At 59.8% G+C, this 56,208-nt stretch carries 57 protein-coding genes (1 of these 57 only partly in view); 41 read left to right on the forward strand and 16 right to left on the reverse strand.

The features are described 5' to 3' along the window. On the reverse strand, positions 1-5,667 hold a 5,667-nt coding region (locus HDE79_RS20385), incomplete at its 3' end, for an autotransporter-associated beta strand repeat-containing protein (protein ID WP_343206013.1). Positions 5,668-6,205: 538 nt separating this feature from the next. On the opposite strand from HDE79_RS20385, the gene tgt reads away from it, so the two are divergent. The 5 genes from tgt to HDE79_RS20410 all read left to right on the forward strand — a co-directional run bounded on the left by tgt (position 6,206) and on the right by HDE79_RS20410 (position 12,263). After that, positions 6,206-7,345 (forward strand): tRNA guanosine(34) transglycosylase Tgt, encoded by a 1,140-nt coding sequence (gene tgt, locus HDE79_RS20390; RefSeq protein WP_184604861.1) that lies wholly within the window; start codon positions 6,206-6,208, stop codon positions 7,343-7,345. Between the two features lie 256 nt (positions 7,346-7,601). Then, positions 7,602-7,943, forward strand: coding sequence for a preprotein translocase subunit YajC (yajC, locus tag HDE79_RS20395; protein ID WP_184604863.1), 342 nt, complete (start codon positions 7,602-7,604; stop codon positions 7,941-7,943). 111 nt (positions 7,944-8,054) lie between these two features. Then, the gene (gene secD, locus HDE79_RS20400) at positions 8,055-9,938 is read left to right on the forward strand and encodes a protein translocase subunit SecD (RefSeq protein WP_184604864.1); all 1,884 of its coding nucleotides are present in this window, start codon (positions 8,055-8,057) and stop codon (positions 9,936-9,938) included. A 9-nt stretch (positions 9,939-9,947) separates the two neighbouring features. Then, complete coding sequence (gene secF / locus HDE79_RS20405; protein WP_184604866.1) at positions 9,948-10,910, forward strand: protein translocase subunit SecF; 963 nt, start codon at positions 9,948-9,950, stop codon at positions 10,908-10,910. Between the two features lie 237 nt (positions 10,911-11,147). Continuing rightward, positions 11,148-12,263 carry an acyltransferase gene (locus HDE79_RS20410; protein WP_184604868.1) on the forward strand — a complete coding sequence of 372 codons (1,116 nt, stop codon included), beginning with the start codon at positions 11,148-11,150 and terminating at the stop codon, positions 12,261-12,263. 120 nt (positions 12,264-12,383) lie between these two features. Here the strand turns inward: HDE79_RS20410 and murU are convergent, their stop codons facing one another. Beyond that, a complete protein-coding gene (gene murU, locus HDE79_RS20415; RefSeq protein ID WP_184604870.1) occupies positions 12,384-13,088 on the reverse strand; it encodes an N-acetylmuramate alpha-1-phosphate uridylyltransferase MurU in 705 nt (234 codons plus the stop codon). Beyond that, complete coding sequence (locus HDE79_RS20420) at positions 13,085-14,167, reverse strand: phosphotransferase (protein WP_184604871.1); 1,083 nt, start codon at positions 14,165-14,167, stop codon at positions 13,085-13,087. Before HDE79_RS20420 ends, murU begins: the two co-directional genes overlap by 4 nt. A gap of 258 nt (positions 14,168-14,425) precedes the next feature. Here HDE79_RS20420 and HDE79_RS20425 point away from each other — a divergent pair, with 258 nt between their 5' ends. Genes HDE79_RS20425 through HDE79_RS20435 form a run of 3 tightly spaced genes read left to right on the forward strand, consistent with a single transcriptional unit; the run spans position 14,426 to position 17,041 of the window. After that, positions 14,426-16,036 carry a flavin monoamine oxidase family protein gene (locus tag HDE79_RS20425; protein ID WP_184604873.1) on the forward strand — a complete coding sequence of 537 codons (1,611 nt, stop codon included), beginning with the start codon at positions 14,426-14,428 and terminating at the stop codon, positions 16,034-16,036. Further along, positions 16,033-16,506, forward strand: coding sequence for a cytochrome c (locus HDE79_RS20430; protein WP_184604875.1), 474 nt, complete (start codon positions 16,033-16,035; stop codon positions 16,504-16,506). Before HDE79_RS20425 ends, HDE79_RS20430 begins: the two co-directional genes overlap by 4 nt. 34 nt (positions 16,507-16,540) lie before the next feature. Then, a complete protein-coding gene (locus HDE79_RS20435; RefSeq protein ID WP_184604877.1) occupies positions 16,541-17,041 on the forward strand; it encodes a RidA family protein in 501 nt (166 codons plus the stop codon). Between the two features lie 59 nt (positions 17,042-17,100). On the opposite strand, the gene HDE79_RS20440 is transcribed toward HDE79_RS20435, so the two are convergent. Next, a complete protein-coding gene (locus tag HDE79_RS20440; RefSeq protein WP_184604879.1) occupies positions 17,101-17,439 on the reverse strand; it encodes a P-II family nitrogen regulator in 339 nt (112 codons plus the stop codon). A gap of 253 nt (positions 17,440-17,692) precedes the next feature. On the opposite strand from HDE79_RS20440, the gene HDE79_RS20445 reads away from it, so the two are divergent. The 9 genes from HDE79_RS20445 (at position 17,693) to HDE79_RS20485 (ending at position 25,629) form a co-directional block, all read left to right on the forward strand. Continuing rightward, positions 17,693-18,244 (forward strand): SUF system Fe-S cluster assembly regulator, encoded by a 552-nt coding sequence (locus HDE79_RS20445; protein ID WP_184604881.1) that lies wholly within the window; start codon positions 17,693-17,695, stop codon positions 18,242-18,244. 8 nt (positions 18,245-18,252) lie between these two features. Beyond that, complete coding sequence (gene sufB, locus HDE79_RS20450; protein ID WP_184605068.1) at positions 18,253-19,716, forward strand: Fe-S cluster assembly protein SufB; 1,464 nt, start codon at positions 18,253-18,255, stop codon at positions 19,714-19,716. After that, positions 19,716-20,246: a GNAT family N-acetyltransferase gene (locus HDE79_RS20455; protein WP_184604882.1), complete on the forward strand. Its 531-nt coding sequence runs from the start codon at positions 19,716-19,718 to the stop codon at positions 20,244-20,246. The genes sufB and HDE79_RS20455 overlap by 1 nt, the downstream gene beginning before the upstream one ends. 43 nt (positions 20,247-20,289) lie before the next feature. Beyond that, entirely contained in the window at positions 20,290-20,808 is a 519-nt protein-coding gene (locus tag HDE79_RS20460) for a hypothetical protein (RefSeq protein WP_184604884.1), read from the forward strand. Then, entirely contained in the window at positions 20,805-21,308 is a 504-nt protein-coding gene (locus HDE79_RS20465; RefSeq protein ID WP_184604886.1) for a hypothetical protein, read from the forward strand. Before HDE79_RS20460 ends, HDE79_RS20465 begins: the two co-directional genes overlap by 4 nt. A gap of 5 nt (positions 21,309-21,313) precedes the next feature. Continuing rightward, a complete protein-coding gene (gene sufC, locus HDE79_RS20470) occupies positions 21,314-22,078 on the forward strand; it encodes a Fe-S cluster assembly ATPase SufC (protein WP_184605070.1) in 765 nt (254 codons plus the stop codon). Beyond that, complete coding sequence (gene sufD, locus HDE79_RS20475) at positions 22,075-23,394, forward strand: Fe-S cluster assembly protein SufD (protein WP_184604887.1); 1,320 nt, start codon at positions 22,075-22,077, stop codon at positions 23,392-23,394. Before sufC ends, sufD begins: the two co-directional genes overlap by 4 nt. A gap of 15 nt (positions 23,395-23,409) precedes the next feature. Further along, positions 23,410-24,657 carry a cysteine desulfurase gene (locus tag HDE79_RS20480; protein ID WP_184604889.1) on the forward strand — a complete coding sequence of 416 codons (1,248 nt, stop codon included), beginning with the start codon at positions 23,410-23,412 and terminating at the stop codon, positions 24,655-24,657. Between the two features lie 81 nt (positions 24,658-24,738). Further along, positions 24,739-25,629: an acyltransferase gene (locus tag HDE79_RS20485; RefSeq protein WP_184604890.1), complete on the forward strand. Its 891-nt coding sequence runs from the start codon at positions 24,739-24,741 to the stop codon at positions 25,627-25,629. Between the two features lie 86 nt (positions 25,630-25,715). Here the strand turns inward: HDE79_RS20485 and HDE79_RS20490 are convergent, their stop codons facing one another. Next, positions 25,716-26,705 carry a hypothetical protein gene (locus HDE79_RS20490; protein ID WP_184604892.1) on the reverse strand — a complete coding sequence of 330 codons (990 nt, stop codon included), beginning with the start codon at positions 26,703-26,705 and terminating at the stop codon, positions 25,716-25,718. Positions 26,706-27,049: 344 nt separating this feature from the next. Between HDE79_RS20490 and HDE79_RS20495 the strand changes: the two genes are divergently transcribed. The 3 genes from HDE79_RS20495 to HDE79_RS20505 all read left to right on the forward strand — a co-directional run bounded on the left by HDE79_RS20495 (position 27,050) and on the right by HDE79_RS20505 (position 29,270). After that, complete coding sequence (locus HDE79_RS20495; protein ID WP_184604894.1) at positions 27,050-28,570, forward strand: helix-turn-helix transcriptional regulator; 1,521 nt, start codon at positions 27,050-27,052, stop codon at positions 28,568-28,570. A gap of 161 nt (positions 28,571-28,731) precedes the next feature. Then, the gene (locus HDE79_RS20500; RefSeq protein ID WP_184604895.1) at positions 28,732-28,914 is read left to right on the forward strand and encodes a CsbD family protein; all 183 of its coding nucleotides are present in this window, start codon (positions 28,732-28,734) and stop codon (positions 28,912-28,914) included. A gap of 101 nt (positions 28,915-29,015) precedes the next feature. Beyond that, complete coding sequence (locus tag HDE79_RS20505; RefSeq protein WP_184604897.1) at positions 29,016-29,270, forward strand: CsbD family protein; 255 nt, start codon at positions 29,016-29,018, stop codon at positions 29,268-29,270. Positions 29,271-29,420: 150 nt separating this feature from the next. On the opposite strand, the gene HDE79_RS20510 is transcribed toward HDE79_RS20505, so the two are convergent. From HDE79_RS20510 to HDE79_RS20520, 3 genes are all read right to left on the reverse strand, one after another. Further along, positions 29,421-30,182 carry an ABC transporter permease gene (locus tag HDE79_RS20510; protein ID WP_184604899.1) on the reverse strand — a complete coding sequence of 254 codons (762 nt, stop codon included), beginning with the start codon at positions 30,180-30,182 and terminating at the stop codon, positions 29,421-29,423. Continuing rightward, entirely contained in the window at positions 30,179-31,171 is a 993-nt protein-coding gene (locus HDE79_RS20515; RefSeq protein WP_184604901.1) for an ABC transporter ATP-binding protein, read from the reverse strand. The genes HDE79_RS20510 and HDE79_RS20515 overlap by 4 nt, the downstream gene beginning before the upstream one ends. Before the next feature lie 104 nt (positions 31,172-31,275). Beyond that, the gene (locus HDE79_RS20520; RefSeq protein WP_184604903.1) at positions 31,276-33,309 is read right to left on the reverse strand and encodes a M13-type metalloendopeptidase; all 2,034 of its coding nucleotides are present in this window, start codon (positions 33,307-33,309) and stop codon (positions 31,276-31,278) included. Between the two features lie 194 nt (positions 33,310-33,503). Here HDE79_RS20520 and HDE79_RS20525 point away from each other — a divergent pair, with 194 nt between their 5' ends. From HDE79_RS20525 to HDE79_RS20600, 15 genes are all read left to right on the forward strand, one after another. Continuing rightward, the gene (locus HDE79_RS20525) at positions 33,504-34,052 is read left to right on the forward strand and encodes an N-acetyltransferase (RefSeq protein WP_184604904.1); all 549 of its coding nucleotides are present in this window, start codon (positions 33,504-33,506) and stop codon (positions 34,050-34,052) included. Then, entirely contained in the window at positions 34,049-34,363 is a 315-nt protein-coding gene (locus HDE79_RS20530; RefSeq protein WP_184604906.1) for a non-heme iron oxygenase ferredoxin subunit, read from the forward strand. Before HDE79_RS20525 ends, HDE79_RS20530 begins: the two co-directional genes overlap by 4 nt. Positions 34,364-34,554: 191 nt before the next feature. Beyond that, positions 34,555-35,277: a hypothetical protein gene (locus tag HDE79_RS20535; RefSeq protein ID WP_184604908.1), complete on the forward strand. Its 723-nt coding sequence runs from the start codon at positions 34,555-34,557 to the stop codon at positions 35,275-35,277. Positions 35,278-35,346: 69 nt separating this feature from the next. Beyond that, positions 35,347-35,955, forward strand: a complete 609-nt coding sequence (locus HDE79_RS20540; protein WP_184604910.1) for an HAD family hydrolase — start codon at positions 35,347-35,349, stop codon at positions 35,953-35,955. Positions 35,956-36,432: 477 nt separating this feature from the next. After that, positions 36,433-37,179 (forward strand): type I methionyl aminopeptidase, encoded by a 747-nt coding sequence (map, locus tag HDE79_RS20545; RefSeq protein ID WP_184604912.1) that lies wholly within the window; start codon positions 36,433-36,435, stop codon positions 37,177-37,179. Positions 37,180-37,289: 110 nt separating this feature from the next. Then, positions 37,290-37,685 (forward strand): cupin domain-containing protein, encoded by a 396-nt coding sequence (locus tag HDE79_RS20550; protein ID WP_184604914.1) that lies wholly within the window; start codon positions 37,290-37,292, stop codon positions 37,683-37,685. A 569-nt stretch (positions 37,686-38,254) separates the two neighbouring features. Next, complete coding sequence (locus HDE79_RS20560) at positions 38,255-38,644, forward strand: VOC family protein (RefSeq protein ID WP_184604916.1); 390 nt, start codon at positions 38,255-38,257, stop codon at positions 38,642-38,644. Between the two features lie 63 nt (positions 38,645-38,707). Then, complete coding sequence (locus HDE79_RS20565; protein WP_184604917.1) at positions 38,708-39,235, forward strand: GNAT family N-acetyltransferase; 528 nt, start codon at positions 38,708-38,710, stop codon at positions 39,233-39,235. A 61-nt stretch (positions 39,236-39,296) separates the two neighbouring features. Further along, complete coding sequence (locus tag HDE79_RS20570; protein ID WP_184604919.1) at positions 39,297-39,803, forward strand: hypothetical protein; 507 nt, start codon at positions 39,297-39,299, stop codon at positions 39,801-39,803. 99 nt (positions 39,804-39,902) lie between these two features. Further along, positions 39,903-40,283: a VOC family protein gene (locus HDE79_RS20575; RefSeq protein ID WP_184604921.1), complete on the forward strand. Its 381-nt coding sequence runs from the start codon at positions 39,903-39,905 to the stop codon at positions 40,281-40,283. A 93-nt stretch (positions 40,284-40,376) separates the two neighbouring features. Next, positions 40,377-40,820: a GNAT family N-acetyltransferase gene (locus HDE79_RS20580; protein WP_184604923.1), complete on the forward strand. Its 444-nt coding sequence runs from the start codon at positions 40,377-40,379 to the stop codon at positions 40,818-40,820. Between the two features lie 41 nt (positions 40,821-40,861). Then, positions 40,862-41,185, forward strand: coding sequence for a hypothetical protein (locus HDE79_RS20585; RefSeq protein ID WP_184604925.1), 324 nt, complete (start codon positions 40,862-40,864; stop codon positions 41,183-41,185). Positions 41,186-41,251: 66 nt separating this feature from the next. Further along, positions 41,252-41,632 (forward strand): tautomerase family protein, encoded by a 381-nt coding sequence (locus tag HDE79_RS20590; protein ID WP_184604927.1) that lies wholly within the window; start codon positions 41,252-41,254, stop codon positions 41,630-41,632. A 93-nt stretch (positions 41,633-41,725) separates the two neighbouring features. Further along, complete coding sequence (locus HDE79_RS20595) at positions 41,726-42,130, forward strand: nuclear transport factor 2 family protein (protein ID WP_184604928.1); 405 nt, start codon at positions 41,726-41,728, stop codon at positions 42,128-42,130. Between the two features lie 53 nt (positions 42,131-42,183). Continuing rightward, positions 42,184-42,444, forward strand: coding sequence for a hypothetical protein (locus HDE79_RS20600; protein WP_184604930.1), 261 nt, complete (start codon positions 42,184-42,186; stop codon positions 42,442-42,444). A gap of 52 nt (positions 42,445-42,496) precedes the next feature. On the opposite strand, the gene HDE79_RS20605 is transcribed toward HDE79_RS20600, so the two are convergent. Further along, on the reverse strand, positions 42,497-43,348 hold the full coding sequence (locus HDE79_RS20605; RefSeq protein ID WP_343206014.1) for a MipA/OmpV family protein: 852 nt from the start codon (positions 43,346-43,348) through the stop codon (positions 42,497-42,499). A gap of 165 nt (positions 43,349-43,513) precedes the next feature. Here HDE79_RS20605 and HDE79_RS20610 point away from each other — a divergent pair, with 165 nt between their 5' ends. Together HDE79_RS20610 and HDE79_RS20615 are read left to right on the forward strand one after the other, a co-directional pair. After that, positions 43,514-44,221, forward strand: a complete 708-nt coding sequence (locus HDE79_RS20610) for an MtnX-like HAD-IB family phosphatase (RefSeq protein ID WP_184604933.1) — start codon at positions 43,514-43,516, stop codon at positions 44,219-44,221. A gap of 56 nt (positions 44,222-44,277) precedes the next feature. Continuing rightward, positions 44,278-45,678: an aminotransferase class III-fold pyridoxal phosphate-dependent enzyme gene (locus HDE79_RS20615; protein ID WP_184604934.1), complete on the forward strand. Its 1,401-nt coding sequence runs from the start codon at positions 44,278-44,280 to the stop codon at positions 45,676-45,678. A gap of 352 nt (positions 45,679-46,030) precedes the next feature. On the opposite strand, the gene HDE79_RS20620 is transcribed toward HDE79_RS20615, so the two are convergent. Both HDE79_RS20620 and HDE79_RS20625 read right to left on the reverse strand, forming a co-directional pair. Further along, a complete protein-coding gene (locus HDE79_RS20620) occupies positions 46,031-47,260 on the reverse strand; it encodes a beta-ketoacyl-[acyl-carrier-protein] synthase family protein (RefSeq protein ID WP_184604936.1) in 1,230 nt (409 codons plus the stop codon). Next, positions 47,260-47,532 (reverse strand): phosphopantetheine-binding protein, encoded by a 273-nt coding sequence (locus HDE79_RS20625; RefSeq protein ID WP_184604938.1) that lies wholly within the window; start codon positions 47,530-47,532, stop codon positions 47,260-47,262. Before HDE79_RS20625 ends, HDE79_RS20620 begins: the two co-directional genes overlap by 1 nt. Positions 47,533-47,600: 68 nt before the next feature. Here HDE79_RS20625 and HDE79_RS20630 point away from each other — a divergent pair, with 68 nt between their 5' ends. The 4 genes from HDE79_RS20630 (at position 47,601) to HDE79_RS20645 (ending at position 52,176) form a co-directional block, all read left to right on the forward strand. Beyond that, positions 47,601-48,677, forward strand: a complete 1,077-nt coding sequence (locus HDE79_RS20630; RefSeq protein WP_184605072.1) for a GNAT family N-acetyltransferase — start codon at positions 47,601-47,603, stop codon at positions 48,675-48,677. Beyond that, positions 48,664-49,545: an arginase family protein gene (locus HDE79_RS20635; RefSeq protein WP_184604939.1), complete on the forward strand. Its 882-nt coding sequence runs from the start codon at positions 48,664-48,666 to the stop codon at positions 49,543-49,545. Before HDE79_RS20630 ends, HDE79_RS20635 begins: the two co-directional genes overlap by 14 nt. Before the next feature lie 367 nt (positions 49,546-49,912). After that, entirely contained in the window at positions 49,913-50,509 is a 597-nt protein-coding gene (locus HDE79_RS20640) for a hypothetical protein (protein ID WP_184604941.1), read from the forward strand. Then, complete coding sequence (locus HDE79_RS20645) at positions 50,509-52,176, forward strand: XVIPCD domain-containing protein (RefSeq protein ID WP_184604943.1); 1,668 nt, start codon at positions 50,509-50,511, stop codon at positions 52,174-52,176. The genes HDE79_RS20640 and HDE79_RS20645 overlap by 1 nt, the downstream gene beginning before the upstream one ends. Positions 52,177-52,320: 144 nt before the next feature. On the opposite strand, the gene HDE79_RS20650 is transcribed toward HDE79_RS20645, so the two are convergent. The 5 genes from HDE79_RS20650 to HDE79_RS20670 all read right to left on the reverse strand — a co-directional run. Beyond that, on the reverse strand, positions 52,321-53,532 hold the full coding sequence (locus tag HDE79_RS20650; RefSeq protein ID WP_184604945.1) for a DegT/DnrJ/EryC1/StrS family aminotransferase: 1,212 nt from the start codon (positions 53,530-53,532) through the stop codon (positions 52,321-52,323). A 23-nt stretch (positions 53,533-53,555) separates the two neighbouring features. Continuing rightward, the gene (locus HDE79_RS20655) at positions 53,556-53,981 is read right to left on the reverse strand and encodes a DMT family transporter (RefSeq protein ID WP_184604946.1); all 426 of its coding nucleotides are present in this window, start codon (positions 53,979-53,981) and stop codon (positions 53,556-53,558) included. Continuing rightward, positions 53,978-54,355, reverse strand: a complete 378-nt coding sequence (locus HDE79_RS20660; protein ID WP_184604948.1) for an EamA family transporter — start codon at positions 54,353-54,355, stop codon at positions 53,978-53,980. Before HDE79_RS20660 ends, HDE79_RS20655 begins: the two co-directional genes overlap by 4 nt. A 31-nt stretch (positions 54,356-54,386) precedes the next feature. Continuing rightward, positions 54,387-55,223 (reverse strand): alpha/beta fold hydrolase, encoded by an 837-nt coding sequence (locus HDE79_RS20665; RefSeq protein WP_184604950.1) that lies wholly within the window; start codon positions 55,221-55,223, stop codon positions 54,387-54,389. Positions 55,224-55,304: 81 nt separating this feature from the next. Then, positions 55,305-56,208: the 3' portion of an HlyD family efflux transporter periplasmic adaptor subunit gene (locus tag HDE79_RS20670; protein ID WP_184604951.1), read on the reverse strand. 104 nt of this gene lie beyond the right edge of the window; 904 of the gene's 1,008 nt are visible here — the last part of the coding sequence; its start codon lies off the right edge, out of view — the gene reads right to left on this strand; its stop codon occupies positions 55,305-55,307.

Consider the following 56,208-nt stretch of genomic DNA (forward strand, 5'->3'; position numbering starts at 1 on the left):
GGTGAGCGAGTTGCCACCCAGCGCAAGATTGCTGCCAGCGACGCCGGAGAGGGCGCCGATTGCCTGATTGCCACCGGCAGAGATATCGAAGGTGGCGCCGGCACCACTCAAATTGACGGCGCCGTTGGCGGCCAGGCTGCCGCCGGCGCCCAGCGCCAGCGTGCCGTCACCGATCGTCAGACCGCCGGTGAAGGTATTGACACCGCTCAGTGTTTCGGTGCCGCTGCCTTGTTTGATCAGGCCACCGGTGCCGCCGATGATGCCGCCGAAGTCCTGATTGGTCACGCCGCCAAAAGTGAGTGTGTTGGCGCCCAGGGAAACGTTGCTGCCGGCGATGCCGGACAGATCGCCGATGGTTTGATTGCCGCCGGCGGAGATATCAAAGCCAGCGCCGGCACCGCTGAGATTCACCGCGCCAGTTGCTGCCAGACTGCCGCCGGCGCCCAGCGCCAGCGTACCGTCACCGATCGTCAGGCCACCGGTGAACGTGTTCGCACCGGTCAACGTCAATAGCGATGCACCGCTCTTGATGAGACTGCCAGCACCCGAGACCGCACCACCCAAGGTAAGCGCCTGGCTGCCGAGCAGATCTAGCGAACCGCCGGCCCCGAGATTGATGTTGTTGCCGAGGTTGAGGGCAAGGCTGCCGTCTAACGTGGCCGCGCCGCCGACGTTCAACGCCCCCGTACCTAGCGCGGCGTTATTGCCGAGCAGCAGGCCACCGGCATTGAGGTTCAAACCACCGCTGAAGGTATTGGCACCGTTCAAGCTGAGGGTCGAAGCGCCATCCTTGATCAGGCTGCCGGTGCCGGCGAGCACACCGTTCAACGTGAGCGCTTGGCCGCCGAGGAGATCCAGCGAACCACCCGCACCGAGATTGATGTTGTTGCCGAGATTGAGGGCAAGGCTGCCGTCTAACGTGGCCGCGCCACCGACGTTCAACGCACCCGTACCTAGCGCGGCATTGTTGCCGAGCAGCAGGCCACCGGCATTGAGGTTCAAGCCACCACTGAAGGTGTTCGCACCGGTCAAAGTCAACAGCGAGGCACCGCTTTTGATCAGACTGCCGGTGCCGGAGAGCACCCCGTTCAAGGTAAGTGCCTGGCCGCCGAGGAGATCCAGCGAACCGCCGGCCCCGAGATTGATGTTGTTGCCGAGGTTGAGGGCAAGGCTGCCGTCTAACGTGGCCGCGCCACCGACGTTCAACGCACCCGTACCTAGCGCGGCATTGTTGCCGAGCAGCAGGCCACCGGCATTGAGGTTCAAGCCGCCGCTGAAGGTATTGGCACCGTTCAAGCTGAGGGTCGAAGCGCCATCCTTGATCAGGCTACCGGTGCCAGCGAGCACCCCGTTCAACGTGAGTGCCTGGCCGCCGAGCAGATCCAGCGAACCACCCGCCCCGAGATTGATGTTGTTGCCGAGGTTGAGTGCCAGGCTGCCGTCTAACGTGGCAGCACCGCCGACGTTCAACGCGCCCGTACCTAGCGCGGCGTTATTGCCGAGCAGCAAGCCGCCGGCATTGAGGTTCAAGCCGCCGCTGAAGGTATTGGCACCGTTCAAGCTGAGGGTCGAAGCACCATCCTTGATCAGGTTGCCGGTGCCGGCGAGCACGCCATTCAACGTGAGTGCCTGGCCGCCGAGCAGATCCAGCGAACCGCCTGCACCGAGATTGATGTTGTTGCCGAGATTGAGCGCCAGGCTGCCGTCTAAGGTGGCCGCGCCGCCGACGTTCAACGAACCCGTGCCCAAGGCTGCATTGTTGCCGAGCAGCAGGCCGCCGGCATTGAGGTTCAAGCCACCGCTAAACGTGTTGGCACCATTCAAGCTGAGGACCGAAGCGCCATCCTTGATCAGGCTGCCGGTGCCGGCGAGCACCCCGTTCAACGTGAGCGCCTGGCCGCCGAGCAGATCCAGCGAACCGCCTGCACCGAGATTGATGTTGTTGCCGAGATTGAGGGCAAGGCTGCCGTCTAACGTGGCTGCGCCACCGACGTTCAACGCGCCCGTACCTAGCGCGGCGTTATTGCCGAGCAGCAGGCCACCGGCATTGAGGTTCAAACCGCCACTAAACGTATTGGCGCCGTTCAAGCTGAGGGTCGAAGCGCCATCCTTGATCAGGCTGCCGGTGCCGGCGAGCACGCCATTCAACGTGAGTGCCTGGCCGCCGAGGAGATCCAGCGAACCGCCTGCACCGAGATTGATGTTGTTGCCGAGGTTGAGGGCAAGGCTGCCGTCTAAGGTGGCCGCGCCACCGACGTTCAACGCGCCCGTACCTAGCGCAGCGTTATTGCCGAGCAACAGGCCACCGGCATTGAGGTTCAAGCCACCACTGAAGGTGTTCGCACCGGTCAAAGTCAACAGCGAGGCACCGCTTTTGACCAAACTGCCGGTGCCGGAGAGCACCCCGTTCAAGGTGAGTGCCTGGCCGCCGAGCAGATCCAGCGAACCGCCTGCACCGAGATTGATGTTGTTGCCGAGGTTGAGTGCCAGGCTGCCGTCTAAGGTGGCCGCGCCGCCGACGTTCAACGCGCCCGTACCTAGCGCGGCGTTATTGCCGAGCAGCAGACCACCGGCGTTGAGGTTCAAACCGCCGCTGAAGGTATTGGCACCGTTCAAGCTGAGGGTCGAAGCGCCATCCTTGATCAGGCTGCCGGTGCCGGCGAGCACGCCATTCAACGTGAGTGCCTGGCCGCCGAGCAGATCCAGCGAACCACCCGCACCGAGATTGATGTTGTTGCCGAGGTTGAGTGCCAGGCTGCCGTCTAACGTGGCCGCACCACCGACATTCAACGCGCCCGTACCTAGCGCGGCGTTATTGCCGAGCAGCAGGCCGCCGGCGTTGAGGTTCAAACCACCGCTAAACGTATTGGCGCCGTTCAAGCTGAGGGTCGAAGCGCCATCCTTGATCAGGCTGCCGGTGCCGGCGAGCACCCCGTTCAACGTGAGCGCCTGGCCACCGAGCAGATCCAGCGAACCGCCTGCACCGAGATTGATGTTGTTGCCGAGGTTGAGGGCAAGGCTGCCGTCTAGCGTGGCTGCGCCACCGACGTTCAACGCACCCGTACCCAGGGCCGCATTGTTGCCGAGCAGCAGGCCACCGGCATTGAGGTTCAAGCCGCCGCTGAAGGTATTGGCACCACTAAGTGTTTCCACCCCTGTGCCCAGTTTTACCAGCGAGCCGATACCACCGATGATGCCGCCGAAGCTCTGATTGGTGGCGTCGCCAAAACTGAGCGCGTTTGCACCCAGCGTGATGCTGCTGCCAGCAATGCCGGAGAGCGCGCCGATGGTCTGGTTGCCGCCAGCAGAGATATCGAAGCCTGCGCCGACGCCACTGAGGTTCACTGCGCCGTTCGCCGCCAGACTGCCGCCAAGGCCCAGAGCCACCGTGCCTGCATCGATATTCAGACCGCCGGTGAAGGTGTTGGCGCCATTCAAGGTCAGCAACGAGGCGCCACTCTTGATCAGGCCGCCGCCGCCCGACAACGTGCCGCCCAAGGTCAGCGGCTGGCCGCCGAGAATATTCAGCGAACCGCCCGCACCGAGATTGATGTTATTGCCGAGATTGAGCGCAAGGCTGCCGTCCAAAGTGGCAGTGCCGCCAACATTCAGCGTGCCGGTGCCCAGTGCCGCGTTATTGCCCAGGAACAGGCCGCCCGCGTTCAAGTTCAGGCCGCTGGTGAACGTGTTGGCGCCGTTCAAGGTCAGCAACGCAGTGCCGTCCTTGATCAGGCTGCCGGTGCCGGAGAGCACGCCGTTCAACGTGAGCGCCTGGCCGCCAAGCAGATCCAGCGAGCCGCCCGTGCCGAGTGTTACGTTGTTGGCCAATGTGAGTGACAGGGTGCCATCCAGGCTGACCGCGCCACCGACACCAAGCGCGCCGGTACCCAGGGCGCCGGCATTGCCCAGCAGCAGGCCGCCGCCGTTCAGGGCAAAGCCGCCGCTGAAGGTATTGGCACCCGAGAGGGTTTGGATACCCGTACCGAGTTTGATCAGGCCACCGCTGCCGAGGAGGGTGCCGGCATAGCTGGTATTGCCTAACCCGCCCAAGGTCAAGGTGGTCGCGCCGAGATTGACGGAGCCGCCAAGACCACCCAGTGAACCGATGGTCTGGTTGGCGGCCAGCGAAAGATCCAGGCTGGTGCCCGCCGCGAGATCGATCGCGCCGGTTGGGGAAAGACTTCCGCCTGTACCCAGCGCCAGTGAGCCGCCATTAATGGAGAAGCTGCCGCTGAGACTGTCGGCGCCATTCAAGGTCAGCGTGCCGGCGCCGCTCTTGGTCAAATTGCCGGCACCGGACAGTATGCCGTTGAGCCCCAGCGTATTGCTGCCCAGGAGATTCAACGAACCGCCGCCATTGACGACGATATTGTTGGCGAGGTTGAACGCGCCACTGGTATCCAGCGTGGCCGTACCGCCCACGCTCAGGTTGCCACTGCCCAGTGCCCCGGCATTGCCCAGCAACAGGCCGCCAGCATTCAGGGCGACGCCACCACTGAACAGGTTGGCGCCACCCAGCGTCACCACGCCTGTATTCGTGACCGCCAGCCCGCCGGTGCCCGATAGCACGCCGCTCAACGAGAAGGCATTGCTGCCGCCGAGCGTGAGGTTGCCGATGTTCAGTGAGAAGTTGTTAGCTAGCGACAGGCCAGCGTTGGTAGCGGCGATCGCGCCGCCGTTCACATTGAAGATGCCGGAGCCGAAAGCGGCGGCATTGTCGAAATTCACTAGGCCGTCGTTGAGCGTGGTGTCGGCGCTGACCACGGCGCCCTGCAGGTTCCAGGTGCCGCTGTTGACGGTGAGGTGCTGAAAGCCCAGATAGTTCGTGGCGGAAATCGTGGTCGCCGTGCCGCCCGTGCCAGAGCCCGGGCCGGTCGCCGAGTTCTGCAGCTCCAGCTGGTTGCCGGTGCCGGTGCCGGCGTCGACGACGCCTGCAGCAGCCAGGTTCACGCCGCTGATGCCAGTCACGGCGCCGACACCAGCGGTGCCGCCGGCAGCGTTCACGCTTGATCCGGATACCGCGGTGAAGGTGTTGTTGTTGTCGCCCATGTACACGCTGCCGTTGATGGTGCCGGCATTGAGAAAGGTGTTCCCGCCCGTTGTGCTGGTGCCGAAACCTATGCGGCCGGTTATCGTGGCGCCGGTGTTGTTGGTGAAATTGGTCTGGCCACCACCATAAGAGATGACGGCCGCCGCATCGGCCGTCGTCCCGGCACCGAAGATCGACATGCCGATCGTGCCGCTGTTGTTGATGGCGGTGACGCCGCCGCTACCGTTCTGCACTGCCAGCGCTTGGCCGCCGAAGGCGAACAAGGAAGTAATGTTGAACAACCCTTTGATCGATCCGCCGGCCTGATTATTGACGTTGATCGTGTTGCCAGTACTGTTGCCAAGCGCCACGCCGCTGGCTGCAAAACTGAGGGCGCCGCCGTTGATGCTTGGGTCGATCGAGCCCTGATTGTTCAGGGTGATGCCATTGCCGCTCAAAGTCATGGCTGTGCCGCCAAGCAAGAGCGGCACACTGACTATGGCGCCAGTCTGCACGTTTACCGTGACGTTATTGATGTTGTTGCTGACATTATTAGTATTGGACCCGGTCGCGCAGGTAATGACGGGACTTGCCGTCGTACAGGCCGCATAAGCCGTACCGGTTAAAAAGGGTGTCACTAAAATCGGCGCCAGGGCCAGAAAGATTCCCTTGGCCAGCGAATTCCGACGAACACGATCAAGACGATGCGGATACATGACAGCCCCTATTTTGAATGCGCTATGACATGTTTCTTGCGAGACAGACCTTTTGCTTGTGCGACGACGGCACAGCTATACCCGTCGTGTTCAATCGACCCTGCGAACTGCCTACGCCAGCTTCTGACTACACGTGATGTTTTCGTTTGAAATGCATTCTGCGGAGTTGTTCGGATACAAAATCGGCCAATTTAATTAAGCAACACGGGCATTCAATGATGGGCTTTCTAATGCCTGGCAATGCATAAAATCGGCAAATTGCAAATTTGTTGTGTGGCTTTTCTGGTGCTTCGTTACGACCCGAACCAAGAGCAAAATAAGAATAAAAATGATCGGCCGGCGCTGGATTAAAAACGCTTGACGAACGCTTCGACTGACTGGCTTTGGTGCGCCAACCCCTTGCGTTTCGCCAACAGGCCCTACGTCAGCAGGCATGCTCCAAACACGCGATAATGAGCGGATGACTTCGCTTACTTTTGATTTGCAGGCCACCGACGGCGCAGCCCGGCGCGGCCGCCTCACTTTTGACCGCGGCACGGTGGAAACGCCGGCATTCATGCCGGTGGGTACGTACGGCTCGGTGAAGGCGATGACACCGCGCGATGTCAAGGACATCGGCGCCGAGATCATCCTCGGCAACACCTTCCACCTTTTTCTGCGGCCGGGGTTGGAGGTCGTCGAGCAGTTCGGTGGCCTGCACAAGTTCATCGGCTGGGACAAACCGATCCTCACCGACTCGGGCGGCTTCCAGGTTTTCTCGTTGGCGCACAAGCGCAAGATCACCGAAGAAGGCGTGACCTTCGCCTCGCCAGTCGATGGCTCGAAGGTGTTCCTGTCGCCGGAAGTGTCGATGCAGATCCAGACGACGCTGGATTCGGACATCGCGATGATCTTCGACGAGTGCACGCCGTATCCGGCCACTGAGAAAGTGGCCAGTGACTCGATGGAACTAAGCCTGCGCTGGGCCGAGCGTTCGCGTCGTGGCTTCGATGATCTGCAACGCGCCAACTCAAAGCCGCCCAACGCGCTGTTCGGCATCGTGCAGGGCAGCGTCTACGAGAACCTGCGCACGCGCTCCGCCGAAGGGCTGATCAAGATCGGCTTTGACGGTTATGCGGTCGGTGGTCTGGCGGTGGGTGAACCGGAGGCCGAACGCAACCATGCGCTGGATTTCACTGTGCCGTTGCTGCCGCAGGACAAGCCACGCTACTTGATGGGCGTGGGCCGGCCGGAGGACATCGTCGAGGCGGTGCGCCGTGGTATCGACATGTTCGATTGTGTGATGCCGACCCGCAATGCACGCAATGGTTTCCTGTTTACCGCCGAGGGTACGCTGCGCATTCGCAACGCCAAGTATTCGCTGGATACCCGGGTGATCGAGGAAGGCTGCGATTGCTACGCCTGCGCAGGCGGCTTCAGTCGGGCCTACTTGCGCCATCTGGATCGTTGCAACGAGATTCTCGGCAGCCAGCTCGCCACCATGCACAACTTGCGCTACTACCAACGGCTGATGGTGGGCTTGCGCGAAGCCATTGCTGGCCATGCGCTGGATGCCTTCACCGCCGAGTTTTATGCCCAGCGACGGCCCGCTACCGTCTAGCGTGCTACCGTCTGGCGCGGGCCGGTTCGACACGCGTCTCGAACCGTTGCTTGTCTGACTGGTTGCAGAAAACAGGGTTGGTCCGGCTCGACATGGACTTGCAACGCGGCGCCTGTGCCCTCAGTAAGAGCGGGCGCCCAGGCCAACTCGAGCCGGGGCAGCCGTGCACGGCTGGGGGGTGCATGGCATAATCGTTGATCTTTGACCGGGCAGTAGCTGATTTCTCAGGCTGCGCCACTACTTGCGAGACACACCGATGACTTCTTCGATCCCGTTCGTGCTTGCCCAGGCTGCGCCAGCTGCTGCAGGTGCCCAAGGTGGCAATCCGATCCTGACTTTTCTGCCGATCATCGTGCTGTTTGGCGTGTTCTATTTTCTGATGATTCGCCCGCAGATGAAGCGCCAGAAAGAGCTGCGCACCATGCTGTCCGCGTTGGCCAAGGGCGACGAAGTGGTGACCAACGGCGGTATCGCCGGGCGCATCGACGAAGTGGGCGAGACCTTCATCAGCGTGGAAATCGCCACCAACGTGGTGGTCAAGGTGCAGAAGGGTTCGGTCTCGCAGGTGTTGCCCAAGGGCTCGTTGAAGTCCGTCTGATCGGCGGATACCGGGCGTCGGCTCGGCCGCTTTGGGGCTGCTTTTCACGGGATACTACCGATTCTCGCTAACACCGCAGGCTTTTCACTGCGGTTCTGATGGATGCAAGGCATGAGTGATTTTCCCCGCTGGAAGTACGCGCTGGTCGCGATAGTGATGTTGTTCGGCGTCCTCTACGCCTTGCCGAACGCATTTTTCCCGGTTGCCGCCGTGCAGGTCAGCGCCAACCGCGGCAGCGCGCCGATCGACCAGTCGATTCAGCAGAAGGTAACCGCCGCGCTCACCGCGCAGCACATCGCGGCCACCAATGTGAGCGTGCAGGGCGACAACCTGATCGCCACCTTCACCAATGGCGACACGCAGAAAAGTGCTGCCGATGCAATCAAGTCGGCGCTCGGTGACGGTTATTCCACCGCGTTCAAACTGCAGTCCACCGTACCGGGCTGGCTGCGTGCGATTGGCGCCCGCTCGATGCCGTTGGGCCTCGATCTGCAGGGCGGCGTGCACTTTCTGATGCAGGTCGATCAGAGTGGCGTGGCCGACAAGCAGGAAACCAGCTACGCGGATGATATTCGCGTCTTGCTGCAGCAGAAAAATATCCGTTACGAGTCGGTCGCACGCAGTTCCGCCGCCGATCAGGGCATCGCCGTGATCCTGCGCTCGTCGGATGATCGCAGCAAGGCCTCCGATGCGATCGCCAACGAATTCACTGACCTCAACGTAACCAATGGCACCAGCACTGGCGATCGTTTTCTACTCAACGTCGTGGTCAAGCCGGACAAGCTGAGTCAGCTGGCGCGGGATGCAGTCACGCAGAACTTGAGCACCTTGCGCAACCGCATCAATGCGCTAGGTGTGTCCGAGCCGTTGATCCAGAAACAGGGCGATAGCCGCATCGTGGTCGAATTGGCAGGCGTGCAGGATGCGACCGAGGCCAAGAAGCTGATCGGCGCCACCGCTACGCTGGAATACCGGGCAGGCATTGGCTACGCCGGTGACCCACGGGCGCAGGAAGCAGCCAGCACCGGTAATATCCCGCCGGACGCCAACCTCTATTACATGCGTGATACACGCACACCAGTGCTGGTCAGCAAGCGCGTGATCGTCACCGGAAGCCAGCTGGTCGATGCCTCGTCGGGTACCGATACGCGCAATGGCACGCCGAACGTCAGTGTGACCTTGAACGCGGCGGGCGCCAAGAAGATGGGCGACTTCACCAACGCCAACGTCGGCAAGCCGATGGCGGTGGTTTACGTGGAGCGCGTCACCGATACCAAGATCGTTGATGGCAAGGAAGTGCGCACGTCGAAGGACACCGAATCGGTGATCAACGACGCGACCATCTCCAGCCCCTTTAGTCGCCAGTTTGAAACGAATGGCCTAGCCAGTTCGAAGGATGCTTCGGATCTTGCGCTGCTGCTCAAGGGCGGCGCACTGGCGGCACCGGTCGATATCGTCGAAGAGAGTGTGATCGGTGCGAGTCTCGGTGCCGACAATATCAACAAGGGCTTTATGGCGGTGATGCTCGGCCTGGGCCTGGTGCTGCTGGCGGCGGCGATCTACTACAAGCTGTTTGGCCTGGTGGCCGATATCGCGCTGTTCTTCAACCTGGTGATCTTGGTCGCGGTGATGTCGCTGATCGGCGTCACGCTGACCATGCCGGGCATCGCCGGTATTGTGCTGACCCTCGGTATGGCCATCGATGCGAACGTGTTGATCTGCGAACGCATCCGCGAGGAACTCCGCAACGGATCCAGTCCGCATGCGTCGATTCGCGCCGGTTACGAAAAAGCCTGGGCCACGATTCTCGATGCCAACGTCACTCACTTGATCGCCGCGCTGGCGTTGACCACGATGGGTACCGGCGCGATCAGGGGCTTCGGCGTGACCTTGATGATCGGCATCCTGACCTCGCTATTCACCTCGGTAACGCTGACCCACGCGTTTACCGCGATGATCCACGGCCACCGCAAGCTCAAGACGCTGTCGGTCTGAGGAATCGCAATGGAAATTTTTAATCACAATAGCAATATCAACTTCCTCGGTATGCGCAAGTTCAGCATTGCGATCGCCGCGTTTCTGATGGTTGCCTCGATCGCGGTGATTGCGACCAAGGGACTCAACTATGGCCTGGATTTCAACGGTGGCGTGTCGCTCACTATCGACTATGACCAGCCGGTGCAGATCAACGACGTGCGTGTCGCGCTGGCCAAGGGAGGTGTCGAGAATCCCGTCGTGCAGAGTCTGGGTGGTACGCGTGAAGTGTCGATTCGCATGCAGCCGAAAGACGATGCGGCGGCGGTTCAGGCCGACGGCAAGGTCAATCTCGATCGCATCTCCGCCGACGTCACCAAGATGCTGCAAGTGTCGCGCCCGGACGCCAAGGTAAAGGACAGGCAGTTCATCAGCGCCGAAGTGGGTGCGGAGCTGCGCACCGACGGCATGTGGGCCGCGCTGTTTGTGGTGCTGGGCATTGGTTTTTATCTGGGCATCCGTTTCGAGCGCCGCTTTGCCTTTGCCGCGATCGCGACCGAGTTCCACGACGTGCTGGTGACGCTGGGCATTCTGGCCTTGGTGCAGCGCGAGTTCGATATGACCGTGCTGGCTTCCGTGCTGGCAGTGATCGGTTACTCGATCAACGACAAGGTGGTGGTGTTCGACCGTATCCGTGAGCTGTTCCGCCTCGCGCGCAAGGCCGAGCCGGAGGAGATTCTCAACCGCTCGATCAACAACACGCTGTCGCGAACCATCATCACGTCATTGTTTACCAGCATCACCATGGGCGCATTGTTCTTCTTTGGCGGCACGGCGGTGCACGGTTTTGCGGTGACCATGCTGATCGGCATTCTGGTCGGTACGCTGTCGTCGATCTTCGTCGCCAGCCCGATCCTGCTGTGGCTGGGTGTGTCGAAAAAGGATCTGATGCCGGTGACGCGCGAAAATCCGGAGCTGGCTCGCCGGCCGTAAACCGGTCGTTTTCATCAGCCGGGAAAGTCGGCATCTGCCTATGGCCACTCGGCTGAGGTAATGGCAAAACAAAAGGCTCATGATAATCATGAGCCTTTTGTTTTGATCGCCCGAGTCTTCGTACGCATAGAGGCTGATTCACGGTGACTGCCACCGAATTGCCATGACAATCGCCGACATCGGGCTCGATTCCATGAGGTGCACTTGGTAGCCTCGTGGCTTGTTACAGGGGCATACATGCGTCGACTACCAGGTTTGGACTTTCTTCGCGCATCAGCGATCGTTTGGGTGATGCTCTTTCATTCGTGGCTGGTTGGCGGTCTCGGCGCCAGATTTGCTGGTATCCAAAATACTGGCTGGATGGCAGTCGACCTGTTTTTCGTACTTAGCGGTTACCTGATTGGTGGCCAACTCTTGCGGCCACTCAGCAGAGGGGAGCCTCTCGGTTTCTGGTCGTTCTATCGACGAAGAACTTTTCGCATCATTCCTGCGTACTCGGTCGTCCTGGCTCTTTACTTCCTTATGCCCGGATTCAATCGCGAAGGAGGCTTGCCGCCTTTGTGGGAATTTCTTACGTATACGGTGAATCTTTTCATCGACTATGACGCCCAGAAGGCATTCTCGAACGTGTGGTCTCTCTGCGTAGAGGAGCACTTCTATCTGGTCTTCCCGCTGATCGCGTGGTATCTGACGCGTAGAAATTCACGAGCGGCGGTGGCGACGGGTTTCGCCGCCATTGTTTTGGGTGGAATGCTCTTGCGATGGGGGCTTTGGTATCACAGTAAGGAGCACTTCCTGGAGGTCATCTACTATCCGACCTATAACCGCCTTGATGGGCTACTGGCAGGTCTGTTCCTTGCGACCCTCGAAGTGTATCGACCCGTGACATGGGCCTGGCTGTGTAGACATGCGAACAGCTTGTTTTTACCGCTTGGAATCATCTTGCTGAGAACGGCAATCTATATCTTCCAAGACAGAGGGGGGCTGCTTGCGACCGTTGTCGGTTACCCGCTACTGGCTGCGGCGATGGCGTCATTTGTTATTGTCGGTGCGAGCCCGGCAGGATTTTTGGCCAAGCTTTGTCTGCCTGGCGTTCGATGGATTGCGCTCGTTTCCTACAGCATGTACCTGGTTCACAAAGCAATCTTCAAGCAGGTCGAAGCGTTTTTGCCGGTTTGGTTTGCGGATCACGTGTATTTGACCTTCGTCGTATATGCACTGGCGGCATTTGCCGCAGGAGCCGTTCTCCACTACGCGGTGGAAAGACCGTTTCTTTACCTCCGGGATCGTGGCCGCCGTCACGCTAGCGCTCACAGACCGCCGGTGCTCGCACAGTCGCCAACGAGTCCATAGCAGCGCTTCCGGCCATGTGGCGACACGACGCGCAGCCAGCAGGGTCGGTATCGGGCACACTAATAACTTGAATGAGCTGTTGGCCCCAACGCTCAGGGCGAACCACGGTGGAGAAACGGCTCAATGGTGCAGCGTTTCTTCCAACTGTGCCAAGCGCTGCCGCGTGCCGACATCGGTCCAATCGCCATGGTGATGGCTGCCGCTGACTGCCCTGGTTTTCATTGCTGCGCGCAGCAGTGGCGCGAGTTTGAATCGCGGTGGTTTTTCATCGGCACCGATGGCCGCGCCGATCACGGTGCGCCAGTTCTGCAGCAGTTCGTGGCGATACACGCCGATGCCGCTGAAGGTCAGCCGTGCGTTGCCCTCGTCATGCACGATGCCTTGCGCATCCAGTGCAAAGTCGCCGTTCGGATGTTGCGGTGGATTGTCGACCAGGATCAGATGCGCGAGTCCCGCGGGCTGTGCGGGCAGGGCGGTGAAATCGATATTCGTCCAGATATCGCCGTTGACGGCGATAAAAGGTTTGCTGCCAAGCAGCGGCAGCGCGTTCAACATGCCGCCACCTGTTTCCAGCGGTGTCGACCCTTCGTACGCATAGCGGATACGTAGGCCCCAACGTGCGCCGTCACCCAGCGTGTCGGGAAACTGCTCGGCCAGATGCGACGTGTTGATCACCACGTAATGCACGCCGGCGGCGGCGAGCTTTTCCAGATGCCACTCGATCAACGGTTTGCCGTTGACTGTCAGCAGGGGTTTCGGCGTGTGATCGGTCAACGGACGCATGCGTTCACCGAGGCCGGCGGCAAAGATCAATGCGTGTCTCATAGGCCAGCTGCGATGCGCAGATCGCGATCGCCGACGCAGCGCTGCAGCAGTGCGACCAGGGCGCTCAGTTCGGGGTAGCGACGCGCCACACCGATCACGTAGTCGTACACACGCGGCACGTCGGCGAGATAACCGGGTTTGCCGTCGCGATACCACAGTCGGTAGAACTGGCCGAGCAGGCGCAGGTGTCGCTGCAAGCCAGTCAGGTCGAACCAGCGCCGAAAACGCGCCTGATCCGCGCTGTTGTCGATGAGTCCGGCCGCAAGCAGGCGCTGGCGATAGGACTCTGCCCAGGCCTCGACGCGCGCCGGTGCCCAAACGATATAGGCATCGCGCAGCAGCGAGGCGAGATCATAGGTCAGCGGACCATGCAGGGCACCCTGGAAGTCAATAATCCCTGGGCTCAAGAGCGCAGGGGCGATGATGCCCGGAGCCTCGAGTCGATTGCCGATGTCGCCATGAGGACTGCCGGATTCGACCATCAGCAGGTTGCGGCTATGGAAATCCCTGTGCACAAAACCGTGTGGCTGCTCCTCGTGATTGCGCTCAATGAGCTTGAACGCGGCGTCCAGGATCGCGCGTTCGGAGGCATCTGGCGTATGTCCAAGATGCCGTTCGAGAAACCATTCGGGCATCACTTCCAGACCCTGCGCCACGAGTGCGCGATCAAAGCGCGGTAACCCGGTAGTGTCGAGGCGGTCCTGCATGCGCAACAGCGCATCCATGGCCGCGCCATAAAGCGCGTCGGCATTGTCGTCGCGCAGCTCGGATAGATAGAGCCGATTGCCGAGATCCTCGATCAGCAGAAAACCCTGCTGCAGATCGTGCGCACGAACCTCGGGTACATGCAGGCCGGCAGCAGCCAGTCGTGCACCGATCTCCAGCCACGGCAGCGGATCTTCCTGTGCAGGAGGCGAGTCCATCACGATCCAGCTCTGGCCCTGATGGTACGTGCGCCAGTAACTGCGAAAGCTGGCATCCGCAGAAGCTGATTCGAGCAGCAGGGAATCGTCGTTCAAAATGGCCCGGGTCCAGATCAGGCGGGCGGTGGCGCGATCGTACGGTTCCATGTAGCTCATGATGGCGGAGGACACTTCAAGCTTAGCGGTTTGTGCCGCGTGACGTGAGTACTTACGCTGATGATGGCATCAAGCATTGGTGCGTTGCAGCAGCATGTGTTAGTTATAACCATATAACCAGCGCAAGAACGATTCGCTCGTCGCCTGCTATAACGCAGGTGAAAGCGATAGCCAGGTACAGCGCATTCAACGGTGCGAGGGCCAATCCGGCGGGGCCTCCAGGTAGATCAACCCAGCTAGACCAACAAGGGGAGTTGAATGGGCGAAAGCGATGGTGGATTTTCGGTAACACGACGGCAGCTGCTGCGCATGATCGGTATGACCGCGGGTAGCGCGGCGATGTATCAGGCGATGAGTGGTTTGGGTTTTGCGGCGGAGTCACCGTACAAGGAGCCACTGCAACTCGGTGGTGCGCCGAAGGGTTCGTCGGTGCTGATTCTGGGCGCTGGCATCGCCGGCATGGTGGCTGCGTACGAACTGCGCAAGGCCGGCTACAAGGTACAGGTGCTCGAGTACAACGCACGCGCCGGTGGCCGTAACTGGACTTTGCGCGGCGGCGACAGCTACACCGAGCTGGGCGGCGCCACCCAGAACTGCCAGTTCGACAAGGGCTTGTATATCAACCCCGGCCCCTGGCGCCTGCCGTACCACCACCACGGCATCCTTCATTATTGCAAGCAGCTGGGTGTGCCGCTGGAAGCGTTCGTGCAGGTCAACTACAACGCCTATCTGCACGCCAGTGATGCGTTCGGTGGCAAGCCGCAGCGGTTTCGCGCGGTCAGGGCTGACTATCATGGTCATGTCGCCGAGCTGCTGGCCAAGACCACGCAAACCAGCAAACTCGACGCATTGGTCAGCAAGGAAGATCAGGAAAAGCTGCTGCAATCGCTGCGCAGCTGGGGCGCGCTCGACAAGAACTACGCTTACGTCAAAGGTGAGCTGAGCAGTAACCGACGCGGCTATGACAAGGATCCTGGCGGTGGCTTGAGCGGCCATCCGATCCCTTCGACGCCGATGGCACTGAAGGACATTCTCGATTCAAAGTTGTGGGAAGGCTTGCCGGTTGGTGACAACTACGAGATGCAGACCACGCTGTTCCAGCCGGTGGGCGGCATGGGTGTAATCGGCCAGGCGTTTGCCCGCGAGCTGGGTTCGCTGATCCGCTACAACGCCAAGGTGATTGCCATCCAGCAGGACGAGCACGGTGTCACCGCGACCTACGAAGACACCACCACGCCGGGCACGAAACAGACGGTGAGTGCCGATTGGTGTGTGTGTACGCTGCCGCTGTCTATCCTCGGCCAGATTCCGATCAACGTGGGGCAGGCGATGGCCGAGGCGATTGCCGCCGTACCGTATGCCGCGGCGGTGAAGGTTGGCCTGCAGTTCAAGCGGCGCTTCTGGGAAGAGGATGATCAGATCTACGGCGGCATCAGCTACACCGATCAGGCGATCACCAATATCAGCTATCCCAGCACTGGCTATTTCAGCGGTGGCAAAGGCGTGCTGCTCGGCGCCTATATCTGGGGTCTGGACGCGATGGAGTTCACCGCGATGTCGCCCGAAGATCGCATCAAACGTGCGGTCGAGCAGGGTAGCCGGATCCATCCGCAGTATCCGAAAGAGTTCGACAACGGCATGGCCGTGGCCTGGCATCGTTCGCCATTTACCCTGGGTTGCTTCGGCCAATGGTCAGAGCAGGCCCGTGCCAAACACTACGACAACCTGTGCCAGTTCGACGGCCGCATCGTGCTGGCTGGCGAGCACGCGTCGTGCTTGCCGGCATGGCAAGAGGGTGCGGTGACTTCGGCGCTGGATGCAATCGGCCGACTGCACCAGCGCGCGGCAGCGGCAGGAGCGGCGACATGAAAATCATCAAGCCAATCAAAGCGAGATATGTCACAAGCCTTGCGCTGCTTCTGCTCGCTGGCCTCATCTGTCAGCCAGCCTGTGCCGACAGCGCCGGCATTCGCGACGAGGCGTTGCTCAAAACCACCGACGGTGGACAGATCTACGCGCAGATCTGCCAGGGTTGTCATATGCCCAAGGGACAGGGTGCGATCGGAGCGGGTCACTACCCGGCTTTCGCGCACAATCCGACCATGTCGTCAGCGCCCTATATGGCGCTGACGATTCTTGGCGGTCGCCGAAACATGCCGGCTTTTGCCTCCAGGGACCCGGGTGACAGCGAACAGGAGTCGTTTATCGCGCCCATCTGGCTCACCGACGCGCAAGTCGCCAGCGTGATCAACTACATCCGCACGCATTTCGGCAATGACTACAAGGACGCCATTACGGCGGATGAGGTCAAGGCACTGCATCCCGGATCAACGCGTTAGACACGATTACCTCCCACCTCACGAAGGACACGTCATGCCTCGTCTTGCTCGTACTCTCTTGCCCATGCTGTTGATGACGCTGCCGATGATTGCCAGTGCCAGCGATGTGACCCGTTACAAGCTGCCCAACAGCACGTTTCCCATCTCGGCCGCGGTCGAAGTGCCGGCCGGCAAGACCATGGTCTATCTCAGCGGGCAGATGGGGCAGATGCCCAAGGACGCCAATGCGTTGAAGGGGGCGCCAGTTTCGATGGGCGACACCAGAACGCAGACCATCTCGGCGCTGACCAATATCAAGAAACAGCTCGAAGGCATGCACTTGAGCATGGGCGATGTGGTGAAGATGCAGGTGTTTCTGGTAGCCGACAAGAGCAAGGGTGACAAGCTCGACTTCGCCGGATTCATGGACGGCTATACGCAATTCTTCGGCACCAAGGAGCAGCCCAACCTGCCGTCACGCTCGGCGGTCCAGGTGGCAGCACTGGTGGTTCCGGCCGCGCTGGTCGAGATTGAAGTCACTGCGGTACGGCCATAGTTGATCCGCCGGCGCGCTTGCAGCGGCGACGTTTCTGCCGAGCTGTGCGTTTCTAGTTTTTACAGCGCATCCGCATCCACTTCCTGGGTGCGGATGCGAACGACTTGTTCCAGTTCGGCAACGAAGATCTTGCCATCGCCGATCTTGCCGGTGCGGGCCGCGCCGGTGATTGCCTCGATCGCGTGATCGAGCCGGTCATCGGCCACGGCGACTTCGATCTTCAGCTTGGGCAGAAAATCGACGACGTACTCGGCGCCGCGATAGAGCTCGGTATGCCCATGTTGGCGACCGAAACCCTTCACTTCAGTCACGGTCATGCCCTGTACGCCAGCTTCGTTCAGCGCCTCGCGCACGTCGTCCAGCGTGAACGGTTTGATGATCGCCGTGATCCATTTCATATTGTCTTTCTCGCGCGGGAATGACTGCATTCAGCACGATGCATGCCATGGCGTTATGTGTGTTTGCACTCGTTGCAGCGCGGGTGTCATGCATCGATGTGAATGATGTCGCACTAAAGTCGTGCAAATTAGGCCGAGTTTTGCTCATGCATGGTGCGCCTCGGACTTGCATGAGACGGCTCACATTGACTCAAACGGGTTGAATCAGTACCATTTTAGTCCCGATTCAATATTCCCAGGCCAGACCACACCGATGTTACGTGTCAGCCGACTCACCGATTACGCCACCGTGGTGATGACGTGCATCGCCGCGCACCCGCATGACGTACTCAGCACGGGGCAGATCGCCGACGAGACGCGACTGGAATTGCCGACCGTAAGCAAGCTCCTGAAGGCGCTCGGGCATGCCACGCTGGTCGAGTCGTTCCGCGGCGTCAACGGCGGCTACCGGTTGGCGCGATCGGCGTCGGACATTTCGCTGGCGGAGATCGTCGAAGCGCTGGAAGGGCCGATCGGCATGACCGAGTGCAGCCTGGCCGATGGCCACTGCGATCGCGAAGCGCAATGCGGTGTGCGCGGCAGCTGGCAGCAGGTCAACAGTGTGCTGGACAATGCGCTGCGCGCTGTGAGCTTGGCCGACATGCTCAAAACGCGTCTGCCGGTTGCGAATGTTGATCATCGCAACCCTGACAATCATCCCGATAACCGGGCTGCGTCGAAAAAGATGCCGCCACGGCGGATAGCCGCTACAGCGGTCAATGACGCCGCCATCTCGTCAAAATCCGGCGAGATCACAACCGAATGAACGAGACCATGATCAGCGACAGCACCAGTACCGCGCTTCGCGACAACGCCGAAGTGGCGGAAGTGCTCGGCCGCAGCTATGCGGCCGGCTTCGTCACCGATATCGAGATGACCAGCCTGCCGCCGGGCCTGAGCGAGGACATCATCCGCCAGCTCTCCGCGATCAAGCGCGAGCCGGAGTGGATGACCAACTGGCGGCTCGATGCTTATCGCCACTGGCTCACCATGCCGACACCCGATTGGGCCAAGCTGAAGATCGAGCCGATCGATTACCAGGCGCTCAGCTATTACGCCGCGCCCAAGGCGGGTCTGAAGTCACTCGACGAAGTCGACCCGAAGTTGCTGGAAATGTACGAGAAGCTTGGCGTTCCGCTGCATGAGCGTGCCAAGTTGGCCGGCGTGGCGGTCGACGCCGTATTCGATTCCGTGTCGGTCGGCACTACCTTCCGCAAGGAACTGGCCGCGGCCGGTGTGATCTTCTGCTCGATGAGCGAAGCGATCCGCGAACATTCCGAGCTGGTGCAGCAATACCTTGGCAGCGTCGTGCCCACCGGCGACAATTTTTTCGCGGCGCTCAACTCGGCGGTTTTTTCCGACGGCAGCTTTGTCTTCATTCCCAAGGGCGTGCGCTGCCCGATGGAGCTGAGCACGTACTTCCGCATCAATGCGCAGAACACCGGACAGTTCGAGCGCACCCTGATCGTGGCCGAAGAAGGCAGCCACGTGTCGTATCTGGAAGGCTGCACCGCGCCGAAGCGCGACGAGAACCAGCTGCACGCGGCGGTGGTCGAGCTCGTGGCGCTGGAAAAGGCGCAGATCAAATACTCGACCGTGCAGAACTGGTATCCGGGTGACGAGAATGGCGTCGGCGGCATTTACAACTTCGTGACCAAGCGCGGTGACTGTCGCGGCGACGATTCGAAAATTTCCTGGACTCAGGTGGAAACCGGTTCGGCAGTGACGTGGAAATACCCGAGCTGCGTACTGCGCGGCGACCGCTCGGTCGGGGAGTTCTACTCGGTGGCGTTGACGCATCATCATCAACAGGCCGATACCGGTACCAAGATGATCCACATCGGCAAACACACCAAGTCGAAGATCGTCGCCAAGGGCATCAGCGCCGGGCGTAGTTCCAACAGTTATCGCGGCCTGGTGAAAATGGAGAAAGGTGCCGAGGGCGCACGTAACTACACCCAGTGCGACAGTCTGCTGATCGGCAAGAAGTGCGGTGCGCACACTTTTCCGTACATGGAAGTGAAAAACCCCACCGCCATCGTCGAGCACGAAGCGACTACCTCGAAAATTTCCGACGACCAGATGTTCTACTGCCGTGCCCGTGGCATCAGCGCGGAAGACGCCGTGTCGATGATCGTCGACGGCTTCTGCAAGCAGGTGTTTCGCGAGCTGCCGATGGAGTTTGCGGTCGAGGCGAAGAAGCTGCTGGAAGTGTCGCTGGAAGGAGCGGTCGGTTGATGAGCGCCGTCGCCGCCACCGAAAAGTCGCTGCTGCAGTTGCGGCCGGCTACCGTGCAGGATGTTGGCGAGATTCTCTCGCTGATCCGTGAGCTGGCCGACTACGAAAAGCTGCTGCACGAAGTCGATGCCAGCGAGGATGACCTGCGCCGTGACCTGTTCGGCGACAGGCCTCGCGCTCATTGCGACATCGCGATGTGGAACGGTGAGGTCGCCGGCATGGCGTTGTGGTTCTACAACTATTCCACTTTCCTCGGCCGCGCCGGCATCTATCTCGAAGACCTGTTCGTGCGGCCGGCGTTTCGCGGCCATGGCATCGGCAAGTCACTGATCGCGTATCTGGCGCAGCGTTGCATCGATGAAAATCTGTCACGGCTGCAGTGGTCGGTGCTGGACTGGAATGCGCCGTCCATCGCGTTCTACGAGTCGCTGGGCGCTGATGTGATGCGCGAGTGGCTTGCCTGCCGTATGAGCCGCAAGGCGATCGATGCGTTGGCAACGAGTTATGCGCCGGTCGAGGCGTCTCTGTGAGTTTCAAAACCATCGTGCATTCACTCATCAAAAGGATCGCGGCATGAAGTCGTCTTCAAGGATTTTGCTGTGTGTGCTGGCCGCCGCCAGCGTCGTCGGCTGCAGCGTACCGATCAAGCATAAATATCTCACCGCGCCGCAGATCAGCGGCACCGTGACGCGCGCGGGCAAACCAGTGGAAGGTATCCACATGCAGCTGGTCGATGTGTTGAACGCATCGGGCGAGCCGGCGCTCGGCGCCGTCACGCAGGAAGCGGTCACCGATGCGCAGGGCCATTTCACGCTGGGGCCGATGAAGCAGCTGGCGCGCAGAGTCGATAACCCGCTGTTCAAGGTGGATCAGCACACCGTGCCGTGGGGCCTGCGCATGTCGGAAGACGACCAGACCTGGCACGTCGGCTGGGTGTCCGACCCAGACATGTTGGGCGAGGTGCCCAAGACGGTCGTCACCGCACAGTGCGACCTGGCGGTCGACAGCAAGTCTAGCGTGATCGATGGCGATATCGCCATTGTCGGCGCGGGGCCTTGCAAGCTGAAAGTTGCGGTAGCTTCAAAGAAATGAGCGCGACACTGAGCCGTATCCAACTCAGCTTGCTTTGCGCCGCGCCGCTGTCGCTGAGTGCATGCGTGCCGTGGCCGCATCACGAGCTGAGCGCGCCCGAGATCATCGGCAGCATTGAGAACTCCGGCGCGCCGGTGGCCCATGTGCACATACAACTGAGCGACATGCTCGATGCGTCCGGCCATGTTGTAGCCAAGGCGAAGACCCTGGATGTTGTCGCTGATGCCAGAGGACATTTTCAGATAGGACCGATTCGCCGATTTGTATGGACGTCTCATGTCGGTGATCGGCCCGTGCCGTGGGGTTTGAGCTTTTCCACCGACGGTGAGCCGTTGCGCGCAGGCTGGCTGTCGGATCCTACGGAAAAGGGGTTTGTACTCGACGAGCCCGTCATCGCCATCTGTGATTTGAAATCATCGGCGGTGAGCAGTGGCATAGGTGGTTACCAACAATTGCAAGGCCATGGGGTTTGTTCCATGGCTGTCGTGGGATCAAAGTAATGAACATGCTGAAAATCGAAAACCTGCACGCCCGCGTCGAGGGCAAGGAAATTCTCAAGGGCCTCAACCTCACCGTCAACGCGGGCGAGGTGCACGCCATCATGGGGCCGAATGGTGCGGGCAAGTCGACACTGGGCAACGTGCTGTGCGGTCGCGAGGGTTATGAGGTGACGGCCGGCACGGTGATCTACAACGGCATCGACCTGCTCGCGCTCGATCCCGAAGCACGTGCTTCGGCTGGCGTGTTCCTGGCGTTCCAGTACCCGGTCGAGATTCCCGGCGTCAACAACACCTATTTCCTTCGTGCGGCCTTCAATGCGCAGCGCAAGGCGCGTGGTGAAAAAGGATTCGATTCCATGCAGTTCCTCAAGCTGGTGCGCGAGAAGCTGAAGGTGATGCAAATCTCCGACGAGCTGCTACATCGCGCCGTCAACGAAGGTTTCTCTGGTGGTGAAAAGAAGCGTAACGAGATATTCCAGATGGCCGTGCTCGAGCCCCAGCTGGCGATTCTCGATGAGACCGATTCCGGCCTCGATATCGATGCGCTGAAGCAGGTGGCGCAGGGCGTCAACACGCTGCGCTCTCCCGAGCGAGCGTTCCTGATGATTACTCATTACCAGCGCCTGCTCGATTACGTGGTGCCGGATTTTGTGCACGTGCTGGCTGATGGTCGCATCGTCGAGAGCGGCGACAAGTCGCTGGCGTTGAAGCTGGAAGAGCAGGGCTATGCCGGCATAGCCGAGCGTCACCCCGCCGGAGCATCGGCATGAATCAGCCGGCAACGCTGCCGCTGGTGAATGCCTTGCTGGACTCGCCGCTGCCATCCAGCGGTATTGACTGGCTGGACGCAGTGCGCGAGGAAAATCGCGAGGCGTTTGCTGCTGGCGGTCTGCCCGATACGCGACTGGAAGCGTGGAAATACACCACCTTGCGCGCACTTTCCCAGCGCCGCTTTGCCAACGGCGATGCCCATGCGCAGGCACGCGAAGTGGATGTCTCGACACTGGCATTGCCCGGCGTCGCCGGTCCGCGTCTGGTGTTCGTCAACGGCCGGTTTCGCGTTGATCTGTCGGCTATCGACACGCTGCCGGACGGGCTCACCTTGCAGCCGCTGTCGCAGGCGCTGCAGGGCGATGCCGAGCCGCTGCGCTTTGCGCTGTCGCGGTCGGCTTCGGTCAGACATGTCCGTGACGCCAGCGATGCCTTTGCGCGCATCAATGCCGCCAGCGCAAATGACGGCGTGGTGCTGCGGCTTGCTGCGAACCAGAAAATCACAGCGCCGGTCCAACTGGTGTTTATTGGCGCAGCCGCCGAATCGGACCTAGCCTGGCATGCACGCAACGTCATCGAACTCGGTGAACATGCCGAATTGAGCCTGGTCGAGCAGCACATCACTAGCGGCGAGCCGTCGTATCTGGCCACGCTGGTCAGCGATATCGAGCTGCGTGAAGGCGCGGTGCTGCATCATACGTTGCTGCAGAACACGGCGGTGACTGCCAGCCTGATTCGCCGCAGCAGCCTGCGCCTGCATGCGCGCTCGCATGCAACGCTGCATGTGCTGGAACTGGGTGGCGCCTTGGTGCGCCACGATCTGCAGGCGGAGCTGATCGGTGACGAAGCGCAGCTTGATACGCGCGGCGTATTCATGCCGCATGGCCGCCAGCATATCGATACCCAGCTGGCGATCCGCCATCAGGCGTTGAACACGCGCTCCAGCTCCAACTGGCGTGGTGTCGCCAGCGATCGCGCACGCGGTGTGTTTCGTGGTGCGATGGTGGTGGCGCCTGGCGCCGATGGCAGCGATGCCAGCCTCAGCAACAAGAATCTCTTGCTGTCACCAAGTGCGGAAATCGATACCAAGCCCGAACTGGAAATCTATGCCGACGAAGTGAAAGCCGCGCACGGTGCCACGGTCGGCCAGCTCGACGAGCGCGCGTTGTTCTACCTGCGCTCGCGCGGCATCCTGCTTGCCGATGCGCGCGCACTGCTGACCACCGCGTTCTGTCGCGCGGTGCTGGATGATCTGCCGAACGAGACGCTGCGCGAACATCTCTCTGAACTGCTGATCGCGCAGCTCCCGAACTGAAGCGAAGTCACCCCCATGAATGCCCAGCCAAAAACTCCCGCTACCTTCGACATCCAGCGCATCCGCGCGGATTTTCCGGTGCTCTCGCGTACCGTCCACGACGGCAAGCCGCTGGTGTATTTCGACAACGCCAACACCAGCCAGAAACCGGTGTCGGTGATCGAGGCGGTGAACCGGCACTACCGCGAAACCAACGCCAATGTGGCGCGCGCCGTGCATCAGCTGGGCGAGGAGTCGACGGCAGCATACGAAGGCGCACGTGACAAGCTGGCGCGTTTCATCAACGCTACCTCGCGCAACGAGCTGATCCTCACCTCGGGCACGACGCAGTCGATCAACCTGGTGGCTTATAGCTATGCGTTGCCGCAGTTGAAACCCGGCGATGCGATTCTCACCACGGTGATGGAGCATCACGCCAACATCGTGCCATGGCAGCTTGTCGCCGCGCGCAGCGGTGCCAAGGTCAAGGCTGCGCCGATCGATCAGCGCGGCGAGCTCATCGTCGAGCAGTTTGTCGCCATGCTGACACCGGAGGTGAAACTGGCTTGCGTGGCGCACGTGTCGAACGTGCTCGGCACGGTCAATCCGGTGCGCGAGATCGCACGCGAATGCAAAAAGCGCGGTATCCCGCTGCTGGTGGATGGTTCGCAGGCGGTGCCACATCGGCCGGTCGACGTGCAGGCGCTGGGCTGTGATTTCTATGCGCTCACCGGTCACAAGATGCTGGCGCCCACCGGCACCGGTGCGCTGTGGGCGAAGCGCGAGCATCTCGAAGCGATGCCGCCGTTCTTTGGCGGCGGTGAGATGATTCGCGAAGTCGGTTTCAACGGCACCACGTTTGCGCCACCGCCGCACAAGTTCGAGGCCGGCACACCCAATATCGCCGGTTTCGTCGGCCTGGGTGCGGCAATTGACTACTATGAGTCGATCGGTTTTGACGCGATCCACGCGCAGGAGCAGGACCTGCTGCATTACGCCACCGAGCGGTTGCGCGAGATTCCCGGCGTGCGCCTGTTCGGCGAGGCCAGGGAAAAAGAGGCCGTCATCTCGTTCCTGCTCGAGGGCGCACAGGCGACCGACCTGGCCACTTTGCTCGATCTGCAAGGTGTGGCCGTGCGCTCGGGGCATCACTGCGCGCATCCGCTGATGCAGTTCTTCAACGTGCCCGCCACGCTGCGCGTCTCGTTGGCGTTCTACAACACGCGCGAGGAAATCGATGTATTCATTGCTGCCTTGCTCAAGGTGCGCAAGCTGCTGATGTAGGTTGCCAACGAGGCGAAGGATTCCCGTGGTGATGCGCGGGCGCTACTCTCCTATAACTTGTCTCCACGCGATTGGCCTTCCATGTTCGCAAAGCTCCCTGGTTTTATCCGCGTGCCACTGGTGATGCTGTTGCTGGCACTCAACATCGTGGTGCATGTGACGCCGCTGTTTGTGCTCACGCTGTTCAAGGTGATCGTGCCGATTCGCGGCATTCGCCTCGCGCTGTCGCGCGGGCTTGTGCTGATCGCGGAGAGCTGGATTGCCGTCAATAGCGCCATGTTCGAATGGTTTACCAAGACGCGCTGGCAGCTCGAAGGGCTGAATAACCTGCGCTACGACGGTAATTACCTGGTGCTGTGCAATCACCAGAGTTGGGTCGATATTCCGGTACTGCAGAAAATCTTCAACCGCCGCATTCCGTTTCTGCGCTTTTTCCTCAAGAGCCAGCTGATCTGGGTGCCGCTGCTGGGTCCGGCATGGTGGGCGCTGGATTTTCCCTTCATGAAGCGCTACTCGAAGGAGACTCTGGCTGCACACCCCGAGCTGCAGGGCAAGGACATGGAGGCCACGCGTCGCGCCTGCGAAAAATTCCGGCACATGCCGGTGTCGGTGATGAACTTCGTCGAGGGCACGCGCTTTACACCGGCAAAGCACGACAAGCAGAAATCATCGTACGACTATTTGCTGCGGCCGAAAGCCGGCGGCGTCGCGTTTGTGCTGGATGCGATGGGCGATGCGCTGGATGCAATGCTCGACGTCACCATCGTTTATCCCAATGGCCCATATACGATGATGGACCTGATCGCTGGCCGCATCAGCGAGATTCGTGTGCACGTGCGCGAGTTGCCGATCACCGCTGACCTGCGCGGCGGCTACGAAACCGATGCAGCGTTCCGCGACAGTTTTCAGATGTGGGTCAACACGCTGTGGGCCGACAAGGACGCACAGATAGCGCGCATGCATCAGCTTTAAGCTGCCATTGGTGCTCATAAAAAAAAGTCGCCCCGACGTTCAACCGTCGGGGCGATTCGTTTTGCGCTGGATCATCACTTCGACAGTCAGTCGACTTCGTATGAGCGCTTCACCACGACGTGAACCGGACGACGGGTGAAGCCGAACAGGCCAGCCAGGAAGGCGATCACGCCACCGATAACCAGCAGAACCAACGCGCTCCATGCGGCCTTCGATACACCGCGGGCGGTGGCATCGGCGGCTTCGCGTGCCTTCTGCTCGGTCTCCTGTTTCAGCTGCTCGAATTTCGCCATCGCCTGTTGATAGGTCTGCGAGTAGTTGTCGACGATCTGCTGCGCTTCCTCGTGCGACTTGCCAGTACGTGCGGCGACGATATTGACCAGTGCATCCTTGTCGGCAGCATTCAGCGCCGGCTGGCCTTCCTGCTTCACACGGGCAAACCAGTCGCTTAACTGCTGATCGGTCTGCTGTGGGGTGCCGGCCGTCTGCTGCGCGGTTTGCTTGCCATCGTTGGTGGCCTGCTGTGCGTTGGCCTTCAGGTTGGATGGGTCCAGTTCCGGCTTGTCGGTCTGGCGCAGCAGGGTGTCGAGCTGATTCTGCAGATCACTGGTATCGAAGCTGATGCCGTTCTTCTGCAGCTCGTCCTTGACGCCCGAGGCGATGTGCGGCGCTGCGGCGGCCACGCCGTCACCGGCCAGTGACAAGCCCTTGCCGACCACGCCAGCTGCGGCACCAGCCACGCCGGAGGCCAGCGATGCCAGCAGATAGGTCGTGACCAGCGTGGTCACCGACCAGGTCAGTACGCCATGCAGGCCGCCCTGGCCCGGTGCGGAACGACCGGCGACGAAGGCGCCAACCAGAATGGCGATGATGGTAGTGATGCCCAGCCAGATGCCGGTGCCGGCGCCAAAGCCGTTCAACGGATTGGCATCGCGCAAGGGATCGATGGCGCCTGCACCGATGGCCGTGCCGAGCACGCTCAGCACCAGATAAGTCACCAGGGAGAGGAAGCAGCCGGCAAAGATCGCACCCCAGGAAATGCGGGGTTGCTGTTCGGGGTTAACGTAAGTGGTCATGCTGGGGCCTCGTGATCGTCAATGATGGGAAAAGGTCGAGTGTTGTTGAAGTGGTCGCTGCAGCCATACGCAGGTGGGGCCAGCAGGCACCAGTCGATGCGATCGGTTGACTGGGGTGCGCAGTCTGCACGGGGGCTTTGCACCAGTCGCCCTGCATATGCACCAGTGCGGCTAGTGCAATCGACTCAGGCCATTACGGCGCTGGACTATGATCCTTGGTGCTTTCGTACTGGTCGTTCGGGCTGACTGGATTAGTCAATCCGCCACACACTCTGACGCCCCACGATCGAAGGGAGTCTCCTTTCGGGATTCCCGTTCCTCACTTCTGTCCTGAGTTCCCATCGATGATTGACCAGGTTCTACGCACCCAAACCGACCGCCGCCAGCTGCAGCAGATCATCACTGGCCTCAGCGATGGTGTAATCCTGATCGAGCCCGACCAGACGATCATGTGGGCCAACCAGGCCGCGCTGGACATGCATGGCATCTCGGATATTGCGGCACTCGGTACGACGGTCACCGAATACCGCGAGCGCTTTCAGCTGCGCTATCGCAATAATCATCGTCTGGCTGCCGGCAACTATCCGATCGATCGCGTGATTGCGGGCGAGTCGTTCACCGATGTGGTGGTGGAGGTCATGCCGACGGCCGACGAGGAAGCACGTTGGGTGCATCGTGTGCGCAGCCTGGTGCTGACCGACGCCGATGGCGAACCGGATTGCCTGGTGCTGATCATCGCCGACGCCACCGACTGGGCCAGCGCCGAGCAGCGCTTCGAGAAAACCTTCAATGCCAATCCCGCGCCGGCAGTGATTTGTCGCCTCAGTGACCTGCGCTATATCAAGGTCAATCAGGGCTTCATGGAAATGACGGGTTACACGCGCGAGCAGGTGATCGGTCATTCGGTGTACGAGCTCGACGTGCTGGAGCGCGCCGAGAACAAGGAGCTGGCGATCGAGCGACTCGGCGAGGGCGCCACCATTCCGCAGATGCAGGCGGAGCTGAAGCTGCCCGACGGGGGCACCAAGTTCGTCATCGTCGCCGGTCAGCCGATCGAGGTCGGTGACGAAGCGTGCATGCTGTTTTCCTTCATGGATCTTGAGCCGCGCCGCAAAGCGGAGGATGCACTGCGCCAGAGCGAAGAGCGCTTTGCCAAGGCATTTCGCATGACACCGGTATCTACGCTTGTGTGCAGCTCCGATCGCTTCCACGTGATCGAGGTCAACGAGGCTTTTGTCGCCACCACCGGTTACGCGTCGGAAGATGTGCTGGGTAAATCGATCGCCGAGATCGGCCTGCTCGACGATCGTCATGCCAACGCACAGCTCGGCAAGCTGCTGGAGACCGTAGGCAGTCTGCACAACACCGAATTCCAGATCCGCAAGAAGACCGGCGACCTGCTCGATTGCCTGGTATCCGCCGAAACCGTCAGCATCCACGGCACCACCTGCTATCTGCTGGTGCTGCTGGACATCACCGATCGCAAGCGCAGTGAAATGGAACTGGTCAGCGCGATCGAGACGGTGATGAAAGATGCCTCGTGGTTCAGTCAGACATTGATCGAAAAAATGGCCAACGTGCGCCGCGCCAATGCGCCGGATGACGTCTCGGGTGCGGAGCTGGCCGACCTCACCGCGCGCGAGCGCGACACGCTGGGCCTGATGTGCGAAGGCCTGGCCGACAAGGAGATTGCTGCGCGATTGGGTTTGGCGCCCAACACCGTTCGCAATCATGTGGCGGCGCTGTACTCCAAACTCGATCTGCACAGTCGCAGCGAGGCCATCGTGTGGGCGCGCAAGCGCGGCGTGTTCGGCCATTCCGCCGATCGTGCCACGGTGCGGAAAAAGCCGCGCCGCACTCGTTGAAGCCGGAGTCTTAATCGCTGCTGTCCATTGCCGCAAATGCACTAGTTCAACTGGTTCAAATGGTGCTTCTTCCTTCACATCGAATCCCGCATTCTGGTCACCAGCCCGGCAGGCCCAACGCCTTCCGGCATCCATTCGACCATGATGATGAGGAGATAACGATGGACAAGAATCGTATCGACGGCACCGCCAAGCAGGTCAAGGGCTCGGTCAAGGAAGCCATCGGCAAGCTGACCGGCGACAAGAAAGCCCAGTTGGAAGGTGCTGCCGAAAAGCAGATTGGCAAGGCCCAGGCCAAAGCCGGCGAAGCGGCTGACAAAGTGCGCGACTCGCTGAAGAAATAAATTGCCGACTCTTCAATCCAGCAGCACGCAGCGACCGATCATCGGCGCTGCGTCGCTCTTTTCAATAACCATCCAACGCAATTACCGCAGGAAATAAAGTCATGGACAACAATGAAGTCGAAGGCACCATCCGCAACGTCGCTGGCAAGATCGAAGATGCTGCTGGTGCGCTTACCGGTGATGCCGAGCATCAGATCAAGGGCAAGGCCCGCCAGGTTGCCGGCACTGCCCAAGCCAAGGCTGGCGAAGTACTCGATGATGTGCGTGAGTTTGCCGCCGCGAAGCCGGTTGGCGCCGTGCTGATTGCCGCTGGTGTCGCATTTGCCCTTGGTATGCTGTTCGCACGCCGCGACTGACAGGAATTGACAGTTTTCTATCGTGGAAACAGTCAACCCAAGACGGTCAATCCAAAAATAAAGTCGGAGGATTCATCCTTCGACTTTATTTTTTTATCGCACCCAGATCACTATGCAAAGCCAGCGGCTACCGGTTGATGGCGATGCGCATCAACTTCTGAGCTTGTAACCGGTGCGAAAAATCCACCACACCACGATCAGGCACAGCGCCATGAAACCAAGCGTCGCGCCCAGGCTCACCGCAACGTTGACGTCGGCCACGCCGTAGAAACTCCAGCGGAAACCGCTGATCAGGTACACCACCGGATTGAATAGGGTGAACTTCTGCCACAGCGGCGGCAGCATGCTGATCGAGTAGAACGCTCCACCCAGAAACGTCAGCGGGGTCACCACCATCAGCGGGATCACCTGCAGTTTCTGAAAGTCGTCCGCCCACAGGCCGATGATGAAACCGAACAGGCTGAAGGTGATCGCGGTAAGCAGCAAAAAGCCGACCATCCAGACCGGATGAGCGATCTCGTAGGGTACGAACAGCCGCGCAGTGACCAGGATCAGGATGCCGAGCAACACCGACTTGGTCGTCGCCGCACCCACATAACCGAGCACGACTTCGAAGTAAGACACGGGCGCGGACAGCAGCTCGTAGATCGTGCCCGACCACTTCGGCAGATAGATACCGAATGAGGCGTTGGAGATGCTCTCGTTGAGCAGCGACAGCATGATCAGGCCAGGAATGATGAAGGCGCCGTAGCTCACGCCACCGATGTGTCCCATGCGCGAACCGATCGCCGTGCCGAACACCACGAAATACAGCGACGTGGAAATCACTGGTGAGGCGATGCTCTGCATGAGTGTGCGAAAGGTGCGTGCCATTTCGAAACGGTAGATCGCGCGGACGGCATGGATATTCATGTGCGCGCCTCCACCGGGCCGGTTCGCTTCTCGGTGTGCACCAGGCTGACGAAAATCTCCTCCAGCGAACTCTCGCTGGAATGCAGATCCTTGAAGTCGATACCCAGCTCGCCGAGCTTGCGCAGCAGCGGCGCGATGCCGGTCTGCTCGCCTTGCGTGTCGAAGGTGTATGTGAGGGAGCAGCCGTTCTCGCTCAGTTCCAGCGGCAGGCCGGCCAGCGCTTCGGGTATCTGTTCCAATGGACTTTGCAACTGCAGCGTGAGCTGTTTCTTGCCGAGCTTGCGCATCAGTACGTCCTTGTCTTCGATCAGCACCAGCTCGCCCTTGTTGATCACGCCGATGCGGTCAGCCATCTCCTCGGCCTCCTCGATGTAATGCGTGGTCAGGATAATGGTGACGCCGCTCTCGCGCAGTGCGCGCACCATCTCCCACATGTCATGGCGCAGCTCCACATCGACACCGGCGGTCGGTTCATCGAGAAAGAGAATCTGCGGCTCATGTGCCAGCGCCTTGGCGATCAGCACGCGGCGCTTCATGCCACCGGACAGCGCCGCGATCTTGCTGTCCTTCTTGTCCCACAGCGATAGGTCGCGCAGCACCTTTTCGATATGCGCGGGGTTGGCCGCCTTGCCGAACAGGCCGCGGCTGAAGCTGACCGTGGACCACACCGACTCGAACGCGTCGGTGGACAGCTCCTGCGGCACCAGGCCGATCTGCGCGCGTGCGGCGCGATAATCACGGACGATGTCATGGCCATTCGCCAGCACGGTACCACTGGTCGGTTTGACGATGCCGCAGATGATGCTGATCAGAGTGGTCTTGCCCGCGCCGTTGGGGCCGAGCAGGGCGAGAATCTCACCGCGGCGGATATCCAGGTCGATGTGTTTCAGTGCCACGTGGCCGGAGGCGTAAACCTTGCCGAGTCCGCGGATGCTCACGATCGAGGGTGATGCCTCTGCCGGCGTGATCGAACGTGCTGGGTTGTGCATGGCGTCTCCATAGGCTGACGGGCCATTGTCCTCCCTACATGAAAAAACCGCAGCCCGGAGGCTGCGGTTTTTCGTTAGTCGGACTTGAGGAAGATGACGGACGACTACCAGATCTTCACCTGCGTCTCCGGCGAACGCACCATCGCATCGCCGGCCTTGCATTTGAACGCCTGCGCGAACTCCGGCATGTTCGACGGTGCGCCGATCGCGCGGAACTGCGCTGGCGCATGCGGATCGGTGTTGAGCAGGGTGATCTGCGCTTCAGGGCGGATGTTGCCACGCCAGACACGGGCCCAGTTGAGGAAGAAGCGCTGATCTTCGGTATAGCCGTCTATCTTGCGTTTGGCCTCGGCCGGGTTCTTCGACAGCGCCATCTGCAGTGCGGTGTAGGCGGCGTTCAATCCGCCGAGATCGCCGATGTTCTCGCCCATCGTCAGGTGGCCGTTGACGTGCTTGCCCGGCAGCGGCTCGTACGCATCGAACTGCGCGGCGAGCTTGTCGGTGCGTGCTTCGAACGCTTTGCGGTCGGCATCGGTCCACCAGTTGACGTTGTTGCCTTGGGCGTCGAACTTGCTGCCCTGGTCGTCGTAGCCGTGGCCCATCTCGTGGCCGATCACCGCGCCGATGCCACCGTAGTTCACGCCGTCATCCGCCTTGGCGTCGAAGAACGGCGGTTGCAGGATTGCTGCCGGGAACACGATCTCGTTCTGCTGTGCGTTGTAGTACGCGTTCACCGTTTGCGGCGTCATGCCCCATTCGCTGCGGTCGACCGGCTTGCCGATCTTGGCGATGCGGTAGTCGTAGTTGAACTTGTCGGTGGCCTGCACGTTGGCGTAGTAGTTGTCTTGTGTCAGGGTGAGGCCAGACCAGTCACGCCACTTGTCTGGATAGCCGATTTTCGGCACAAAGGTAGCCCATTTTTCCAGCGCCTTCTGCTTGGTCGCCTCGCTCATCCAGGCCAGGTTCTCGATACGTGTCTTGTAGGCCGCGCGCAGGTTGGCAACCAGTTCCTGGGCGCGCTGTTTGGCCACTGGCGAAAAGTTGTCGGCGACGTAGAGCTGGCCCAGCGCCATGCCCATGCCATCGTTGGTGGCGGCCAGCACGCGCTTCCAGCGCGGCTCTATTTCTTTCTGGCCGTTGAGGGTCTGGTTCTCGAAGGCGAAATCCTCCTGCTCGAACGGCGTGGAAAGATACGGCGACGCATTGGAGATCGCGTGGTAGCGGAAGTACGCCTGCCACTGCGCTACCGGTACGTCGCCGAACATCTTCTGCACTTCGCCAAAGAACTTCGGCTGCGAGAACGAGAAACCCTGGCTCACGTCTGCATCCTGCGTCTTGAAGAACGCAGTCCAGTCGAAGCCCGGCGTCAGCTTGTCGGCATCGGCAATGCTGACGTAGTGATAACGGTTTTCCGGTTTGCGCATTTCCACCGGCGGTAGCGAGGCCGCGGCAAGGCGCGTCTCGAATGCCAGCACATTCTTGGCCTGCTGCTGTGCGTCGGTGGTGCTCACACCGGTGAGCGCCAGCAGCTTGGCGATGTGCGCCACATATGCCGTGCGGATCTTCTCGAACTCCGGCTTGCTGTAGTAATCGACGGTCGGCAGGCCGAGGCCGCCCTGGCCGACATAGGCGATCTCCTGGCTGGAATCCTTGAAGTCGCCGTTACCGCCAAAGCGGAACAGCACAGGTTCGCCCTTGGCATATGTGTCGCGGATATAGCCGGCGATGTCGCCTGCATTCTTCAAGCCATCGATCTGCGCCAGCTGCGGCTTGATCGGATCAAAGCCGGCGCGATTGACCGCTGCCTCGTCCATGCCGGAGGCATAGAGGTAACCAATCTTCTGCTGGATCGATCCTGGCGCGGCTTTCGACGCATTCGCTGCCGCCGCGTCGACGATCTTGTGCTGCACATTGAGGCTGTCCTCGCGCAGCATGTCGAACGAGCCCCAGCGCGTGCGATCGGCGGGAATCGGATGCGTCGCCACCCACTGCGCATTGACGAAGCCGTTGAAGTCGGCGCAGGGCTTGATGCTGGTGTCGAGCTCCTTCACGTCGAACACAGCGGGTGCCGCCACCGCATTGATGGACAGGGTCAGGCCCACGGCCAAGGCCAGCGGTTTCACGAGTCGGTACGTCATGGATTCTCCCTCTGCGCCGTGGCGCGTTTCGATCGCCCGTCGCCGGGCATGGTGATCCCCGACCGTAGTCAACCAGGGCAGGGCACAGACAGTGTCGAAGGTCACGGGTGAGGGCTTTGAGCGTGCGAAATGGCTGGATCGGGTGACGCTGCGCCGCATGGTGAAAAAAGCGACGTGCGCATTATCATCGCCGGATGAACACATCTGCCCCTATTGCCTTTCGTACCGCCGTGTCTGCCGATATCCCGGCCATCGTTGCCTTGGTCGAGTCCGCCTATCGCGGCGAATCGGGCTTGCGCGGCTGGACCACCGAGTCGCACCTGCTCGATGGCCGACGCACCAATAACGAAGACGTGGGCGCCGTCATCAAGCGCCCGCACAGCTGCCTGCTGTTGGCCGAGCGAGACGGTCAACTGATCGCCAGCTGCCATGTCGAGCGGCAGGGCAAGTTCGGTTACTTCGGCATGTTCGCTGTGGATCCCGCACAGCAGGGTGGTGGCCTGGGCAAGGCCGTGCTGGCCGAAGCCGAGCGTCTGGCGCGCGAACGCTGGCAATGCCGCGCCATGCGGATGACCGTCATCGAGCAGCGCAACGAACTCATCGCCTGGTACGAGCGCCGCGGCTATCTGCGTACCGCGGAGTACGAGCCCTTTCCCTATGGCGACGAGCGCTTCGGCATCCCGCGTCGCCCCGACCTGCGCTTCGAAGTGCTGGTGAAAACCTTCGCGAAGCAGTCCGCATGAACGGCTGGACCAAGGTAGGCAATCGCAGCGAGATCCTGCCAGGCGAATTCAAGGTCGTCTGGGATGGCGACACCGCCATCGCCGTCTACAACATCGATGGCACCCTCTATGCCATCGAAGACATCTGTTCCCACGACGGCGGCGAACTCGCTGGCGGCGATGTCCACGGTTTCGAAGTCGAATGCGCGCGCCACGGTGCGCGTTTCGACCTGCGCACAGGGGCTGTAACCAAACCACCGGCATACGAGCCGATCGCGAGTTTTCCGGTGAAGGAAGAGGGCGGGGAAATCTGGACGCGGGATGATCGGTGAATGGTGCGCTTCACTTCGTGCGTGCTGTCAATTTTGACATGGTCCTACGGGATTAGGCTGCAGGATTAGGTTGCACCAAGCGGGTCAAATGGTTGATTTTTATTGGTGTAAGGCAAAACGATAGACAGCAACAAACGTATTATGCGGACGTATAAGGCTGCATTTTCCAACCTACATTTAGTCAGGCTCACATGAAAGCCATGCAGAGAATTCGACATTACAAAAGCGATATAGCCTTGCTGCTACTCGCTGTCGTAACAGCTGTGGTGATGCTCAAGACCAGTGATGACCCGCTGATCCCTCAGCTGCAACACTCGCTGCTTGGAGACTGGCTTACCCAGCTACCCACCGGCAATCAAACCGTCTTTAATCTATCTGCTGGCGTAGTTTCTGCAGTTTTCACTTACTTCTTGTTTGTTCGCCTGCCGGAAGAGCGAAAGAGACGGCGCGTCCTTGCTCATTTGGCCGGGACTTTCAGAGATACGAAGATCAACTTGATAAGAGCGTATCTCTCAATGGTTGGGCGTTCTTATGATGCGGGCCTTCCAGAAGAGCTCTTAAATCAGGGCGCATTTCGTTCATTCTTCGGTGATGACACCGCATCTGGGGACAGTCGCTGGTACGGCGTTGCAAATGGGCTCAATGAGTATTGGCTCAAAGAGATCGCCGCGGAGCTGGAGATCCTACATAACGAGCTGCAGTTTGCCCTCGCAGCAATCGAGCCTCGCTATACGACTGGCTATTCCAGGCTAAAGTCTGTGGCGGCATGGACACTCCGTTCTAGAAACATTGATCTGACCTCGGATGACTCAAAGCCATTCTTGCGCGCTCTTTGGCAGCTGCATACTGGGTTTAACTTCGTTGATGGCTACACTGGCCGAGACATCATTGCCGATGAGATTCAGTCGCTGTGAGCCTAACAATTCATTCAAGCCGAAACCGCTTCGCGGTTCGGCTTAATTCAGGCGTTAGCGCCCAAAACAATGTCACTCGCACTTTTTGATTTCGACGGCACGATCACTACCCACGAGACCATGCCGGATTTCGTACGCAGATCAGTCAACCGTCGTCGGCTGCTGTTTGGAAAATTCCTGCTCACCCCGTTAGTGATCGGCTACAAGCTTGGACTGGTTTCTGGCGTCATGGTGCGTCGAGCCATTGTCCGCTTTGGATACACTGGCCATTCTCTCGCCGCACTTGAAACCGCGGGCCATGACTTTGCACGTGACTACTTGCCAAATGTTTTGCGCCAAGAGGCAATGCAGCGCATTGCATGGCATAAAGCCCAAGGTCATAAAGTCGTTGTTGTCTCCGGTGGTCTAGATGCCTACTTGGCCCCTTGGTGCAGAGAGCACGGGCTTGAGCTCATTTGCTCTTCGCTCCAACACCACCAAGGCGTTTTGACCGGCCGCTACCTGGGCGAGCAATGCGTCCTTGCAGAGAAGCCTCGACGTGTTCGTGAACGTTACGACCTGGACTCCTATTCAAGCGTGTACGCCTATGGCGACACCCCCGAAGATCACGATCTTCTTGGCGTCGCTACCAAGCGGTACTATCGCTGGCAAGAGCTCGACGCCGCGGTTAGGCGCTAACAAATCGTTCAAGGCAGACGCCTCTGGCGCCGCTTAACTCCAGCGTTGGGTTTCGAGACGCACCATGAAAAAAGTACGTATCGCTCTGCTTAGAATCATCAATCTTACGGGGATCGGCATTGTTGCAGCATGGTATTACTTGCTCAGCACACTGTGCTCATCACCACGCACGATAAATGAGGCAACTAAAAACACCGTCTACTACAACTGCCACGGTACAGTCGTTTTCATAACACCCTTCCAAAGTCTTCAACTTCACTGGTTGCTGCTTCCACTCCTCATCATAATTTTGGCTGGCTATGTTGTACGTATGTGGCAGCCACCTAACTGATCGTTCAAGGCGGACGGCTACCCCGCCGCTTAACTCCAGCGTTAGCTTTCACTGGAACTACATTGCCGCGGTTCGATCCCGAACTCCCTTCTCGGCTTTGGTGCAACCGTTCTCGGGTAGTCTCACGCATTCAGATAGGAGACCACATGACCATCGAAACCGAAGACGATGTCGTTGCACTCAAACGCATAGGCAAGATCGTTTCGTACGTGCTTCAGGAGATGCTCGACGCTGCCGAACCCGGCATGACTACGCTCGAGCTGGATTCGCTCGGTGAGCAGTTGCTTGAAAGGCACGGCGCACGATCGGCACCGAGACTCACATACGACTTTCCGGGCTCAACCTGCATCAGCATCAACGAGGAGGCTGCACACGGCATCCCAGGTGATCGAGTGATTCGAGCTGGCGATGTATTGAACGTCGATGTTTCTGCTGAGTTGGGAGGCTATTTCGCCGATACCGGAGGAACGAAAATTGTGCCCCCGACCAACCCACAGAAGACGCGCTTGTGCCATGCCACCCGCACGGCCCTCGAGCAAGCCATGAAGCAGGCCCGCGCTGGCCTGCCCATCAATGGCATCGGCGCGGCAATCCAGCGAACTGCGAAGACATATGGCTTCAAGATCATCGAGAACCTCGGTAGCCACGGGGTTGGTCGTGCGCTTCATGAAGAGCCCGACCACATTCCTGGGTACTTTGATCCGACGGACAAGCGCATCTTGAGAGAAGGCATGGTGATCACCATCGAACCCTTCCTCTCAACAAAGAGCCGCGTGGTAACCGAGACATCCGATGGATGGACCTTGGTTGGAGCGCATGGCAACTTGTCAGCGCAATACGAGCACACGATGATCATTACCAAGCGCGAACCCATAGTCGTCACTCAACACTGAGTGATCATCGATGAAGGCTTACCCTTCCATCGAGCGGTTGGGCCTTCGGCCATCCGCTCATGTCAAACGTTAGGCCACAGAACTAGCCAGTGTACGACTAGAGTATCCACATGAAATCTCAGTTTCCTTCCGCACAAGAGTATTCAGCGCAGACCGCGCGCTATCCTGCATTGACCGTCGTCGACATTCGCGCGGAACAAGCCGCAATAGCCGAGTCGTATAGCAATCAGGTTCTGGTCGAAGTCAACATCGACTGCATGCGATTGGCAGTATTCGATGGCGAGTATCGCTGGCACCAGCATCCAGATTCAGACGAGCTATTCTTGGTAGTGGCAGGAACACTACAAATCGATCTTGCGGGTGGTGATCGCTTAGAACTTACCGAATGGCAAAGCGTCGTCATTCCGGCGGGTACAGTGCATCGAACACGAGCCATCGGGCGCACAGTCAACCTCACCTGCGAAAAGAATGGTGCAAAGACAGTATTTGTCGAGACTGCCGCCTAACAAATTCGTTCAAGGCGGATGGCTTCGCCACTGTTTAACTCCAGCGTTAAACGTCTACTTAGATGCCTACTAAGCGTTGGTGTCGTATGCACACGGACTCAAATGGAGGCCGATGATGGAAGAGCAGAACATTCGGACAGCTATTGATTGACATTGGGCTGCATCCGCTGCAGGTGATCAAGTTGCCGAGCATGAGATCTACCACGATGATGCTGTCTGTGAGTATCCACAGTCAGGTGAGATCATCCACGGCCGGCGTAACCTGCAAGCGCTTCGTAGCCATCACCCTGGTAGACCATCGGGGTTTGAGGTCCGACGGATCGTGGGAGAGGGCAATTCCTGGGTTACCGAGTATGTGATTACCTACGAGGGCAAGCGCGCCTACACCGTGAGTATCATGGAGTTCCGAGATGGAAAGGTATCGCACGAGACTCAATACTTCGCCGATCCCTTCGACGCTCCTGTTTGGCGAGCTCAGTGGGTTGAGCGTGGGCGTGATGCGTGATTGAACGCATCTAACAACGGCATGCAGCCGATGCCGCAAAACGGTTAGGTCAGAGGAGGAAACGATGAAGCGTAAATGGACCATCATCGGTGTTGGCGACGTCGCTCGTAGCTTCAAGTGGTATCAGTCACTGCTTGGCCTGCCAGAGAACTCTCCTGCCCACGACTATTTCGGACAGATACTCGACACGGATGGAACCGTCTTGCTTTGCCTCCATCAGTGGGGCGCACACGAGCATCCTCCGCTAGTCAGCCCCAGTCGCTCAGAGCCTGGGAACGGACTACTCTTGTTCTTTCGCGTGGATGATTTCGATGAGGCGTTGCCACGAGCGCGCACGCTCGTGGCCGCCCTCGCAGAGGAGCCCCACGTGAATCCAAGCACGGGAACCAAGGAGTTCGCACTGTGCGATCCTGACGGCTATTACGTCATGATCAGTGCGCTCTCCGTGGCCTGACAATTCATTGAAGCTGATGTCGCTTAGCGGCGTGGCTTAACTCAAGTGTTAGACGGCGGAGCCATGCTGGACTCTTGTGCGATCACTGTCCGAAAATTCGAAGGGGCTGAATTTTCCGCTTATCGGGCTCTGCGTTTGTCGGCGCTCGAAGAATCGCCCGATGTTTTTGGAAGCACTTTGAGCGCAGAGCAGCTGCGTACGGCCGAAGAGTGGGCTTCACGACTTCAGGTTGGATGCAATTCAGGGCTAGACCAGCCGTTGATTGGGCAAGTTGGCACGATAGCGGCTGGTTTGGCGTGGGGCAAAGTCGATAGGTTCGATAGCACCATCGTTCACCTGTACCAAATGTGGGTAGCGCCTGAGTTCCGAGGCCGTGGTGTTGCGCGTCTTCTGTTGCGCACGATCGTGGCATGGGCGGCATCGCTGCAAGCTCGTTCAGTACATCTTGGGGTAGCCTGCGGGGAGTCGCCAGCCATGCGCTTCTATGTCAGCGAGGGTTTCGTCCCGTTCGGGCAAGTCGAGCCATTGCGCCCCGGTTCCGCGCTGCTGGTCCAAAGCATGCAGTTTCAAATTCCCCATGCCGCCGTCTAACCCATCGTTGCGCCGGATTGCCTCTAGCAACCGGTGAGCTCAAACGTTAGGTATCTAGAACATGCTCACTCTCGACGACCCAAAGTGGAAAAAGCTGATAGGCGGGTATCGCGTTCCGTATGACGCGTCCCTCGCGCTGAAAGCTATGGAATCCGGGTGTCTAGTATGGAAGGAACTGTGGAATGAACTGCACCATCAGGGAGATGTGGACACGGCATCCTATGCGGCAATTCCACAACTTGTGCGAATAGCGACTAGCGCCTCTGTCAGAGATTGGAATTTCTATGGCTTGGTTTCAATGATCGAAATAGAACGCCACAGAAAACGTAATCCGGAGGTCCCTGACTGGCTGCTGCCCGATTATGAGTCTGCTTGGCGCCAGTTGCTTCCAATCGCGTTATCGGACCTCAAATGTCAGCTTGACAACATAACCATTCGAACCATTCTCTCCGTCATCGCTATATCCAAAGGAAATATGAAACTTGGCGCGTTCCTTGCCGACCTTGACTCGTCGGAGCTTGATTCGTTGGTCGATGAAACTCTTGATTGGTCAGCACTATATGGCTAACTATTCGTCCAAGCGGGCGGGTGTACCGTAAGCCGCTTAACTCCAGCGTTAGGTGGCTCACCACACGCTCCCAGCACATCAGCGATTAAAGGGAATGCCATGCACCACTCTCGTCTCTGTGCGCTATTAATCGATTGCCAGACATCAGATGTCGATCAGGCCGCCAAGTTCTGGGCTGATGCACTTGGCCGTGGGATAGATTTTGCTCACCCCGGTACGCGCGGCGACTATCGCATGCTCAATACACCTCCTGACGAACCTATCGTGCAGGTCCAGCGCGTCGAACATGAGAGTCGAGTTCACATTGACATTGAAACTGACGATATTCCCGCAGAGGTTGCACGTCTGGAAGCGTTAGGAGCCAGAGTTGTAGACCGCTTGGAGCGCTGGGTCGTGATGCAAGCTCCTACCGGACAGAGGTTTTGCGTTGTACGAGTACAACGCCCTGGCTTTCCGAAAAACGCGAATCGCTGGAATTGAGTGATTGCATCGGCAATGGCAGCGGCGCCTGACAATTCATTCAAGCCGACACCGTTTCGCGGCGCGGCTTAATTCAACCGGTGGGTCATTCGAATGCCACTTCTGCAGTTGCGCGATGCGACAAAGGACGATCTACAGGTCACGTATGCGATAACCGAAGATGCAATGCGGGGCTACGTTGAGGAAGCCTGGGGCAAATGGGATCCTGCGGAACAACGCGAGAAGCACCGCGTCAACTTCACGCCAGAAACTCACAGAATCATTCTGGTCGAAGGTGATGTAGCCGGGTTTGTCGCGATTGAAGAGTTTCCCACCCATGTATGGCTGGTCAAGCTGTACCTTCTAGCGAGGTGCCGCGGTCAGGGCATCGGGTCACAGGTACTACAAGGCGTGCTGAAGGATGCCAAAGCCCGAGGAAAGCCAGTCACACTCCGGGTACTCAGAGTAAACAAACGAGCGCAGGCTCTGTATGCGGGGCATGGCTTCCATGTCACCGAAGAGACTCCTGATCGCCTGCTTATGGCGAGTGGGGCCTAACCCTTCAATCGAGGCGACAAACATGATGGGGCGTTAGGTCTATGAAGCGAAAACTGTCTTGGGTTATCGCTGTACTGGCTTATATCGGCGTACCGATTTTGGCTTGGCTTGCCCTCCAACGGGATGCTGAAGCTCAACGCGTTGCTCACGCATTTGGCTGTGGCAACGTCGCCATGGGTATCATGATTTTTAGCTTCATTCTCTCTGGTGCGCTTTCCCTCGTGGCAAGCGTTCTGGGATTCGCCTCGTTTCGTGGATTGCCTTCGCCTCGTCCCCAACTTCGCATCCTAGAATTGGCTGTTTTAGCATTCCCCTTGTTGGCTGGCTCGGCGTGTGTGGCGCTGTGCTTCTTCGGAAATGCCTAACCACTCGTTCAAGGCGGACGGCTACGCCACCGCTTAACCCCAGCGTTGGTCGCTTCAGGAGGCACCATGCCACTTGTCACTGTCACTGTTCGCAAGCCAAAGTCGAGCGCATTCAAATCCACGGTCCTCGACGCAGTTCATTCCGCGCTCGTCGCATCCGGCGTACCCGCAACAGACAAATTCCAACGAGTCATCGAACTCGAATCCGATGACTTTCGCTTCGACCCGACTTACCCTGATCTTCAGTCAGAACGAAACAGCGACTTCGTACTCATCGAAATCCTGTGGTCAGTGGGCAGGAGCGTCAAAGTCAAGAAGAAGTTGCTCGAGCAACTTATGAGAACGCTCCCGCAGGCGGGGCTAAACCCGGAGAACGTCATGGTCTGTTTCAAGGAAACTGCCTGGGAAAACTGGTCGTTCGGTGGCGGCCGCCTCATTCACACCTGAGCAGTCAACCATGCAAGTGCCTATTCAAGGCGAAGGGCTTCCCCGCCGCTTAACTCCAACGTTAGGCATCCGAGTAACCAGCAGAGGTACGCCATGACTGATCACCCGCTTGAAATCTGGCATCGGCTTGTCCGAGAGCGTGACCCATCTGGATTGAGTGGTTTGCTCGCGGAGGACGCGGTTTTCTACTCGCCAGTCGTTCACACACCGCAACGCGGCAGGAAGCTTGCAGCCGGGTATCTGAGTGCAGCATTCCACGTATTTTTCAATCCGACCTTTCGATACGTACGGGAGATCGTCGGCGCTTCGGACGCCATGCTGGAATTCGAGACCGAATTGGACGGAATACTGGTCAATGGAGTCGACCTGATCAAATGGAACGATGAGGGGCAGATCGTCGAATTCAAGGTGATGATCAGGCCACTCAAAGCGATCAGCATCATCCACCAGCGCATGGCAGCCATGCTTCATCCAATCGATGAACGCACCGACATTTAATCCTTTCTTCAAGCGGACGCACCTCACGACCTCCTGCTACAGGCACTCAGGCAATGACATCCAAAGGTCTGCAAAATTGGGAGAGAACGCGTGCGTTGGGTATGGCTCGCTATGTCCTGGTCAAAGGCGTTCTCTCGTATGGCCTGACCATGTTTATCGTCATGACCTTTATCGTTCACCACGGTGATCTGAGCCCGAGATTCATTGCCCTATCGGCCGTGCTCTGGCTGATCGGAGGGGCTGCGTTCGGCACTTTTACATGGCTTTTCATGGAGCGGCATTACCGCAAAGCTGTTCCCAAGATCATTGCCTGACCACATCAGTCAAACGAAAAATTCATCAACCCGACTGGCGATGTGCCAACGCCTAGAAGTGATAGACAAACGCCAGCGCCTCGGAAATCTGCGTGCGTGATCCAAAACGCGTGACCAGCGGACTGTCGGCGGCGTTGCCGAGCAGGCGGCCATAGGTGAGGGCCAAAGCCACGCCAGTGTGCTGGCTGGTGGGTACGAACAGGTCGTATTCCAGTGAGGCGAGCTGGCTGCCGGCACCTGGGTGCCAGGCGGGTACGTTGAGCACGCTGGCCTGACTGGGCGTGATGCCGAAGAAGCGGTTCGCCGCGGGCGCATTCATCGCCTGCCAGTGGACCTCAAAAGAGTGCTCCAGCAGCCAAATCTTGGGCAGATCCCACTCGGCATAGACCTGGAGGTACTCGCCGGCGCCATTGATGTCGTGACTGAGGTTGGTGCCGACGTCGATGGTCTTGCTGAGCTGCCACTCCAGATAGCCGCCGGTGGTGAGGCGTGGTGAGAGTGAATTGATCTTGCCGCGCAATATGCCCAGATCCTCGCTGTCGCGACCCCATTGATAGTCGCCGAACAGGCCGCCGTGGAGCACAGTGCCCCCGATCAGATCGACCTGCAATCCGTCGAGTGTGGACAGGCTGACATGGTCCGGCCATTCGAAGTCGACGTAGGGAATGGACTCATTCCGATGGGTTTTGCCACCCGGAAAGCTGGGCAGACGCTCTATACCCGCGCCCAGGGCCAGGGTAATGGCGTTGGGGTCAGTAGCGGTGTTGTCTCCTGTGTCGGCACTGCTGCCGGACGACCAGCACAGGGCCGCCAGCAAGCAGGCAGACAGGAAGCCGGCCGACAGCTGAACGCGGTTATTAGGGGAAGTTCGAGGCAGAAAATCGGGCAAGGTGAAATGGGGCACGTCGGGAAGGCAGGCAGAGCAAGGGCTGGCAAGCATAGGTGATTTACCCGCCCGGACGGATGCATGGCCCGGGGCACCCCGGACATCATTCGTTAAGAATTTGAGAAAGGAGGCCGAAAGGGAGTCTTTTTATCCTTCACACATAATTTACAAGAGAAATAACCAATGCCCGTGTCTGGCTGGACCATCCTTTGTGATTTCGACGGCACCATTTCCGTCGAGGACGTGATCGATTCGCTGCTCGACCGCTTCGGCCGGCCGGGCTGGGAAGTGCTTGAGCAGGACTGGCGCGCCGGCCGCATCGGCTCACGTGAGTGCATGTCCGGTCAGGTCGATTTGCTGAAGATGACCCGCGACGAGCTGGATACGCATCTGGCCGGGCTGTGGATCGATCATGCGTTTCCGGGTTTCGTGGCGAAGGCACGTCAGTTGAATGTGCCGATCCGCATCGTCAGCGATGGCCTCGATTACGCGATCCACCAGATTCTTGGGCGCTACGGCCTGGACAACCTGCCGTTGGCGGCGAACCACTTGTCGCCGGCGCAGCCGCCGAAGCAGTGGCAGCTGACCTCGCCGTTCCAGGCGGATGGTTGCCGCAGCGGCACCTGCAAGTGCGCCTGCGTGGCGCAGGCCCGCAAGACCGGTGCAAAGACCTTGCTGATCGGCGATGGCGCCTCGGATTTCTGTGCCGCTGATCGCGTCGACTTCGTGTTTGCCAAACATCGCTTGATCGAGCATTGCCGCGCTACCGGCATCGACTACGTGCCGATCACCGGCTTCGAAGATGCACTGGAGTTTCTGCCGAAGCTGCTCGATGGCAGCCTGGCCAGCCATTGGCATCACGAGCACGCGCAGGCGCACGCGATCTCCTGATTGCGTTGCACGCCGCTATCCTTCTGAATCCCCCCGAATCATTCCGGATTTTTCCCATGAAAATCGACAAGAACGCCGCCGGTTTCATCGACGACGCGCAGCTGCTCGCCGATGAGGCGAAGTACAGTTCCTTCGGCGACACCGTGCATTACGTGGACCCGCCGAAGATCTTCCGTCACGGCGAAGGCAGCTACATGTTCGACACCGCCGGCACGCCGTTCCTCGATTTGCAGATGTGGTACTCGGCGGTCAACTTCGGCTACGGCAACAAGCGCCTCAACAATGTGCTGAAAGACCAGATCGACCGCTTGCCGCAGGTCGCCAGCCAGTATTTGCACCAGACCCGCATCGAGCTGGCCAAGACCATCGCGATCGATGCGAAAAAGAAATTTGGTCTGGACGGCCGCGTGCATTTCAACGTCGGTGGTGCGCAGGCGATCGAGGATTCGCTGAAGATCGTGCGTAACGCCTGCAACGGCAAGAGTCTGATGTTCGCCTTCGAAGGTGGCTACCACGGCCGTACGCTGGGTGCTTCGTCGATCACCTCGAGCTACCGCTATCGCCGCCGCTTCGGCCACTTCGGTGAGCGCGCGATGTTCCTGCCGTTCCCGTATCCGTTCCGTCGCCCGAAGGGCATGACGCCGGAGGAGTATTCCGACAGCTGCGTGCGCCAGTTCGAGCGCCTGTTCGAGACCGAATACAACGGCGTGTGGGACCCGAAGACCAGTCAGTGCGAATACGCCGCGTTCTACGTCGAGCCGATTCAGGGCACCGGTGGCTATGTGATCCCACCACCGGGCTTCTTCAAGGGCTTGAAGAAGGTGCTCGACAAGTACGGCATCCTGATGGTGTCCGACGAAATCCAGATGGGTTTCTGGCGCACGGGCAAGCTGTGGTCGATCGAGAACTTCGGCGTGACGCCGGACATCGTAGTGTTCGGCAAGGCACTGACCAACGGCCTGAACCCGCTTTCCGGTCTGTGGGCACGCGAAGAGCTGATCAACCCGACCGTTTTCCCGCCGGGTTCGACCCACTCGACGTTCAACTCCAACCCGCTGGGTACGTCGCTGGGTCTGGAAGTGATCAAGATGGGTTACGAGCTGGACTACGAGACCACCGTGCCGGCCAAGGGCAAGCATTTCCTCGACGGGCTGCGCGACTTGCAGAAGCGTCACAAGGAAATCGGCGACGTCGATGGCCTCGGCCTCGCGCTGCGCGCCGAGATCTGCACCGAGGACGGCTTCACGCCGAACAAGGCGTTGCTCGATGCGATGGTCGATATCGGCCTCGCTGGTGATCTCGAGCACAATGGCAAGAAGATCGGCCTCGTGCTGGATGTGGGCGGCTGGTACAAGAACGTGATCACGTTCGCGCCATCGCTCGACATCACTCACGAAGAGATCGACCTGGCGATTTCGTTGCTCGACCAGCTGCTGACGAAAGCCAAGAAGGGCTGATGTCCGAGGCACGTGGCTTAGAGCCTGTTCGCGATCTCCGCGTAGCCCGCGTTGTGCCGTGGCGGTTGTTCGGTGGTAGTGCGTGGCGCAGCGCCTGACTGCCGGTCAGGTCAAGCCGCGCGCTACCACCGGGCGGGCGCCACGACTCAACCCTTCGGGCCGGGTCGGTTTGCTCCCATGCCGGCGTCATCACTCGGTCGTGTACGGACGTACACTCCTTCGTTCTTCCTTGGCCTGCGCGCAAACCGCTCCCGGCGCGGGCCACGTGGAGATCGTGAACAGGCTCTTGCACGCAAAAAGAACCCGGCGATCGCTCGCCGGGTTCTTTCGTTTGTCGCGTCAGGAAAGCCTTTTACGGCGCGCGTTTGAGGGCAAGCACCGCATTCAGCCCACCGAACGCAAACGAGTTGCTCAAGGCGGCGCGCACCGGCATGTCGCGCGCCACGTTGGGCACGTAGTCCAGATCGCAGGCGGGATCAGCCTGATCGAGATTGGCGGTCGGTGGCACGATGCCGTAGCGCATGGCGTTGACTACCGCTACCAGTTCCAGCGCACCCGAGGCACCAAGTGCATGGCCATGCATCGACTTCGTGGACGACACGGCGAGGCGGTCGGCATGCGCGCCGAAGGCGAGGCGAATGGCCTTGGTCTCGGTAGCATCGTTGGCTTGCGTGCCAGTACCGTGGGCATTGATGTAGTCGACATCTTCGGGCGCCAGGCCGGCTTCGTTGAGCGCATGAGTCATCGCGGAGGCAGCGCCATCGGCGCTGGGCATCACGATATCGGTGGCGTCGGCGGTCATGCCGCCGCCCGCCAGCTCGGCGAGAATCGTGGCGCCGCGCGCTTGCGCGTGCTCGAGCGATTCGAGCACAAAGATGCCAGCGCCTTCACCGAGCACCAGGCCGCGTCGGTTGATGCTGAAGGGACGGCAGGTGTCGTCGGCCAGTACGCGCATCGCTTCCCATCCGCGCAGCACGACGTAGCTGATGCATGCTTCCGTGCCGCCGGTGATGGCGGTATCCGCCAAGCCGTAACGGATCATCTGCGCCGCCTGGATGATCGCGTGGTTGGCCGATGCGCAGGCACTGGCGACGGCAAAGGTCGGACCGCGCAGGCCATACTTGATGCTGATCTGGCTGGCCGAGGCATTGGTCATCACGCGCACGATGCTCAGCGGGTGAACACGGGTGGCGTTTTCGGCGTAGAGGCGCCGGCTCTGTTCGTCTTGGGTGGTTTCACCGCCGACGCCGGTGCCGACGATCACCGCCGTACGTGCACCGACTTCCTTGCTGAAATCCAGGCCGGACTGCTGGATGGCTTCGTCGGCGGCGTGCAGCGCGAATTCCGAGGTGCGATCGAGTTGCGTCAAGGTGCGCTCATCAATGCCGGCTGCCGGATCAAAACTTTCGGGCACCTGCGCGGCCACCTTCACGCGTACACGAGCGGCATCCTGATGGCGAAGCGGGCCAATGCCGCTGCGGCCTTCGCGCAGTCCTTGCCAAAGCGCCTCCGCACCGACGCCGAGCGCACTGATGGCACCCATACCGGTAATCACGACACGACGCGTGGAAACGTTGGGCATTACTGGCTTCCTTCGCCTGCCGCGGCTTTTCCATCAAGCGCGGTCTGTACGGCATCGACCAGGCTCTGCGCCGTATCCTTGTCGAAGTTGGCACCTTGCTGGTCGGGGAAGGTGATATCGAAATGCTCCTCGATGTCGAAGATCAGCTCGATCGCCTCGAGCGACTCGATGCCCAGATCCTTCAAGGTGGATTCCGGCGTGATAGTGGCCGTGTCGATCTTGGCCTGTTTGGCGATGATCTCGAACACCTGCTGCTGGGTCGACTCGTTCATGGCTGGGCGGCTCCTCGTGGTAAACGACAACATTACGTAATCATTAGTTTAGGCATTATCGCTTGCATATGTCTTTCATCGCCCAACTGGAACCCGATGCCCTGCTGGCACATTTCATGGCCAACCCGCCGATCGGGTTTGCCGTGGAGATGTCGCCGCAGGGCATGCCGTGCTTTGTGGCGCCGTTCGATCTGCTGACCACGGCGGACGACGAGCTGCGTCGGCGCGTGGCTGCTTTGCCGCTGTATCGCTGGTGGGGCAGGTTGCTGCGCTGGCGCACGCGTTTTGCCGGCACCACCGTGTCGGAATACGCGCCGCTGCCGCGTTCCGTGTCGCCCATTGCACTGGCACAGGGACTCAAAGCCGCCTACGCACGCGAGTGCAAGCTGCTTATCGTGAAAGACATTGCGCAGGATTCCCCTTTGCTGAGCGATGCCGACAATGCCCAGGCGCGCGCTTTCGCCAGCGCCTGTGAAGCTGAGGGCTACGTGTTGCTGGAAGGCCAGGCACTGGCATGGGTGCCGATCGATTTCACCAGCGACGATGAATACCTCTCGCGGTTGTCATCAGGCCGCCGGAAAAATATCCGGCGCAAGCTGCGCTCGCGTGCCGACCTCGAGATCGAGATCGTGCGCACTGGCGACGCGCGCTTCGACGACGAGACGACGCTGGCTGAGTTCTACTCGCTGTTCGACAACGTCTACGCGCAGAGCGAAATCCACTTCGATCGGCTCAGCATGGATTTTTTCCGCGCCCTGCTGCGCGATACTGCCAGTGGTGGCGTGGTGTTCGTCTATCGCCATGCCGGACAGATGATCGGCTGGAACCTCTGCTACGAAGAGGGTGGCAAGCTGATCGACAAGTACATCGGCTTTGCCTACCCGCAGGCGCGCGAGCACAACCTGTATTTCGTCAGCTGGATGCACAATCTCGATTATGCGCGGCAGCGCGGCCTTACCCACTACGTGGCCGGCTGGACCGACCCGGAAGTCAAATCTTTCCTCGGTGCGCGCATGACGTTCACACGCCACGCGGTATATGCACGACATCCGATTCTGCGTGCGCTGCTGCGCCGGCTCGGCAGCCATTTCGAAAGTGATCGCCATTGGCAGACCACGGCGGAGACCACTGATGCACAGTCTTGACCATCGTCCCGTTGTGCTCGACATCGACCATTCGGTCGGGCCGTTGCCGCAGCGGCTGGTATTGCCGCTGGAACACTGGCAGGAGTCGATCCGCTTCGGCTGCTCGCTGGCAACCATGCGGCGTTTCCGCACGATGCTCGATGAGCTGCTGCCGGAACAGTACGGCACGGTGTTCCTGGGCAGCGGTGATTTTCATCACCTGAGCTGGCCACTGATCGCGCGCCTGAAACCCGAGACACCGATTCAAGTGGTGGTGCTGGACAATCATCCGGACAACATGCGCTTTCCGTTCGGCGTTCACTGCGGCTCCTGGGTGCGTCGCGTGGCGATGCTGCCGTCGGTCAGTCATGTACACGTGCTGGGCATCACCTCGGCGGATATCGGTGCAGGCCACGCGTGGGAAAACTATCTCACGCCGTTGAAGAAGGGCAAGCTCACCTACTGGAACATCGGCGTCGATACCGGCTGGTCGCGTCGGTTGGGTATCGAGAAGGCATTCCGCGGCTTCGATACGCCGGAGGCGATGGTCGATGCCTTCGCCGAATTGCAGCGCACGCAGACGGCACCGAGCTATCTGTCGATCGACAAGGATGCCTTCGCGCCGAACGTGGCCCATACCAACTGGGATCAGGGTCTGCTGCAGGTCGACCATGCACTGGGGCTGATCGACAGCCTGCGTAACGGCCTGGTCGGTAGCGATATCAACGGCGAGGTATCGCATTACCGCTACAAGGCCTGGTGGAAGCGCAGGCTGTCCGCGATGGATGAACAGCCCGAGATCGATCCGGCCATGCTGGCAGACTGGCAGGCGCAGCAGCATGCATTGAATCTGCAACTGCTGGAGGCCATTGCGGCGCGATCGGGCTGATGCGAGAGATTTTCAGACACTAAGATCGGAGCGCGTCTGCAATCGGCGTGGGGCCTTTCCGACGTGAAGACTTGAAGTCCACGCGCTGAGACAAATGGCGCTAGACTCAAGTCGAGTGAAGCATGGAGCGCCTATTTATGCATAGCCAAAGCATGGCTGAACCGGGCAACGCGTTGCCGAGCTGTGGACTATCCAGCCGCGTCTTCAGGCAGCCATTTGCCGTGCCCATCATCGACATGCTGACGACGCATCGAGTTCGTCGGTGGCTCAGGCAGTCAAACCCTGAAACTGTGCTATCGGTCGATGACCAGTCCCACTCGCCTTGTGATGATGGTGGCCGAACACTTTCCATAGAGGCAGGAACCCCATGCTCAACCGTGTGACTGCAGTGCTGCTTTTGTCTTTGACCCTGATCACTTCCGGATGTGGCGCATCACCTATGAAAACACCCAACATCAAACAAAATCCAAACCCGAAGATGCGCTACGAAATCACCATCACCATTGATGGTGCGCCGGGACCGTTCGATTCGATCAACGGATATGTGATGTATCAGGTTGAGAATGATGACTGCGTTCCACTTCAGCCCGGAAGTGGCGCTCGTTTGGCGCCTGAGAAAAGCATGCCTGTGACGTTCACTCGTGAAGTCAGTGGCAGCAATGTTTTTAAGGGCACGTTGTACACCGACTTGATGCAGGATGAAAATTACTTCGGACTTGGTGTCTGTCACTGGACTGTGGGCGGCACTGGAGCAAATCTCAACTTGGGGAAAATTGTTTTCAGCTCAGGCATGTCCCTCGACGATGTCCAGTCACAGAAACCTCTCGTAACGTATTTTGCCAACAGCTTGTTCCACAATCCCAAGATGGAGGGCGGCGATACAGGAACGATTCGGACGGCGTACGTGGCTCAGCATCCAAACGAGTTTTTCTCAGTGACGTTGGTTACTAAAAAGGACTTCTAATGACTCTGCGCCCAACGGATTATGCGGCACTTGCCCAGGATTCTTACAAGGATCCAGTCTTGAATCAGAGCGTCAAAATAGGAGGAGTGGAGTACACGCCCATCGCCTATGCCAACGACCCTCATACCGGTTTCCAAGCCACTGCCTACGACCACAAAGATGCCAATGGTGCCCACGAGGTTGTCATTGCTTATCGCGGCACTGAATTTGACCGCGAGCCTGTGCATGACGGCGCTGTTGACGCAGGCATGGTGCTTTCTGGTGTCAATGCGCAAACGCCAGACTCGATGGCCTTTACCCAACGAGTGATGACGCAAGCTCGCGAGCGTGCAAAAGCAGGCGGTTACGCTCTCGACATTTCCGTGACTGGGCACTCGCTTGGCGGAACCCTAGCCGAAATAAACGCCCATAAATTCGGGCTGCACGGCGACACCTTCAACGCCTACGGATCTGCCGGTCTGGCGCAAGGCATTCCTGCTGGCGGCAACCAGGTCATCGACTACGTTCGCGCGACCGATGTCGTGAGTGCAGGCAGTCCTCATTTTGGTGAAGTCCGAACCTACGCTACTCAACAGGATATCGATCATCTCAGCCAAGCGGGTTATCGAAACAATGGTGGAGCGCTAAGTCCACGCGATCTTGTTGGCGAAATCAAAAGGGATGGTGGAGGCGCGCACGCAATCGCTAACTTTGCACCAGACAAGAACGGTCAAACGATCATAACGCCGGGTAATCTGGCTCTTGCTCATGACAATGAGGCGATGATTTCTCGCTATCGCCACGACATTGGAAATGCCCGACTTGGCGTCTCTATGGCCACAGGCGCGGCGGAGAACGCCCTCGCAGTCGATGGTCTCATTGCCGCAGGGCATAGTCTCTCCAAAGCATCAACGGCAGCGGAGCAATCATCGGTTCGAGCTTACGAAGCTACCCGCGAAACAGTGGTGCACGAGGTCCACGTCGTTCACGACAAGGCAGTTGAAGGCTTGCACGCGACCGAGCACGCGGCGCAATACGTCGGGCATGAAACAGTCAAGGGCTATAACGCTACTGTCGATGCCACCTCACGCGGCATTGAGGCGACCATTCATGCCGGGCGCCGGGCCTACGACGCCACGGTTAATGCCACATCGCATGGCATCGAGGCGACCGTAGATGGGGCCAAGGCGGTGGGGCATTTTGGTGAGCGTGCCTACGATGCCACGGTCGATGCAACTTCCCGGGGGATGGAAGACGTTACGAATTTCGCCAAGGCACATCCGATTCAGCTGAATCATCCATCACATCCCGACAACAAGCTGTTTCAGCAGGCGCATGACGGCGTAAAGAAGCTCGATGCCGAGCACGGCCGCGCGTCGGACCATCACAGTGAGAATCTGGCAGGAGCCTTGACTGTCGAGGCGAAGTCGCAAGGCTTGAAGCGGATTGATAGGGTGGCACTGAGCGATGACGGCTCAAAGGCGTTTGCTGCTGAGAACGTCATCCCTGGCGCGTTCAAGAACGTTGCCGGTGTCGAGACGGCCAAGGCGGTCAATATGCCCATCGAGCAAAGCACACAGCAGATGGCGCACGTCAATCAGACTTCGCAGCAACAGGCGCAAGCGCAGACGCAACAGCAGGCCATTCAGGTGAACCCGCAACAAGCCAGTCCCACGATGACACGCTGAGCGGTTTCTGACGCGTGTACGTTTAGGCTGGATGGCGAGGCCAATCTTCCATGGGCCACTTGTTCTGAAGGCTGGGAACGCATTAGCTGCACCCCTAAACGCATTTCAATAATTGAAATTTTGATGCCGCTAAAATTTGAGTGGTTAGGCGACGATGGTTTCCAGCGTGCGGCAGATCGTCTCGAAGTCATCGTCGTTGACCCACAGGCTGTTGCTGATGCTGAGACTACGCTGCGCGAAGTCGCGGGCATTGGGTACATCCTGCTGCGGTACGACGCCGGCAAGATAGGCGTAGTCCGGTAGCGCATCGATGTACAGGCGGCTGACGCCCATGCCGGCTTGCCAAAGTTGCGTGAGTGCAGCGTCGCGGCGTTTCTGGTCGGGTAGCAATAACAGTAAAAATGGCCAGGTGCCTTTTGCGTCGGCAGGGTCGTCGAGCACGTCGATGCCGACGATCTGGCGTAGTCGCGGCAGGCGTCGTTCGGCTTGAGTGCTCAGTTGATCGATGAAGGCAGGCAGTCTCGTCGCTGCATGTGCACCGATCGCCTGGCGCCAACGGCCGACGCGGTGCAATGGAATCGCAAGAGGAAACTCGTCGCCTACGGCGTTCACCGGATCACCGCGTTTCAGCGCGCGGCGCAGCGGTTCACCGTAGGCGATACGCAAACCGGCAGGGCGATATAGCGCCGCGTAGCCAAGCAGTTCGAGGGTACGGCGGCATTCCCAGTCGAGGCGATGCGGAACTATGCGTTTGGACGTCTGTTCGAGATGTTTGCGCAGGCCGTGGTCGCGGACCAGCAGCAGGCCACCTTCGTAGATCGACAACCCCTTGCCGGCGGCAAGGCTAAAAAAGCCGACATCGCCAGTGAGGCCAATGCTTGCACCGTTGCGGCGCCCACCCAGTGTCTGCGCGGCATCCTCGATCACGTAGGCGCCGATGCTGCGTGCCACGGCGAGTGCATCATCGACATCGGCGATGCGACCGGCCAGATGAGTCGGGATGATCGCGAGCGTCTGTTCATCGCAGGCAGCGCGCAGCGCATCCGGGTCCATATCGAAATGACCGGGGCGTACATCGCAAAGCTGCAGCTCGAGCCCGGCCTGATGCACGGCGATGGCGACCAAGGGGCAGGTGAAAGCGGGCACCACGACGCGACGGCGTTCGGGCTGCAACTCGCACAGTGCAATCAGTGTAATCAGCAAACACGCGGTGCCGGAACATTCCAGCTGCAGTGCGGGTACACCGATCTGGACGGCTATATCGGCGGCTAGTGTAGCGGTGCCTGGGCGCAGATCGGCCAAGGTCAGCGGCAGGCCTGCAGTGGGAGGCAGTTCATGGCGGCGGAGTGGCAGCATGCGGGCAGGGTAGCGCGGGTCCGTCAGTTTCGCGTGGCCGAGTTCGTCTCATCGGCCGCAGGCTCAGGCACATGTTCGCGGCTCTCGGCAAAGCCAAGACAGATAATGCCCGCGAGGATGGCCACCGCGCCCAGCACACGCCCGACCGTCAGGTGCTCGTTGAACAGCCAGACCGACAGCAGCATGACCGAGACTACTTCCAGATGCGACGCGGCGAAGGCCGGTCCGATCGGTGCGTGTTTGAGCAGGGTCATCCAGGTGAAAAAGGCACCGATATAGCCGATGACCGCGCCATAGACCCATGGGTGCGTGAAGATGCGCAGCAGCCACGCCACGTTGGCCTCGACCGGCAATGCGTGATTGCCGGCGTATTTGAAACTGATGGCGCCGATGCTGTCGAACAGCATCAGCAGCAGAAAGCCGAGCAGGTAGAACGTGCCGCGCTTCATCCGGCCGCTCCGACAATGGCGACGCCGAGGGTTACCAGCACAATGCCACTCAGCCGCAACCGGGTCAGTTTTTCGCCAAACAGGAAATGACCGGCGACCATGATCGCGACGATGTTGATCGAGCCAAGCAGAATCGCTTCGGACAGCGGCAGCAGCGACAGGAACGCGATCCATATCAGGAATTCGAACACGTAGCTGCCGATGCCGAGCCAGATCCATGGGCGTCTGGCCATGTATATCCAGCGGGCAAGGCCGTCGCCGGCGGCTTGATCGCCGGCAGCTGCCTTGAAGGCGAGCTGGCCCACGGTATCGATCACCACGTTGAGCAACCACAACACGGCAATCAGTGGAGAGATGGTGTTGGCGACTGACATCAGTGTGGGACCATCACGATTCGGACCGTCATCAGGCAGTGACGCATGGCACTGTCTCGCCAGCGGCAATGGATTCGAAAAAGGCTGCCGAGCGCTCGATCAGGGTGCGGCGTTCCTTGTCGATGGTGATCATGTGGTAGCTGTCTTTCAGCAGCAGCAGCTCGACCGGCGCGCTGACTTCGCGCATTACCAGTTCTGCATTTTTCACGCTCGCCACATCGTCTTCGCTGGCATGCGCGACCAGGCATGGTGCGATCACCTGCGAGAGTCGCTGGCGTACGTCGGCGGCCAGTTCGTACATGTCGGCCAGCGAATACCACGGATTGCCGGGTAGTCCGGCGGCCGCGCTGTCGCCGCCCAGCATGGCCGCGCTGACCTGCGCGCGCAGGCGCTCATCGCGGATGCCGTACGGCGGCGCTTCCATGAAACTGCGGTTGCGGCCGATGCCCAGTTTCTTGAACAACGGCAGCAGAAACGACAGTCGCGCCACGGCTGGGATACTCCAGCCGTCATAGCGAAAGGTGGCACCGTAAACACCTACACCACACACTTGTTCTGGCCTTTCAGCGGCCAGCTTCAGCGCGAGCAAGGCGCCCATCGACAGGCCGCCGACAAACAGATGATCGACTTTTTCGCGCAACGCGTCGGCGGCTTTCTCGACACTGGCGTACCAGTCGTGCCAACCGGTGGCAAGCAGGTCTTCGACATCGCCACAGTGGCCGGCCAGTTGCATGCCGTGCACGGTGAAACCGGCGCGGTTCAGGCCCTTGCCGAGCAGCTTCATTTCCATCGGCGTGCCGGTCAAGCCATGTATAAGCAGCACGCCGCTGCGCCCGCCTTCAAAGAAAAAGTCAGTCTGCTGGATCACGCGATGGCCCTGTACCTGGCGAAGCGCGATGGTTCAACCGCCGCGATTCTTGATGTGGCAGTCTCACAGACCGCAGTTTCCTCAGTCTTTCGAGGCCGGGCTTTTCGTCGTATCAACAGGCGCAAAGCGCACCAGCACGCGCTGGCCGATGCGCAGGTCCCGGGTTTGATCGGAGTCGGGCTGGTCGAAGGCCAGCACGCATTCGACCGTGCGCGAGTTGGCACGCACCTGCGGATCGTTCTCGAGCGTGGCCGGACCGTAGACGCTGCCGATGCGCAGCACGTGAGCACTCCAGTGATTGTTGGTGGCATCGTTATTGGCGGAAACCTCCGCATGCATGCCCGGCTGGATCACGCCGATGAAGCTCTCGTTGAGTTCGGCGCGCACGATGCGTGGCTTTATCGGCAGCAGCGTAAACAACGGGCCGGATGACGGCGACACGGTGGCGCCCGGCTGCGCCGATACCTCGACTACATCGGCATCGAACGGTGCGATCAGGCTGCGCTGCTTCAACTCATAGCGAGCCTCGGCCAGTTTCTGGTTGGCCATGCTCACCGAGGCGCGATCGGTTTCCTGTTCGGCGTCGATCTGTGCGGCCGCTTCGCGGGCATCGTCCGCGCTCTGGCCATCGCCAGCGCCGGCTGCAACGGCCGCGGTCAAACGCTGCGCGCGCTGTTTGGCCGCCGCCTGTTTGACCGCGAGCAGCTTCAGCTGCGCCTGTGCCTGTTCGAGTTGTGCCTGCGCCGCGTCGATGGCCAGCGTGGCCGGCTCGGTATCCAGCGCGGCGAGCAGCTGGCCCTGCTTGACGTGGTCGCCTTCGTGCACGGCGACCTTGGCCAGCGTGCCCTCGCGCGGCATCGACAAGGTCAGCAGACCGCCTTCGATATCCACCTTGCCACGCGCCACAGCGGCGTAGGCCGATGTGGTTGCCGCCGGTGCCGGTGCATCGGCGGGTTTCGAGCAGGCGCCGAGCAACAATGACGCA

It is taken from the genome of Rhodanobacter sp. MP1X3 (genome assembly GCF_014207165.1).
Lineage (GTDB): Bacteria > Pseudomonadota > Gammaproteobacteria > Xanthomonadales > Rhodanobacteraceae > Rhodanobacter.

Coding starts and splice junctions, on each gene's coding strand:
- HDE79_RS20440 (WP_184604879.1), bottom strand. CDS start 17,439: ATGAAATGGATCACGGCGATCATCAAACCGTTCACGCTGGACGACGTG.
- murU (WP_184604870.1), bottom strand. CDS start 13,088: ATGAGACACGCATTGATCTTTGCCGCCGGCCTCGGTGAACGCATGCGT.
- map (WP_184604912.1), top strand. CDS start 36,433: ATGACCATCGAAACCGAAGACGATGTCGTTGCACTCAAACGCATAGGC.
- HDE79_RS20505 (WP_184604897.1), top strand. CDS start 29,016: ATGGACAACAATGAAGTCGAAGGCACCATCCGCAACGTCGCTGGCAAG.
- HDE79_RS20625 (WP_184604938.1), bottom strand. CDS start 47,532: ATGAACGAGTCGACCCAGCAGCAGGTGTTCGAGATCATCGCCAAACAG.
- HDE79_RS20620 (WP_184604936.1), bottom strand. CDS start 47,260: ATGCCCAACGTTTCCACGCGTCGTGTCGTGATTACCGGTATGGGTGCC.
- HDE79_RS20460 (WP_184604884.1), top strand. CDS start 20,290: ATGAAGTCGTCTTCAAGGATTTTGCTGTGTGTGCTGGCCGCCGCCAGC.
- HDE79_RS20650 (WP_184604945.1), bottom strand. CDS start 53,532: ATGCTGCCACTCCGCCGCCATGAACTGCCTCCCACTGCAGGCCTGCCG.
- HDE79_RS20550 (WP_184604914.1), top strand. CDS start 37,290: ATGAAATCTCAGTTTCCTTCCGCACAAGAGTATTCAGCGCAGACCGCG.
- HDE79_RS20510 (WP_184604899.1), bottom strand. CDS start 30,182: ATGAATATCCATGCCGTCCGCGCGATCTACCGTTTCGAAATGGCACGC.
- HDE79_RS20420 (WP_184604871.1), bottom strand. CDS start 14,167: ATGAGCTACATGGAACCGTACGATCGCGCCACCGCCCGCCTGATCTGG.
- HDE79_RS20645 (WP_184604943.1), top strand. CDS start 50,509: ATGACTCTGCGCCCAACGGATTATGCGGCACTTGCCCAGGATTCTTAC.
- HDE79_RS20660 (WP_184604948.1), bottom strand. CDS start 54,355: ATGTCAGTCGCCAACACCATCTCTCCACTGATTGCCGTGTTGTGGTTG.
- HDE79_RS20565 (WP_184604917.1), top strand. CDS start 38,708: ATGCTGGACTCTTGTGCGATCACTGTCCGAAAATTCGAAGGGGCTGAA.
- HDE79_RS20595 (WP_184604928.1), top strand. CDS start 41,726: ATGACTGATCACCCGCTTGAAATCTGGCATCGGCTTGTCCGAGAGCGT.
- HDE79_RS20455 (WP_184604882.1), top strand. CDS start 19,716: ATGAGCGCCGTCGCCGCCACCGAAAAGTCGCTGCTGCAGTTGCGGCCG.
- HDE79_RS20480 (WP_184604889.1), top strand. CDS start 23,410: ATGAATGCCCAGCCAAAAACTCCCGCTACCTTCGACATCCAGCGCATC.
- HDE79_RS20535 (WP_184604908.1), top strand. CDS start 34,555: ATGAAAGCCATGCAGAGAATTCGACATTACAAAAGCGATATAGCCTTG.
- HDE79_RS20580 (WP_184604923.1), top strand. CDS start 40,377: ATGCCACTTCTGCAGTTGCGCGATGCGACAAAGGACGATCTACAGGTC.
- tgt (WP_184604861.1), top strand. CDS start 6,206: ATGACTTCGCTTACTTTTGATTTGCAGGCCACCGACGGCGCAGCCCGG.
- HDE79_RS20530 (WP_184604906.1), top strand. CDS start 34,049: ATGAACGGCTGGACCAAGGTAGGCAATCGCAGCGAGATCCTGCCAGGC.
- HDE79_RS20430 (WP_184604875.1), top strand. CDS start 16,033: ATGAAAATCATCAAGCCAATCAAAGCGAGATATGTCACAAGCCTTGCG.
- HDE79_RS20425 (WP_184604873.1), top strand. CDS start 14,426: ATGGGCGAAAGCGATGGTGGATTTTCGGTAACACGACGGCAGCTGCTG.
- HDE79_RS20585 (WP_184604925.1), top strand. CDS start 40,862: ATGAAGCGAAAACTGTCTTGGGTTATCGCTGTACTGGCTTATATCGGC.
- HDE79_RS20525 (WP_184604904.1), top strand. CDS start 33,504: ATGAACACATCTGCCCCTATTGCCTTTCGTACCGCCGTGTCTGCCGAT.
- HDE79_RS20640 (WP_184604941.1), top strand. CDS start 49,913: ATGCTCAACCGTGTGACTGCAGTGCTGCTTTTGTCTTTGACCCTGATC.
- HDE79_RS20410 (WP_184604868.1), top strand. CDS start 11,148: ATGCGTCGACTACCAGGTTTGGACTTTCTTCGCGCATCAGCGATCGTT.
- sufB (WP_184605068.1), top strand. CDS start 18,253: ATGATCAGCGACAGCACCAGTACCGCGCTTCGCGACAACGCCGAAGTG.
- HDE79_RS20485 (WP_184604890.1), top strand. CDS start 24,739: ATGTTCGCAAAGCTCCCTGGTTTTATCCGCGTGCCACTGGTGATGCTG.
- yajC (WP_184604863.1), top strand. CDS start 7,602: ATGACTTCTTCGATCCCGTTCGTGCTTGCCCAGGCTGCGCCAGCTGCT.
- HDE79_RS20540 (WP_184604910.1), top strand. CDS start 35,347: ATGTCACTCGCACTTTTTGATTTCGACGGCACGATCACTACCCACGAG.
- HDE79_RS20515 (WP_184604901.1), bottom strand. CDS start 31,171: ATGCACAACCCAGCACGTTCGATCACGCCGGCAGAGGCATCACCCTCG.
- HDE79_RS20465 (WP_184604886.1), top strand. CDS start 20,805: ATGAGCGCGACACTGAGCCGTATCCAACTCAGCTTGCTTTGCGCCGCG.
- HDE79_RS20575 (WP_184604921.1), top strand. CDS start 39,903: ATGCACCACTCTCGTCTCTGTGCGCTATTAATCGATTGCCAGACATCA.
- sufD (WP_184604887.1), top strand. CDS start 22,075: ATGAATCAGCCGGCAACGCTGCCGCTGGTGAATGCCTTGCTGGACTCG.
- secF (WP_184604866.1), top strand. CDS start 9,948: ATGGAAATTTTTAATCACAATAGCAATATCAACTTCCTCGGTATGCGC.
- HDE79_RS20600 (WP_184604930.1), top strand. CDS start 42,184: ATGACATCCAAAGGTCTGCAAAATTGGGAGAGAACGCGTGCGTTGGGT.
- secD (WP_184604864.1), top strand. CDS start 8,055: ATGAGTGATTTTCCCCGCTGGAAGTACGCGCTGGTCGCGATAGTGATG.
- sufC (WP_184605070.1), top strand. CDS start 21,314: ATGCTGAAAATCGAAAACCTGCACGCCCGCGTCGAGGGCAAGGAAATT.
- HDE79_RS20615 (WP_184604934.1), top strand. CDS start 44,278: ATGAAAATCGACAAGAACGCCGCCGGTTTCATCGACGACGCGCAGCTG.
- HDE79_RS20655 (WP_184604946.1), bottom strand. CDS start 53,981: ATGAAGCGCGGCACGTTCTACCTGCTCGGCTTTCTGCTGCTGATGCTG.
- HDE79_RS20560 (WP_184604916.1), top strand. CDS start 38,255: ATGAAGCGTAAATGGACCATCATCGGTGTTGGCGACGTCGCTCGTAGC.
- HDE79_RS20495 (WP_184604894.1), top strand. CDS start 27,050: ATGATTGACCAGGTTCTACGCACCCAAACCGACCGCCGCCAGCTGCAG.
- HDE79_RS20635 (WP_184604939.1), top strand. CDS start 48,664: ATGCACAGTCTTGACCATCGTCCCGTTGTGCTCGACATCGACCATTCG.
- HDE79_RS20630 (WP_184605072.1), top strand. CDS start 47,601: ATGTCTTTCATCGCCCAACTGGAACCCGATGCCCTGCTGGCACATTTC.
- HDE79_RS20445 (WP_184604881.1), top strand. CDS start 17,693: ATGTTACGTGTCAGCCGACTCACCGATTACGCCACCGTGGTGATGACG.
- HDE79_RS20435 (WP_184604877.1), top strand. CDS start 16,541: ATGCCTCGTCTTGCTCGTACTCTCTTGCCCATGCTGTTGATGACGCTG.
- HDE79_RS20590 (WP_184604927.1), top strand. CDS start 41,252: ATGCCACTTGTCACTGTCACTGTTCGCAAGCCAAAGTCGAGCGCATTC.
- HDE79_RS20490 (WP_184604892.1), bottom strand. CDS start 26,705: ATGACCACTTACGTTAACCCCGAACAGCAACCCCGCATTTCCTGGGGT.
- HDE79_RS20500 (WP_184604895.1), top strand. CDS start 28,732: ATGGACAAGAATCGTATCGACGGCACCGCCAAGCAGGTCAAGGGCTCG.
- HDE79_RS20570 (WP_184604919.1), top strand. CDS start 39,297: ATGCTCACTCTCGACGACCCAAAGTGGAAAAAGCTGATAGGCGGGTAT.
- HDE79_RS20520 (WP_184604903.1), bottom strand. CDS start 33,309: ATGACGTACCGACTCGTGAAACCGCTGGCCTTGGCCGTGGGCCTGACC.
- HDE79_RS20610 (WP_184604933.1), top strand. CDS start 43,514: ATGCCCGTGTCTGGCTGGACCATCCTTTGTGATTTCGACGGCACCATT.